The following is a 57,671-nucleotide window of genomic DNA, read 5'->3' as shown; positions in this document are numbered from 1 at the left end:
TTCACCTGAAATGGTCATTCCAGTATCACAAGCCGTACCAACTTTAGAGCAGGCGAAAGATGATGTACAGCGCAATGACTGGACGCGTGCTTATCAATATATGGGCTTAACTGCAGGTCAGTCTTTGGCAGATATTCAATTAGACCGCGTATTTATTGGCTCATGCACCAACTCGCGTATTGAAGATATTCGTGCAGCCGCTGAAGTGATTAAAGGTCGTAAAGTTGCAGCAAGCATTAAACAGGCGATGGTGGTTCCGGGTTCTGGTTTAGTTAAGCAACAAGCGGAACAAGAAGGCTTAGACAAAGTGTTTGTAGAAGCAGGCTTTGAATGGCGTGAACCAGGTTGTTCAATGTGCTTGGCAATGAACGCAGACAAATTGCAACCGGGTGAACACTGTGCATCGACTTCAAACCGTAACTTTGAAGGTCGTCAAGGTAACGGTGGTCGTACCCATTTGGTGAGTCCAGCAATGGCAGCTGCGGCAGCAATCGCAGGTCATTTTGTAGACGTACGTTCATTCTAAGTTATGCCTTCATCCCAGCCTTCTCTCAGAGAGATGGCGTTCCCTCTCGCTATAGCAGAGGGCAAGGGAGAGGTTACGGATTCAGTGAGAATTAAACATGAAAAAATATACCGTTGAACAAGGTATCGTTGCACCATTAGACCGTGCCAATGTCGATACAGACTTAATCATTCCAAAACAGTTTTTGAAATCTATCAAACGTACAGGTTTTGGCGATAACTTATTTGATGAATTGCGTTATTTAGATGAAGGTTATCCGGGTCAGGACAACTCAAAACGTCCGATTAATACTGAGTTTGTATTGAATCAGCCGCGTTATCAGGGTGCTTCAATCTTAATTTCACGTGCCAACTTTGGTTGTGGTTCAAGCCGTGAGCACGCACCTTGGGCATTGAATGAATATGGTTTCCGTACCGTTATTGCACCAAGCTTTGCCGATATTTTCTTCAATAACTGCTTTAAAAACGGCATGTTGCCTGTGATCTTGTCTGAAGAGCAGGTCGAGCAATTATTTAAAGAATGTGCGGCGACTGAAGGCTATCAATTAACCATCGACTTGGACGCACAAGAAGTACGTACACCAAGCGGTACGGCATTTAAATTTGAAGTAGATCCATTCCGTAAACACTGTTTATTGAATGGTTTGGATGATATTGGCTTAACATTACAAGCAGCCGATGACATTCGTGCTTATGAAGAGAAAACTAAGCAGTCGCGTCCATGGGTTTTTGCCGAAATTCAGGCATAAATTCGCTGAAATTTGTCATAGCATCGCTGCCTAACTCTTGCTAACATCGGCACATAATAATTTTTATATTTTGTATCTAACAGGTGAGGTTGGGCGCGAACAATGACTAAAATTTTCGGTCGGCTTGCTGTCATTGGATTATGTATCACCATGCTAAGCGCATGCCAAACGTGGAATACAGCACGCATTAAACAGGTGAAAGAAACTGAACAAAGCAAATCCAATGCACTGATTTACTGTGCGGGTACAGATGATTGTGAGTTTGAGCGTTTAAATACGGTCACAATTGTCGATGCAGAAAAACATCGTGTTACACGTGCTGCCATTCAGGAGGGTTTAGTGCGTTTACAGGAATCATCCTTAAATAAATCCAATGCCTTGTATTTATCTGTACCGCCTAAACAACATGAATTGGTGATTCGCTTTTATCCCATTTCTAAAGATCGTGCAGAAAAACTGCATGTAATTCATAAGTTTAATGCCAAGCAAAAATATACCTTTAGAATGTATCGTGATCGAAGTCGTACTAAAGGCAGCTTATTAAATGTGTCTGCGCCAGATCCTTTATGTGTAGATTTGGTGCAAAACAACAAAACCATTCGACGTTTTTGCAAACCCTACAATGTCTTAAATGGCTTGGGTGAGTTTGTAGAACAAAAAATTTAATCCCACAGTCTTTGACTGTCATGAACAATGGAAACTCTCATGTCAAAACATATTTTGATTTTAGCTGGTGACGGCATTGGTCCAGAAATTGTGAAAGCTGCTGAACAAGTGCTGACACGTGTCAATGAAAAATTCAATTTGGGTTTGACTTGGGAACAAGGTTTATTGGGTGGTTCTGCAATTGATGCACATGGCGAACCGTACCCAGCAGTGACATCTGAGCAAGCGAAAAAAGCCGATGCAATTTTATTGGGTGCAGTTGGTGGTCCAAAATGGGACAACATTGAGCGTTCAATCCGTCCAGAGCGTGGCTTATTAAAATTGCGTTCAGAACTCAATTTATTTGCTAACTTACGTCCTGCAATTTTGTATCCACAATTGGCAGATGCTTCAAGCTTAAAACCTGAAATCGTATCAGGCTTAGATATCTTAATCGTGCGTGAATTGACAGGTGGTATCTATTTCGGTCAGCCACGTGGTATCCGTGAATTAGAAAATGGTGAAAAACAAGGTTTTAATACCGACGTATATGCTGAGTCAGAAATCAAACGCATTGCAAAAGTAGCGTTTGAAATGGCGAAATTGCGTGGCGGTAAAGTATGTTCGGTGGATAAAGCCAACGTACTGGAAGTGACTGAATTGTGGAAGCAAACCGTGACTCAGTTACATGCAGAACAGTACCCAGAAATCAACTTGTCGCACATGTATGTCGATAACGCAGCGATGCAATTGGTACGCGCGCCAAAACAATTTGACGTATTGGTGACAGGTAACTTGTTTGGTGACATCTTGTCTGATGAAGCGGCGATGTTGACAGGTTCTATTGGTATGTTGCCATCTGCATCTTTAGACGAAAATGGCAAAGGTATGTATGAGCCTTGCCATGGTTCAGCGCCAGATATCGCAGGTCAAAACTTGGCAAACCCATTGGCAACCATTCTTTCTGTGGCAATGATGTTACGTTACACCTTCCGCGAAGAAGCGGCAGCAAAAGCCATTGAAGATGCAGTAGGCAATGTATTAGATCAAGGTTTACGTACTGCCGATATTATGTCTGAAGGCATGAATAAAGTTGGTACTGTTGAAATGGGTCAAGCAGTCGTTACGGCACTCAACTAAAAATTTAAGCGATTTAACCTATCGCTTACAGCTCAAAATCAAATCATTAAACGCAGTCTTCGGGCTGCGTTTTTTTATTGGTTTTGTACTTTCAGAGTGTTTTAGCTAGGAGACTTAACAGCGTTGTCCCGAAACATACACTGCGGTAGCAATACTCTGCTGTAGGCGAAAATACAAATCACAAGTCAGTGCAACATCGTAACTTTCATGACTCGGGATACCGATATTTAACGGAACAGCACCAATACCTGTAGTGGGATGCTGCGCCATAGGGATCGGAACACGTACAGGACGAATAATGATACGGTAATGTAGCAATTGAGGGGTAGCTTGAGCTGTACCAAGCTGTTGATAGCCAATTTGGCTTAATTGCAAATGGGTCAGGATATATTGGCTAGATTGACCAATAAATTGCTGTAAATACGCATCGCGGTTTAAAGTGGAATGCGGTGGATTACTACTACACGCCACTAAACTGAGCGCAAAAAGACCTGTTATACAAGCAACGCAGGATCGAAATAACATGCTTTTTCTCCCTTGCTCAAAACTTTATTGTAGAAGGCAATGCAAGAAAAGAATGTGGTGATTCGATAAGCGGCGGGGACGAATTAAAGGCTAAACAGAATTTTTTTAAGTGAACGTAAAAAAGCCACTCCGAAAGTGGCTTTAGCTTACTCTAAAACTTAGCGTGCGCGATAAGTGATGCGACCCTTGGTTAAGTCGTAAGGTGTCATTTCAACTTTCACACTGTCGCCTGTTAAAATACGAATATAGTGTTTACGCATTTTACCAGAAATGTGAGCAATCACTTCATGACCGTTTTCTAAACGTACACGAAACATAGTATTAGGAAGCGTTTCGGTGACAACGCCTTCGAACTCGATGAGTTCCTCTTTATTGGCCATAGCCTACCTGAGTATCAAATTGGAAAGGCGCAAATTATAGGCAATTTTTCTGAAAAAAACAAGATGCTTTACCCTATACACAGCGCATCTGTTAGTAAAATAAGCGAATCATCGGTTTATACTTTTTCTGTAAAAATGGGCTTGGGTAGGTTGTCAGTTCGGTCAATCGCAGTTAATCTAATTTCAATCTTTTTAAGTATAAATGAAGTACATACAAGGAAGGTTTTTGCGTGGGTCAGCTAACTGATGCATCGGTTGTATTGCGTTTAGGCTACCAAGCGATTCGTCGTGCGGGGTTGCCAACCGAAGATATTTTAACAAAAGCAGGTGTGGCCTTAAATCAGGTCGAAGCCAATGAACGTACGCCTTTAAATGCACAATATGCGTTTTGGGTTGCGGCTGAGGAAGTCAGTAAAGACCCTGATATTGGTTTACATCTGGGGGAACATTTGCCACTTTATCGCGGGCAGGTGATTGAACATTTGTTTATTTCTTCAGAAAACTTTGGTGAAGGCCTAAAACGTGCTTTGGCTTATCAACGCCTGATTAGTGATGCTTTTGATGCCAAATTGGTAGTGGAAGATGGACGCTGCTATTTAACCAATGGCGTGCAGCCGTGGTCAGAAAATATCGTCAATCGTCATTTTTCTGAATGCGCCATGTCGGGTGTTTTACGCTTCTTTAAATTCATTACCGAAGGTCGTTTTCAGCCTATTTATATTGACTTTAACTTTAGTGATGGTGCTGCAGATGATGAATATTTCCGTGTCTTTGAATGTCCTGTGAGTTTGGGGCAGAAAGAAACGCGTTTGTATTTTGATCCGAGTATTTTGGATTATCCACTGTGGCAGGCAGAACCTGAGTTATTGCAATTACACGAACAGTTGGCATTGGAAAAACTGCAGGAACTGGCGCGTTATGATTTGGTTGGTGAAGTGCGCCGTGCCATTGGTTCGACCTTAGAAAGTGGAGAAACGACACTAGAAACAGTGGCGGCACAATTGAATATCACGCCACGTCGTTTGCGTACCCAATTGAGCGAAGCCAATACCAGTTTTCAGCAAATTCTGTCCGATTATCGATGTCGTTTGGCTAAACGATTATTATCGAATACCAATGAAAGCGTGGAGCGGATTGTGTACTTAACGGGTTTTTCAGAGCCAAGTACTTTTTATCGTGCTTTTAAACGCTGGACCAATGAAACTCCAGTGGAATATAGAAAACGTAAACAGCGTTAAGTTTGAAAATTTAAAACCTTTCCTAAACAGAATCCTCCCTAAATCCCCCTTTTTCAAAGGGGGGACTTTCGTTTTTAACGCCTCGAAATGGAGCTCCTCTCTTTGGAAAAGGGAGGTAGGGAGGGATTAAATTATTCCGGCATGTTTAACCAATGTGGCCCTAAAGGAACTTTCGGTAAATCATACTGTTCAGGATAATGTGCCTGAATAAAATACAAGCCATCTGGCGGGGCAGTAATCCCTGCAGCTTTACGGTCTTGAGCTGCAAAAATTTGGTCAATATGTGCAATGTCATACAAACCTTGCCCGATCTCCAATAGACAACCCATGATATTGCGAACCATGTGATGTAAAAAACCATCGGCTTGAATATCTAACACTAAATAATTGCCGTGACGAATTAAGCGGCAATGGCTGACATGACGGACAGGCTGATTGGACTGACACGCTGCGGCACGAAAGCTTTCAAAATTATGTGTCCCTTCAAATTTCTGCGCAGCCGCAATCATTTTATCGACATCTAAGGGATAATAAGCGTGAGTGACTTGTTTGTGCAGCAAGGCAGGGCGTTGTGGATTGTTATACACCACATACCGATAACGCCGTGCCTGAGCCTTAAAACGAGCATGGAAGTCCATATCCATCGTTTTAATCCATTGAATTGCAATGTCTTTGGGTAGTTGGCTGTTGGCACCCATCAACCAACCGCGTTCAGGGCGAATGGCATGCGTATCAAAATGTGCCACCATATTGGTTGCATGCACGCCTGCATCGGTACGTCCTGCACCATGTAAAATAATGGGTTCATCGGCAATTTTGCTCAGAACTTTTTCAATGGTTTCCTGCACACTAGGTACGCCTGCTTGCTGGGTCTGCCAACCCCGATACCGAATGCCACAAAACTCAATTCCGATTGCAAAACGCTGCATAATCACCTCAAATCACACTGAAGACTGCCAATGCGCATACCACTGTGCAAGGCTGTCGTATTGTAAATACATTTTTAAGGCTTTGGCATAAAGATCTGCGTGACTTTGGCAATCACTGATTAAAATTTTACTGTCCTGTAACCACTGGCTGATCGCATAGCGTTGTTGCATGCCACCAAAAGTGACTTGGGTGGTGAGAATCACGGCACATTGTTGAGCTTGTAAGGCCTGAATTAACTCAATCACTTCGGCATTGACGGCCATATTGCCTGTACCATAACTCTGTAAAATGAGGCAGTGTGGTGGCTGTTGCTGTAAGGCTTTTAAATTATCGACCAAAGCGGAAATGGCAATTGGCTGTAACATCCAGTTCAGGCAGTTAAAGTGCTGGGCTTTTTCAATATGTTGAGTGCTAATGTTGAATGCTGGCTCATTCTGCGATTTGTTCTCCGTGTAAACCAAAGCAGACTGACCTGTAAATGCATTTAACTCGGTGGTGTGTTGTTTCAGTGCCGTTGCGGCATGAATCAGTTGCTGATGGAAGGCCAGATATACTCCCTGAGTCACTTGATGAATCTGTTGTAAAGCAAAATTTAGGTTGTCCAAGGCATCACTAAATTCACGGGTATCTGTGCCTTGTGCATTGAGTAAGGGATATTGGCTACCCGTGAGAATGACATGGGTACTTTGCGCTAAAAAACGTGCCAAGACTGCGCTGGCATAGCTGAGGGTGTCGGTGCCATGTAAAATAACGAAATGTTGAAAATCATCGTGTTGTAATTTTTGAATATATTGAATGAGCTGTAACCAGTCTGCTGCTGTGCAGGCACTACTGTCTTTAATGACAGGGGCAACAAAACATTCAATCTCTAAATTTAGGGGCAAGACCTGTGCCAAGCGTGGCAGGAATTGCTCGGCAGGCATTGGGCTTAGTGGTTCACCGACACAGCCAAAAGTGCCGCCCATATAGATTAACGCAATTTTTTTCATCATAAAAAAAGCAGTCAAGAATGACTGCTTTATCTTAATCTGATTTGAATTAAGAAGCGATTTGATTCAGTAACTGATCGGCACGTTGGCGTTGTTCAGCAGAGTAATTTGCATCTTGTTCGCCAAGTAAAGCTTTCGCAGCATCATAAGCGCCCAACTCTACATATTGGCTCGCTAAGTCTAAGTTCAACTGAATTTCATCCACTTGATATAAGTCTGGGAATGATTTCACCAATGGATCATTCAGATCAACATCTGTACTGACAACGGTTGCAGCAGGTTCATGTGCAATACTTGGTGCAGCAATGATTTCTGGTTCAGTTGTAGGTTGAAGATTGGTTTCCGCAGCAGGCGTACTGTCAAATGTGAAATTAAAATCAGGCGTTGCAGGTTCAGCTTTTGCTTCAACTGCAGGTGCACTTTCTGGTGTAGAAAAATTGAAGTCTAGACTTGGGGCTTCGACTGAAGAAGCTTCACTTATTGTTGATTCTGGGGCTGCTGTTTCTGGTGCTACTGTGGTTTCAGCTGGGCTTGGTGTTAAATCAAACGTGAAGTCGAGCGGTTTAACTTTCTCTGCAGGGCTTGCACTTGGTTCAGCTGTAATCGCAGGCGCTTCAGTTTTTACTTCTGTTGGTGCAGAATCGAGTGAGAAATTAAAATCCAGTGCCGCAGGTTCTGCTTTGACTTCAGGTTCGGCAGCAGGGCTGAAATTTAAGGATGAGGTGTCAAATTTCAAAGCTGCTTCAGGTTCTGCAGTTTTATTTGAAGTCAGTTCGTGCTGTAACTGGTCAAAAGAAGCCGTTTGATTTGGCGTACTCACAGGTGCAGTAAAATCTAAGCTGCTTGGAGCTGCAGTCGGCGCTTCATTTGCTGATTTTTCAGCAATATCTTCATGTGCATGACTGGCTTTTTTTGCTTCAGCTTGTGACAGAATATCGTCAAGCTCTAAAGAGCGTAAATGATTCAGCAATTGATCAATTGCAAATTCATCTTTTTGTTGTAAATGAATATCAAGCAATAACAAATACAAACCATGCAATGAGTTATCATGTTTTAATGCTTGGTTAATTTGCGCTTCTGCAGCAAAGAAATTACGCTCTTTGATCAGGTTTTCAATGTTAGTTTGGATTTTTACAGGGACAGGGGTAGAGTGTTGTGGAGTTGGAACAACCTCTTCAACCACCACCGATTTCTGGGCAACTTTTTTGGTAGTTGTGGTTTTCTTGGCACTGGTTTTGGCTGGCGCTGCTGTTTTCTTGTTGCTTGGTTCGGCTTCTTTACTTGCTTCACGCTTTTTCAAGAAAATTGCGATCACCAGTAATAAAATAAACGGAATCACATAAATCAGCATGTTTATACCCCTTGAGGATGTGGTCCCTGTTTGACCTTATCCAAAAAAATCATTGTGTGTAACATTTAGTGTTTTGGCTTATTTGCGGCTTGTTGTTTTTGCAATTGTTGTTGCAGTTCGGCAAGGCGCGCGTTGAGTAATTGAATTCTGTGATCCTTCTGACGTAATGCCAATTCTAATTCTGTTACGTTTCTCTGTAATTTAACGGTTTTCTCGCGGGATGTCATAACTTTTAATGACAAGTCACCCGAAGTTTGTGTGGATTGTGTGTTCTTCTTGGCAGAACCGTGGGTCGAGTCTTGTTGATTATCTGCCACAAGGCTCATTTCTGCTTGATTTAAACGATATTTGGCTTTGCCTGATTGTGGTGCACTGGCCGTTTCTGGTTGTGGAATTGCGGCTTTTTTCTCTGGTTTAGAGTTAGCTTGTGCATGTAAGTTTAAGGTCGCACCACGACGTAAACGATTGGCATCGCCTTGAATAAAAGCATGCTCATTATTGGCTTTAATTTGTTGCATCACTTCGGCAACAGGGCGATTGTTTTCGCCCGCAATGCGTGAGGCAATGGCCCATAATGATTCATTCGATTGCACTACATGTTGAGTATTGACCGTAGGCTTCGCTGTTACAGGGCTTGGTTTAGCTTGTGTAGCCGCTATTTGTGCAGGCTTTTTCGTTGCAGCAGCAGGCTGAGTTTGTGCTAGTTGCTTCGTACGTTGCTGTTCAGCAAATTTTTGTACCAATGGATCAGCCGATTGTTGTGCGGTGACTGAAGTGGTGGCTGTAGATGCTGTCGGTGTTGGGTTGTTATTTGTCTGTGCTGGCGCTACTTTTGGGGCAATCACAGTCGTATTTTCACTTGCTGCGCTACGGCTTGGTGCAGTTTGAACCACCGTCACTGTTTGATGGTTTAATGCAGGTGGTGTATTACGTTTAATGGTTAACGGTGCTTCAAAAGCTTGTTGTTCAATTGCTTTAGGCGTTTCAACCTGATAGTTCGCACTTACGGGTAAATTTAAAGCAATGTCTTGCTCATTGACAATCATGACAGGCGTTAAAGCTTGTTCATTACTGCGTTGCATAGCGGCCAATGGCGCAGGTGCACTGCGTTTTAATGGTGTACGAATATGTTGCAGGCGAGTTGCATTACCTTCTTTAATTTTGACCACAATATTCAACTCAGACTCGGTTAGAGGTCGAGATGAGGTAATGGTGATGACCCCTGTACCGTTGCTGTTACGACGTGTAAAAAAGTTAAGATGACCAGGCGGACGGTGGCTCGCACCAATCGACATCAGATCTTCGGCCGTAGCTAAACTAACATCAATCGCTTCATTCACATTCGATTGACGAAAGTTGATTTCGGCATAGAGCAATTCCCCAGTTGTTGACTGAATTTGAATCGGGTCAACATTCATTGCATACATTTGCTGTGAAGCCAAAATAGATAAAATGGCGATCTTTAATTTGTTATATACAGTCATCTTAATTGTTAGCTCGGTCATTTATCGCAAGGCGAAAAGGATAGAGTAGCGAGTTGTAGGTCGATTGTAAAATATTAACACGTTGATTACATAAAAAAGCCAGTCAAATTTGACTGGCTTGTTGAGATTGATCACAGAATCAAAAATGATTCAGTGCTCAAGACGAAGCTTAAGCATTTTTGTAATCAATTAAGATGCGTAACATACGACGTAATGGCTCTGCTGCGCCCCAAAGTAATTGGTCACCTACAGTGAATGCACCAAGGTATTCTTTACCCATGTTCATTTTGCGTAAACGACCAACAGGTACTGTTAAAGTCCCTGTAACTGCAACTGGGGTAAGATCGGTCATTGATGCTTCGCGTGTATTTGGTACCACTTTTGCCCATTGGCTTGATTGACGAATCATATCTTCAATTTCGTTCAGTGGAACGTCTTTTTTCAGCTTCAATGTGATTGCCTGAGAGTGACAACGCATTGCGCCAATACGCACACAGTGACCATCAATTGGAACAATCTGCTGATTGCCTAAAATCTTGTTGGTTTCAACCTGACCTTTCCATTCTTCTTTTGACTGACCGCTTTCAAGCTGTTTGTCGATATATGGAATGAGAGAACCCGCTAAAGGCACACCAAAGTTTGCCGATGGGAAACCTTCGCCACGTTGTAATTCGGCAATTTTAGAGTCGATGTCTAAAATTGGTGAACGTGGGTCATCCAACAAGTCTTTGGTGTTGTTATACAAGTAGCCCATGCCTGTGATCAGCTCACGCATGTTTTGCGCACCTGCACCAGAAGCTGCTTGATAGGTCATTGAAGTTGCCCATTCCACCAAATTGTTTTGGAATAATGAACCCAAGCCCATCAACATGAGTGAAACAGTACAGTTACCGCCCACAAATGTTTTGGTGCCATTCACCAAGCCATCTTTAATGACATTCATGTTGACTGGATCAAGTACGATAATCGCTTCATCATCCATACGTAGGGTAGATGCAGCATCAATCCAGTAACCATTCCATCCTTCAGCTTTAAGCTTCGGGAAAACGGCAGAAGTGTAATCACCACCTTGACAGGTAATAATGACATCCATTTGCTTCAGACTTTCAATATCTGTTGCATCCATAAGTGCTGGAGCAGTCTTACCACCAAATGCTGGTGCTTCACCACCAGCATTACTGGTAGAGAAATAGAATGGTTCAAAATGAGCAAAATCATTTTCTTCAACCATACGTTGCATAAGGACGGAACCCACCATCCCGCGCCAACCGACCAGACCTACTTTCATGCCACTTTGCCTCGGTGCGTTAAAAAACAATAAAGGAATATAAGTCTATCAAAAGGGGGCGCAACTGCAAGCATTACATGAACAAAACATGAGTATTATTGAGTGAAATCTCTTGTTTGTGTTACATACAAAATTGATAACTTTGGTTTTCATGTAAAAACGACAAAAAATACAAAAGAGTAAAGCAAGATGATTTGGGTAAAAGGGCTTGCAATATTAGTCATTTGGTTAAGTTTTTGGTCACTGATTCCACGTGATGAATGGTGGATTCGGGGCGCAGATTTTCCACGTTTACAGATCTTGGTTTTAGGCATCATTGCCTTTGTTTTGCTACTGATTTGGGAGCAGACGTGGGATGTGTCTAGCCAAGTGATTTTAATTGGACTGATTGCGGCTTTGGCTTATCAGCTCAAAATGGTCTTGCCCTACACCTTGCTGTGGAAAAAACAGGTCAAACAAGTTCGTCCAGAACAGCTAAATCCTGAAAAACAAATTTCATTAATCGTGTCCAATGTTCTGACACCAAATCAGAAATATCATCTGTTGATTGAACATATTCAAGCCTTAAAACCAGACTTGGTATTGACTTTAGAAACTGATTTGGCATGGCAACAAGCCTTGTCTGTGATTGAAGCCGACTATCCTTATCGGGTCGCTGTGCCTTTAGATAATTTATATGGCATGCATTTGTATAGCCGTTTGCCATTAAAAGACAGTGAGATCAAATTTATTCTGAGTGATGAAATTCCATCTATTCATACCAGTGTGATTTTGCCTTCGGGGCAGCCTGTACAGTTGTATTGTTTGCATCCTAAACCACCAAGTCCTACCGAGGCCGAAGATTCAACTTTGCGTGATGCGGAGTTACTCATCGTGGGCGATCAAATTAAAGATTTAGATGAAAGCTGTATCGTAATGGGCGATTTAAACGATGTGGCATGGTCACGTACGACACGATTGTTTCAGCGGATTAGTGGCCTGCTTGATCCACGCGTTGGGCGGCACTATATCAATACCTTTCATGCCGATTATCCTTTATTGCGTTGGTCATTAGACCACGTTTTTCATAGTACTGATTTTGCATTGGTGGATATGCAGCGTTTAGCACATATTGGTTCAGATCATTTTCCTGTGTATGTGGTATTGCAAACTGGGCGGGTGTTTGATCGAATTCAGGAAGAACTGCCGCAAACCGATGCCGATGAGCAGGAAGCACAACAGGCGATTCAGGATGGGATTGAAAAAGCAGAGCAAGAAGAAAAACTGGTGACCGATGAAATTGCACAACCGTATAAAGCACAGGATAAATCGGTTTAGAAATTAAACGAAAAGTGTACGAAATGGCTTACACGGATTTAGGCACATGACGCATGGTTTATTCTGACTGATCTGGTTAAGATTAATTCATCAGCACAAGGACTCGGGAACGGAATATCCCATTAAGGAAGACGACGCTGAGGGATAAACATCAAGGATATGATGTAGGTAAGGAACGCCATACAATAAAATAACAATAAGTTTTGAAAGCACAACCTCATGAGCCCGAGTTTTACAGGATGTAGAACTCGGGCGATGATTTTTTAGGGCTTATTTTTTTCATTCTCATTGTTTTTAAACAAATTAAATTTCAATCAGCTCGATTCAGTTTTAAGGCTTTAGGTGTGTTTTGACTGCAAAACTTGCTGATATAAATCTAAGGTTTGATGACACATATCTGCCAAGCTGAACAATTCAACAGGGGTGACACTTTGCGGTATTTCCAGATGCAATTGCACTGCATTGAATAAAGCCACTTGGTCATCTGCTGCGATGAGCCCTTGCGGATACAGTTGTGACAAAATTTCAGCCACACCACCACGGTTCCAGCCAATCACAGGTGTTCCTACAGATAAAGCCTCAAGTGCAGTGCGTCCAAAGGTTTCTGCCTGATTGGAAAGTGAAAGTACAATATCGCTAAACGCAAGCCACTCGCGAATGTCAGAACGGTGTCCAACAAAGGTTATCGCTTCGGTCAGATGTTTATCCCGAATATTGCGTTCCAGTTCCTGTAAATAAGCTGCTTTTTTAACATCTGCACCGCCTACAACAACAGCATGAATCTGTGGATACTGGGTTTTTAATTTCGCAATTAGATCAATCAATGTTTCATGACCTTTTAAGCGGGTGATACGTCCCGGCAAACAAATTAAAAACTTATGTTCAAGTTCTGGGAAATCTTGATAGGTTTGTTGCATCCATTGTGCCGAAGGTTGATACCCGTGCGGAAATGCAGCAGGGTCAATTCCACGATAAATACGGACAATATCTTCAGGTGGACAGTTTTGATAATGATCACGAATGTATTTGACTACACTGTCAGAAACTGCGATCACTTTTTCCGCTTGGGTCATAATTTGGCTGTAACGGTTAACTGAATAAAAACCATGTACAGTTGAAATTAAGTGTGGACGTTTTTCGGCTGGAATACCTTTTAGGGAAAAATGAGTTAGCCATGCAGGTACGCGGGAACGTACATGCACAATATCAGGTTGATGTTGCATAATCAGTTGGCGTAAAGGACGGATTTGCCACAAGCTTGATAATGATTTTTTGTGGATGGCTAACTTTAAATGAGTGGAACCTTCAGCTTCGAGTTGGTTAACCATCCGTCCGCCATTCGACACCACCAATGACGTATGTCCTTGAGCGACCAAGGCTCGGGCGATTTCGAGCGTACCGCGTTCTACACCGCCACTGTTTAATTCGGGTAATAACTGCATGACTTTCATGAATCTTTCCTTCTGCCGTACAGATTAGTAAATACTGTCATAACCTTCGGGGCGGCTCTTAAACCGACGATGAAACCACATATATTGGGTAGGAGCGATCCGTAATTGCTGCTCAATAATGAAATTGGTGCGCGTTGCATCTGCAACTTCATCTGCGCTTGGGAAATCCAGCAGTTCAGGTTCAATCAAGACTTTATATTGAGGGTTGGAAAGCTCACCTGTACGGTAAAAATATAACGGAATTGCTGCGGCTTTGGTCATTTTAAGTAAACGACGATGCGCTGTAACTGTCGCAGCAGGCACGCCAAAAAATGGCGCCATAACACCTTGTTTTAAACCAAAGTCCTGATCTGGGCTATACCAAATGGCACGACCATTTTTTAAGTGGCGGATTAAACCACGCATGTCATCGTGGTCAATTTGATGACCGTAAATGGTGGCGCGACAACGGTAAATCAGCATGTCCAGTAAGGGATTGTTTTGTGGACGATAGACCACATCGGGGTCAAAATATTGTGCACAGACATAGCCACCTGCATCTAGCAGAGTAGAATGTGTGCCTAACAATAAAACCCCGCGACCATCTGCTTGGGCTTGCTGAATATGTTCCAAACCTTCAACCTGAGTGCGTCCTTTAAACCACTGTGGACAGTACCATGCATTTAAGGTTTCAAATACGCCCAGCATTTGATCAACAAAGACTTGGCGAGCATTTTCATGTACTTCAGCCTCGCTCCATTCAGGAAAACACACTTCCAAATTGCGTAACGTAGTTACGCGACGTGACTTCATGCTGTTAAAGGCAAGATTGCCTAAAAGCTGCGCCAAACGATACTGAATCGCCCACGGCAAAATGGCTAAAATCATCAGGCAGACAATGCCAATCCAGATGCCCCAATATTTTGGCAACAGGAAAGACCATTGAAATTCGCCTGGTTGATATTCAGTGTGTTGACTCATAATGACCGTGTAAAGTGTTGTATCGTTGCAGTTTAGCACGAACCGATTTTAAAATTTAAAAGCATACGTCCAATGGGAAAGATGCTTAAAATGGTTTTGCAAAGCTTTGGTATTGGGGACAAGTCCTGTGCTTAAAAAGTTAGGAATAATCACTTAAGCCAATATGCTTAGTTACCATTCGCTAAGTTTTCCAGTTCGTCCCAACGCTCTAGTTTTTTCAGCAGTTCTTCATCAATTTCAGCCAAACGCTGTGAGGCTTTGGTGGCTGCATTGGCATCTGTTACAAACCAAGAACCATCCGCCAGTTTTTCAGCCAATTCGGTTTGTTCCTGTTCCAGTGCTTCAATTTCACCTGGCAACTGCTCTAAAGCACGTTGATCTTTATAGCTCAATTTTACTTTTTTGGCCGTTGGCGCTGCTGCAGCTGCTTCGGCTTTGGCAACGGCTTTTTTAACATCACTTTTTTGATCAACTACAGTTTGGTCTGGGCGTTGCTGCAAGTAGTCCTGATAGCCGCCAATATATTCATCAATATTGCCTTTGCCATCAAATACCCAAGTCGAGGTCACCACGTTGTCCATAAAAGCACGGTCGTGTGAAATCAGCAATAAAGTACCCTTATAGTCGCTGAGCATTTCCTCAAGCAACTCTAAAGTGACCATATCTAAGTCGTTGGTCGGCTCATCCATTACTATCAGGTTAGATGGTTTGAGTAATAATTTGGCCAGTAAAATACGGTTGCGTTCACCGCCAGACAAGGCTTTAACAGGCGTGCGCGCACGTTCGGGTGAGAATAAAAAGTCTTGTAAATAACTATAGATATGACGACGTTGTCCGTTCACATCAACAAAATCTGAACCTTCAGACACGTTATCTTTGACCGACTTTTCCAAATCCAAGACGTTACGCAATTGGTCAAAATAGGCAATTTCCAGTTGTGTTCCTGTTTTGACAGAGCCGCCATGCTCAATTTCACCTAAAATGGCTTTAATCAGAGTGGTTTTACCGACACCGTTATCACCAACTAAACCAATACGGTCGCCACGTAATACCAATGTTGAAAAGTCTTTGATAATTGGAGCTTGATTGCCAAAGGCCACTTGTAAATGTTCAATATCAAAGACCAGTTTACCTGAGCGATTGGCTTCCTGCGCTGCCATATTGACTTTGCCTTGTTGGAAGCGACGTGCTTTGGATTCTTCACGTAAGGCTTTTAAAGCACGCACACGTCCTTCGTTGCGGGTACGACGTGCTTTAATGCCTTGACGAATCCATGCTTCTTCTTCGGCCAGTTTTTTATCAAACAGCGCATTTTGTTTTTCTTCAGCTTCAAGTTGCTGCGCTTTTAAATCTAAATAACGCGAATAGTTGCCTTCGTAGCTGCGTAATACACCACGATCTAACTCGACAATGCGGGTGGCGATACTATCGACAAAAGCACGGTCATGCGAAATAAACAGTAGAGTTAAATTATTTTGATCGAGTAAAAATTTTTCTAGCCATTCAATACTTTCCACATCTAAGTGGTTGGTCGGCTCATCTAGCAACAATACGTCAGGTTGGGTGAGTAGGGCACGTGCCAACAACACACGACGTTTACGTCCACCCGATAAATCGGCCAAGTCGGCATTTGGATCAAGTCCCATTTTACTTAAAATGGCATTGACCTTATTTTCTAGCGCCCAGCCATCAAGCTGATCTAGCTTGTGTTGCAAGTTCCCCATACGGTCACAGGCATCCATATCGCCCAATACACAGGCATCACTGGCTTCGTGATAGGCTTTTAATACTGCAGCAGCTTCGCCTGCACCATCAGCAACAATATCGGCGACTTTGCCTGAATCCATGGGCACATCTTGCGCCAACATGGCAATGGTGATGCCATTTTGAATAGACACTTCACCTGCATCGGGCAGTAAACTTCCTTCAATCAGTTTAAGTAGAGTAGACTTACCTTCTCCATTACGGCCAATCAAACACACTCGTTCGCCACGTTCTAGGTTAAAATTCGTGCCGTCGAGCAAGGCAGGTCCACCAAATGCGAGTTGGACATCCCTTAAAGTAATATAGGCCATAGTGTTTCCTAAAAAATCTCAAATGAGGATTTGAAATGACTAAACAAAGTATAGATGATCAGGCGTCATTTTCCGCACCCATTGAAGATTTGCAAGTGCGAATTGCATTTTTGGACGATTTAGTTGAGCAATTGAATGAACAAGTGGTTCATCAAAGTCTGGAAATTGCTGATTTAAAGAAACAAATGCAGTTGTTATATCAGCGGGTAGAGTCGGCAGATTTGTCGGATGGGATTGCACCATTTGACCCGATGACCAATCGCCCACCACACTATTAATCAATCGTACTTAATCAACGGTATTGGTTTCCGTGCTGATTTTAATTTGACCTTTGCTGTACTTCCCGCTGTAATGCTCGGCTGCTGTGCCTGAATCTTTTAAACCCTATTGTGTCCGCTAAAGTTTATGTCCTCTAAAGTTGTATTACTTGACCTTGAAAACAACCTGCCTACCGCGACTTTGTTGCGAGAAATTGTTGAGCATCATCCGAGTGTGTATCTGTTTAATTGTGCAGGAAAATTTGAATATAACTTGCAGGATTTAACTGAACTCGCTGGCTGGATCAGTACGGGTCAACTTATGATTTTAGACAGCCCGCGCGCAGAGTTTAAAGAGTTTGAATATGCAGTGGTAGTTGGGCAACTGATGGCACTGCTAGAGCCAGAAACACAAGTTGAAGTGATTTCTGCGGCTGACAGTATTCAGATTTTAATGGAAATGTTGCAAGCATCTGAAATTGCCTGTCACCTGATTCATATTCAGCCTGAAATGCAGTCTGGGAAAAGCAAAAATCGTTTACCAAGCCCAATGGCAATTCGCAACAAACCTGAATTGCTGTTGGTAAAAAAGTATTGTGATGCGTTGGCAAAAATGTCAGGCAAGCCAACTAACGTAGAGGCTTTAAAAAACTCGATTGCCAATATTTTGCAACTTGAGGCAGACAAAGTGCAGCATGTGGTTGGTATGTTGATGAACCTGAAAATTGTAAAGCGGGTGGATGAGCAAATTAGCTTTCGTAAAAAAGTACTGAAGCAGTGGGTTCAACTTGACTTGGATGCTGTGGAAGAATCTACGCAAGAGGCGACAGTCACTTCTACAATCGTGGCGCAAACTGAAGCCGCAGAGGTACATCCTCAGCACAGTTTATTTAAAAACTTTAGCCAAATTGACCCTGTGCAATGGGAAGTTGCCAAAAAGTTACGTGAGCTAAAGGGTGAAAAACCGAAAGATATTTATGAGTTGCGTGATTTACTAGAGCGGTTATTTCCAAAGTCTGATATTCGTTTATTGCTCAAAGAACTGATTGAAAAAGGCTATATTTATTGGAATGGACATGAAGTTCTATATAGTCATGAAATGTTTTTAAGCTAAGTTTTAGAATTTTTCGATTAATGGCATGAGTCGATTTAAAACCCATCTGCAAGATAGTTTTTTATCGATACGACTGATTTAAGTCATCATTTATCAACCATTTAAAGTTTTGAAAATGATGCCTTTTCACGTAAGACGATTTTAAGCTGTTTGTAGGCAGATAGACTAAAACACTTGAAATAAATAAATCACAGCTTATTTTAATCTTGCGTTTTATATTGTGCTTATGCAACTCTAATATAAGAATAGAAAGGTTGTACTATGGAAAATACTGGAATTTGGGTTGCCGTTGCCATCATTATATTTGTGATGGGCTCTATTTTTGGTCTGCGTGTCAGCCCAAGAGAAAAAGCTTTAGGATTGATGCGTGAAAAAGCCCGAAAAATGGGACTACACCCTCGTTTGGTGGTTGCGCCTGACTGGACAAAAATCCCGAAAGCCACGGAATCACGTGCCAGTATGGTGGCGTATTACAGTGTACTCATTGCCGATGCACGTTTACCGTTAATGCGTGCTTTAGTGACAGACCAAAAGCTAGAACTGTTGCATGGCGATGAGAAATTCCAAGGCTTACCCATTGCATTAAAGGGCATTTATGCTATTGATATGCAGGCAAACTGTGTAGGAATCTATTGGGATGAAGAAGCCGATCTTCGCGCAACTCAATTAGATGAGATGAAAGCCTTTTTACATAGCTTGGCTGAACGTTAATTTTTAAACCATTAAATAGGAAATACGGTTACTTATGGCGAACGCTCCTCGGTCCACATCCAAAAGCACTGCAGCCAAATCTGAAGCTGGTCACAAACGTGCCTTAGTGATTGTGGAGTCGCCTGCAAAAGCGAAAACAATCAATAAATATCTTGGTTCGGACTACATTGTGAAGTCTTCGGTCGGTCACGTGCGTGATTTGCCAACCAGTGGTGGCGCAAAAACCACAGAAAAGAAAACCACCACCCGAACCAAACTGACCGAGGCTCAGAAAGCTGAAAAAGCTCAACAAGCATTAGTCAACCGTATGGGGGTTGATCCTGAACATGACTGGAAAGCACACTATGAAGTGCTGCCAGGCAAAGAAAATGTAGTCGCTGAATTAAAAAAACTGGCATCGCAGGTCGATGAAGTCTATCTCGCAACGGACTTGGACCGTGAAGGGGAAGCGATTGCGTGGCACTTAAAAGAAGTCATTGGTGGAGATGACTCACGTTATCAACGTGTCGTGTTTAACGAAATTACCAAAAATGCGATTCAAGAAGCCTTTAAGCATCCTGCGCGTTTAGATACCAACAAAGTCAATGCCCAACAGGCACGTCGTTTCTTAGATCGCGTGGTGGGTTTTATGATTTCGCCACTGCTCTGGGAAAAAATTGCCCGTGGTTTATCGGCAGGACGAGTGCAGTCAGTTGCGGTGAAGCTGGTTGTGGAGCGCGAGCGTGAAATTCGCGCCTTTATCCCTGAAGAATACTGGCAAGTCTTTGCAGATACTAAATCTGAAAAAGATGACATTCGTCTAGAAGCGGTTAAGCAAGCGGGTAAAACCCTCAAGTTACGCAACAAAGCTGAAACCGATGCTTTACTGAACTTGATTAAAGATGCGCAATACACCGTATCTGCACGTGAAGATAAGCCGACCAAAGTCAACCCAAGTGCGCCGTATATCACGTCAACGCTGCAACAGGCTGCGAGTACCCGTCTTGGTTTTTCAGTCAAGAAAACCATGATGCTAGCACAGCGTTTGTATGAGGCAGGTTTTATCACCTATATGCGTACAGACTCGACCTTCCTGAGTGATGACGCGGTCAATATGGTGCGTACGCATATTGAAGCGGAGTTTGGTCAAAAATATCTGCCTGCTAAACCAAATCGTTATGGCAATAAAGCAGGCGCACAAGAAGCGCACGAAGCGATTCGTCCATCTAATGTTGCGCTTAAAGGCGACAGTTTGGTGGGTGTAGAGCGCGATGCACAGCGTTTATATGATCTGATTTGGCGTCAGTTCGTCGCTTGCCAAATGACACCAGCCGAATATTTATCATCGACCATTTTGGTTGATGCCAATGGTGTCGAGTTAAAAGCCAAAGGTCGTACGCTAGTTTTTGATGGCTTTACCAAAGTGCGTGGGCAAAACAAATCGGATGATGATGTGTTACTGCCTGCAGTTAAAGTCGGTGAAATTCTTAAATTAGAGAAGCTTGATCCATCACAACACTTTACCAAACCGCCTGCGCGTTTTACCGAAGCCTCTTTGGTGAAAGAGCTTGAGAAAAAAGGTATTGGACGTCCATCGACCTATGCTGCGATTATTTCAACTATTCAAGACCGTGGTTATGTCAAACTGGAAAACCGTCGTCTGTTTGCCGAAAAAATGGGTGAGATTGTTACAGATCGTCTGGATGAAAGTTTTAATAACCTGATGAACTACGATTTTACAGCAGACTTGGAAGGTCAGCTGGATAAAGTTGCAGATGGAGAACGTAACTGGAAAGACTTACTCAACAGTTTTTATGGTGACTTCAAGCAGCGTTTGACCAATGCACAGGGCGAACAAGGCATGCGCCGTAATCTACCTGTAGAGGTTGATGCAGTACATTGTAAAGAATGTTCACGTCCAATGCAGATTCGTACAGGTACAACAGGGGTATTCTTGGGATGTTCAGGCTATAACTTGCCACCGAAAGAACGTTGCAAGGGAACTCTGAACCTAACTCCTGTCGAGTCGCTTGCTGCATTGTCGGATGATGATACCGCTGAAACTGCAGATTTGATGTCTAAAAAACGCTGTCCAATTTGCGAAACTGCCATGGACAGCTATGTGATTGATGGTGGTCGTAAACTGCACATTTGTGGGAATAACCCAGACTGTGCAGGTTTTGAGCTAGAAGAAGGCGAGTTCAAAATTAAAGGCTATGATGGCCCAACCATTCCGTGTGACAAGTGCGATGGCGAAATGCAGTTGAAAACAGGTCGTTTTGGCCCTTATTTTGCCTGCACCAGCTGTGAAAACACGCGAAAAGTACTCAAGAATGGTCAGCCTGCGCCACCGCGTGTTGATCCAATTAAAATGGAACATTTACGTTCAACCAAACACGATGATTTCTTTGTGTTGCGTGATGGTGCAGCAGGCTTGTTCTTGGCAGCCAGTAAGTTCCCGAAAGTACGTGAAACCCGTGCACCGAAAGTCGCGGAATTGCGCACAGTTGCAGAACAGCTTGATCCGAAATATCAGTTTATTTTGCAAGCACCCGATGCAGACCCAGAGGGTAATCCAACATTGGTGAAATTCAGCCGTAAGAATCAAGCGCAATATATTGGTTCGGAAACGCCTGAAGGCAAACAAACCAAATGGTCATTGGTTTACCAAGATGGTAAATGGGTTGAGGCTTAATTATCCAAATTAGAAAATGCTGGCTTCGGTCAGCATTTTTTTAAATCATATAATTTGAAATGTGAAAAATAAAAAACAGAGAGGTTTTGTGAATCTTAATCCAAAGAAAATAGCAGTATTAATTGATGCTGATAATACATCCATGGTGAATGTTGAAGTTGTATTAGAAGAGATCGCCAAATCAGGTATAGCAAGTGTCAAACGAGTTTATGGTGATTGGAGCAACCCAACACTAAAGGGCTGGTATGAAATATCACTTAAATGTGGCATGACACCTGTACAACAATATGCTTATACGGTTTCAAAAAATGCGACTGATATTGCAATGGTTATTGATGCTATGGAGCTATTGTATTCGGGAATATTTGATGGTTTCTGCTTAGTTTCTAGTGATAGTGACTTTACTCCCCTTGCTTTGAAAATTCGAGAGAAAGGGCTTTTTGTTCATGGTTTTGGTAAGGGTACAACACCAATATCTTTTGTAAACGCTTGTGATCGTTTCATTGATGTGAAAAACCTCACCAATGGTGAAACTGTAGATTTAAAAGAAAATACAAATGAGCAGGTGACACAAGGTCAAATTACAATTGATAAGGATGTGCTTGCACTAATTTTAAAAACAATACGTGATAAAGCTGATGATCATGGTTGGGCAAACCTTTTGGTTGTTCATCAATACATTAATGTTGTTAAGCCTGATTTTGATTCGAGAAATTATAAAAGAGCTAAATTTTCAGGCTTAATTAAATCGTTAGAATTATTTGAAATTAAAGAAGTTAGAAGTCAATTGTTGGTAAGAAAAAGAACTTTTAAGACCATTATCAAATTGACGCAAGAAGCTTTGAAACAGGTATCACATGCAAATAACTGGGTAAGTATTGCTTCAGTAGTTGATGCGATCAAGCGCTTGGATCCAGAGCTCGATATTGTTCCTTACGGATTCTCTTCTCTTGAGGAAGCAGTTTTAGCAATTGCGGGTGGCTGGGTCGAGTTTAAAGATAATAAGATTAAACTTGGTAAAGTGATTGCCTAAAGATATTTAAAGTATGTGGAAAAAAATCCGAATTTTATGCTTATTGCTGGTTTTACTGGTCGTTGCAGTCAATGCTTGGCGTGATCAGAATCAAGACTGGAATAAGCCCATCATCGTATTGTTACATCCAATCAATGCCGATGGACGATCAAATACCCAAAACTATATCAATACGTTAAATATCAATAATTTAAATTCTGCTCAAGACTATCTAAAACAAGCTTCTTTGCAGTATCGTGGGCAACCCATTGCGCTTTATTTCAAACAGGGGCGAGAATTAAAGGAGTTGCCACCAAAAGTGCCTGAGCAGGCATCACTACTTAATACTGTACTTTGGAGTTTAAAGTTCCGTTTTTACGCTTGGCAGCAACGACAAAGCAGTGATGGTACGGCAACCGTGACGCTGTACCTGAATTATTATGATCCGAGTCAAACTCAAATTTTGAAACATTCCACCGCTTTGCAAAAAGGCAAAATTGGCTCGGTGAATTTATTTGCTTCTGCTGCGCACAGTCAGCGTAATACGATGGTGATGGTGCATGAATTACTGCATACCTTTGGTGCCACAGATAAATACGATTTGAGCACAGGTCAGCCGATTTATCCGATTGGTTATGCAGACCCAAATCAGCAACCGTTATATCCACAACGACAGGCTGAACTGATGGCAGCTTATGTGCCACTTTCGCAAAACAAAAGTAAGATGCCTGACTCGCTACAACAGACACGTATTAACGAAATCACTGCCATAGAATTGGGCTGGAAATAATGTGGATAAGCATGTACTTATCCACATCTCTACAATAGAGCTTGTGTAAAAGTATGTGTTTAGGCATGAACCGAGCCATTTATATTCATGGGTTTATTCCTAAACCGATCTGTTAAACTATTCATCCACCCAGTACGATGAGTCACTATGAGTTTAGCCAGCCTAATTGATGAATTGAATCCCCAGCAAAAACAAGCAGCCACGACAGCATATCAACATAGTCTGGTCTTGGCTGGCGCAGGCTGTGGCAAAACCAAAACCATTGTGGCACGTGCAGCGTACTTGATTGATCAAGGTATTCCAGCCAATCAAATTCAAATTTTGACCTTTACCCGCCGTGCGGCGAGTGAAATTGTCGCACGGGTGGAGTTGGCACTGGGCGAGCAAGCCAAAGGCTTACGTGCTTCGACCTTTCATACTTTTTGTATGTACTTGTTACGACGTATTCCTAAAGCTTTTGGCTTGGAACAATTTTCTATTATTGATCGTGATGATCAGTTGATGATGTTTCGCCTCATTCGCGGAAAAGATGATAAGAAAAATCCAAGTCAGTTGCCTAAGCCTCAAGAATTATGTGATTTGTATTCTTTTGCGCGGAATACCCGTCAAAAACTGAGTGTGGCTTTAGAAAAGCAACAGCCTGAATATTTGGCATTAAAAGATCAAATTGCTGAAATTATGCAGGAATACGAAAGCCGTAAACGTGCACGTGGCTTTCTCGATTATGACGATATTTTGGCTGTGGTGGCATCGGCATTGGCGCAGTCGGAAGGTCTGGTCGATTATGTCGCGTCAATTTGTCAGCATCTTCTGGTCGATGAAATGCAGGACACCAATCCTTTGCAATGGGCTTTGCTTGAGCCTTTAAAAGATCGGGTCAGTTTGTTTTGTGTGGGCGATGATGCACAATCGATTTATGGTTTCCGTGGTGCAGATTTTGAAAATATTCATCATTTCACAGAGCGCGTACCCAATGCTCAAATTTTCAAATTAGAGCAAAATTACCGTTCTACGCAGGAAATTTTAGACCTGTCCAATTGGTTGTTAGATCAAAGTGAGATTCGCTATAACAAACGGTTGCAGGCGCATCGTGGTGATGGCATCAAACCCAAAATGCATATTTTCCCGAATGAATTTGATGAAGCCAAATGGATTGCGATTGATATTAAAGAGCGACATTTCTTGCAAGGCGCGCCGTGGTCAGATCACATGGTCTTGGTGCGTTCGAGTTTTGCAGCGCGACATATTGAAGCTGCCTGTATTGCGGCAAGTGTGCCGTATCGTTTTATTGGCGGCATGAAGCTCTTGGAAACTGCGCATGTAAAAGACTTGCTTAGTTTATTGCGCGTTATTGCCAATCCTTTAGATGATATTGCGTGGATGCGTTTTCTCACTTTATGGAATGGCGTGGGCGATGTCGGTGCGAGTAAGTTGGCACAGCAATTGTTGCTTGAACCGACAATGGATCAGGTGATTGAAAAGCTGGAAAAATTTGGACGCTTGCCAGAAAAAACTTTATTGATCATGAAGCAAATGGATGTCTTACGACATGAAGTTGCAGCTTGCGTCAGTTTAGGCATTGAAGCTATTCAGGAACAATTGGCAGATAACTATAAAAAAGACTGGAATCGTCGTCAGGGTGATTTTCAGTTGGTGCAACAACTGGCGGGTAAGCATGCGCAGTTAAGTGAGTTTTTAGAAGAATATGTGCTCGATCCTGTGTCTATTTCTGAAATTGAACGCCAGTCTGATACCGATGTGGTCACTTTAATCACCATTCACTCTGCCAAAGGTACGGAGCAAAAAGTCTGTTATGTGGCGAATGTGACTGCAGGGCAGTACCCGCATGCACGGGCGCAGGGCAGTTTTGATGATATTGAAGAAGAACGTCGAGTGCTGTACGTGGCTTTGACCCGTGCCCAAAATGAACTGATTTTAACCAAGCAAAATTTTAATTTATGGGCGCGTGATACGGTAGATGAACAAGGGCGCAAACTGGACAGTTATTTTTTGAATGATCTGACACGGCAGTTGTGTGCGATGGAAACTCATCACCGTACCCGTCAGCAAACTGTGAAAAGTGCCTTGGTGGAACGCCAAGCGATTAATTTAGATTTTGGCATTGATCTCGATTAAACTATGCCACAAGGTTTCCTGCAAAAAGTAGAGTAGGCGAGTGCTTTTTGATGTTTTTTGCCTATTTTAAGGTTGTAAGATGAAAATTTTAGTTCGTAGTTTAGAGCGCACAGTGACTGAAGAAGAATTGTTAAAACTTTTTCAGGAATATGGCACTGTAGAATCTTGTAATTTGGTGTTGGATGCTGCAACAGGAAAATCTAAAGGTTTTGCATTTGTAGAAATGCCACATGCACGTGAGGCAGTAAAAGCCATTAAAGCACTGAACACTTTGCGTCTGCATGGTCATGGAATACGCGTCAAAGCAGCAGAAGATAAGCCTGCATCAAAATAGTTCAAAGGGAGCAAAAAATGCTCCTTTTTTATGCGTGATTTTTAGTAAAAATACGAGATTGGCACTGCATTGGTGCGCGATTTTATCGCAGTAAAAATAGTGTATTTTTTATTGGGTGTTGCAGGAAAATCGGTTTAATCTAAGCTTCTTAGAACGCTAAATTGAGGAAATGCTCATGTCCCGTGTTGCTCGTTTTCATGCAGATCGTACCAATCAGAAATTATATTTCGCCCGTCTTTCATGTCAGCAGGCCGAGCAAACCGAGCATGTTCAGCAAGCGCAGGCACATCGTGAAGCTGCGGTGTTTCATTTAAATGGCGCGGTGCTGGCTTTTTTGCAGGAATTGGTGCGGTATTATCGTTTAAATGACAGTAATCCAACCCTTAAATCAATTGAAGAATTGATGGCAGCCAAAGGGCAGATTTCCCCTGAAGTGGCAATTTTGGAGCAACTGAGCAAATCGGGTTTTATTGCAGAGTTAAAGCGCGCTTATCGTTTATGTCAGTACACGCCCGAGCCAAGTGCACCAGAACCTGAACAGGAAACGTCATCCAATTTGATTATTAAAGTCACGCAATCTCCGCAAGCATGGCTACCAGATACGAAAATTTTGCGCGAATGGCATCGTGACTTAACCCAGTTGATTGATGGTTTTCGTAATGAAATGGTGGAATTTTAAGCCGACCAAACGCCCTTGAAAAAAATCTGATCAGCCCGATATAAATATTCTGAACGATGCAAAGTGCAAGCGCCTTTGCCGCCATGTCGAGCATGGAGGATATATGTCTATAGAGCAATTGAAAGAATTATTTGGTAATCAGGAAGCAATTTTAGAGCTGGTTCAGCTTGAAGGTGGCGAGTTGGCATTGCGTAATGCAGGCTCAGAGAAAGAGCCATTGGTCAAAATCCAGTTCAATGACGAAGTCAAAGCCATATTGGGCGATCAGACGGCTGTTGTGGCACAGCACATGATTCAGGCGGCATTATTTGGCTTGTTGGAAAAGCAGGTCAATGAATGGCATGCCGAAATTGTGGATGAACAGCCGCAATTTATGAGTTAATCCCAAAAGGTCTTTCGGTGATGAGCTATCTTTAATGAATAGATTGTCTATCTGCTTTGGTTAAAATCATGGACATTATTAGATAGTTTTTCATCAACACAATGAAAGCCAATCTATACGTCAACAAAAAAAGCGCAGCTTAAACGGTGCGCTTTTTGTGATTTTGGCTATGGGTTTTAGATGAATGATGCTCAATGCGTTGGTGGCTGATGATGGGCAATTTCAATTTGATTTAAAATATAATTGCTCATATTTTTCGCCATTTCTTCTTTGGCAAAATACACTTCACCAATGTTGTCTTTACGAATTACTTCCGCTTCGGCTTTGCTTTCTGCACACACCAAAACCTGAATTTCAGGGTTTAGGGTTTTGGCAATATCCACAATTTTATGAATATCCAAAATGTCCATAGGCGAGAGAACGAGTAGTCGTGCATGTTGAATATGTGCCTGAATCAGTACACCCGTTTCTGTGGCAATGCCGCTGACTGCAGCAATGCCTTTTTCGCGTAAGTCTTCGACAATTTCACGGTTTTCTTCCGCAATCACGACCTTAATATTTTCAGCCATTAAATTTTGAGTAATGCGGCGTCCGACTTCACCATGTCCAACAATCACCACCTGATCACGTAAATAATCTTGAGAAACTTCATCGGGCAGCATGGCTAAAGGGTCATTGCTGCGTTCAAGCAAACGCGCCAAATAAGAGCGTTCCCGAATCCAGTTTTGCACAGGCTCAATCGCAGAAAAAACAAAGGAATTGAGGGTAATTGAAATGAGTGCGCCTGCTAAAATCAGGTTTTGTCCTTCTAGTGACAGCAGTTGTAAAGATACACCTAGCGTTGCCAAAATAAAGGAAAACTCACCAATTTGTGCCAAGCTCGCGCCTACGGTCAAGGCTGTATTGAGTGGATAGCGGAAGAACAAGACCAATGCCATGGCTGCAATGGTTTTACCCACCATGATAATGCCGACGACCGCTAAAACGTGCAGTGGTTCTTCTATCAGAATACGCGGGTCAAACAGCATGCCCACAGCAACGAAAAATAGAATGGAGAAAATTTCACGTAAGGGTAAAGTTTCTTCTTCGGCGCGATGACTGAAATCAGATTCTTTGACCACCATCCCCGCAAAGAACGCCCCAAGTGCCATCGACACGCCAAAGATTTTATAAGCACCAAAGGCAATTGATACCGCAGCAGCGACCACAGTCAGGGTAAACAGTTCCCGCGAGCCTAAGCGAGCCACAATTTGCATAATGAAGGGCACAAGGCGTTTGCCAACAATCAGCATAAAGGCAATAAAGCCTGAAACTTTTAATAAAGTCAGTCCGAGTGTTAGCCAAATATTTTCATCACTGGCATTGTCGATAGCTTGTCCACCCAGTAATACAGCTGTGGCAGGCAAAAGCACCAATGCTAAGACCATCACTAAGTCTTCAACTAACAACCAGCCTACGGCAATTTTACCGTTCACGGAGTCGAGCAGGCCACGATCACCCAATGCTTTTAAGAGCACAACGGTACTGGCACAAGACAGACTCAAGCCAAAAATTAAGGCAGAACCAAAACTCCAACCCCACATCATCGACACGCCTACACCGAGCAGGGTCGCCACGGCGATCTGCAATACTGCACCAGGCAAAGCAATGCGTCGTACCTGCATTAAATCATTTAGCGAGAAATGCATGCCAACACCGAACATGAGGAACATGACCCCAAGTTCTGCCAATTGGTTGGCAAGATGAATATCTGCCACAATGCCCGGTGTGTTGGGACTAATGATGACACCTGCAATCAGATAGCCCATAAGCGGTGGAAGGCGTAAGCGCGCAGCGATATAGCCAAATACCAGTGCCAAGCTAAAACCAACGGCAAGTAAGATGATGAGTTCTACATCATGAGGCACGAGAAACTCCTAAGCCATGGTGAAGGTGCGGTCAAAAGACTGAAATAAGACAAGCACAAATAGTGCCAAAAAAGAAAACGAGGAAATTTTAACAAGTGAGGCAAAAAAAGTGCAAAAAAAAACGACCTGAATAAGGTCGTTTTTTAAAAAAGCTAAAATTATTTGATTTTAGCTTCTTTGAAAACTACGTGTTGACGGATTTTTGGATCAAATTTTTTGATTTCCATTTTTTCCGGCATAGTACGTTTGTTTTTAGTAGTGGTATAGAAATAACCTGTACCAGCTGTAGAAACTAAGCGAATCTTATCACGCATTGTCCTGACTCCTTACTTAGATCTTTTGACCTTGAGCACGAAGGTCAGCAACAACCTTTTCAATGCCCAATTTGTCGATAATACGCATACCTTTAGTGGTTAAACGAAGACGTACGAAACGTTTTTCGCTTTCTAACCAGAAACGGTGGTTGTGCAGGTTCGGCTCGAACCGGCGCTTAGTTTTGTTGTTGGCGTGTGAGACGTTGTTACCAACGACTGGACGCTTGCCGGTAACTTGGCAAACCTTAGACATGGTGTAACTCCATTGATTTAGCCAACAGCAAATCTGTATGGCCAGTCAAAAATAAACGGATGAATTCATTCAAGGGGCGTTTTATATCAAAAATACGCTTAAAAGACAAGCGATTTTCTTCAAAAACAGCATGAGCGTGTTTGATAGCTCATGCCTTGATCAGTTAACGAAGAAGCGTCTTCGAAATCAATCGATGAATCGGCTTATCAAATGGGGGGAGAATGAACTTCAAGCTGTAAAGCTTCGGATTAGACATTACCGACCGTTCATGTGACAAGCTGAAAAAACCTTCTGGACCGTGATATTTCCCCATGCCCGATGCACCAACACCACCAAATGGTAAGTCATCTTGTGCAACGTGGGTCAATACAGTATTGAGTCCGAAATGCCCTGAATGGGTTCGCTGTGCGACATAGTCGGCACGCGCCTGATCAAAGTCGAAATAGTATAAAGCAAGAGGACGCGGTCGGCTATTAATAAACTCGATTACATCATCAATTTGTTCATATTCTAAGATTGGCAGGACTGGACCAAAGATCTCATTTTGCATAATTTGCATGTCTGGACTGACATTGGTCAGTACCGTTGGTGCCATTTTACGGGTTGCAGCCACATTTTCACTTTGCGGATTAATTTCAATAATATTTGCACCTCGCTCACGTGCATCTTCTAAATAGCCCTGTAAGCGACGATATTGTTTGTCATTAATAATAGAAGTGTAGTCTTGGTTATCACGAATATGCGGATACATTTCGGTCACAAATTGCTCGAAATGCTCCATAAATTCGGCAGTTTTGCCTTTAGGCAAGAACATATAGTCGGGTGCAACACAGGTTTGTCCAGCATTCCAGAGTTTACCTACCGCAATACGCTGCGCTACATCGACCATATCGCTAGATGGATGCACCAAAACAGGGGATTTTCCACCTAGTTCTAAAATGACAGGCACAAGGTTTTGTGACGCGGCAGCCATTACAGTTTTGCCGACTTCGGTAGAGCCTGTGAAAATAATTTTGTCAAAAGGCAAATGACAGAACGCATCGGAAATAATACCGCCGCCATTAATTACTGCCACCAATTCCTGTGGAAATGCTTCGCTCATGGCGTTTTCCAGTACTTTACCAAAATGCGCAGAAGCACTGGAAATTTTGATCATGGCATGGTTGCCTGCAGCCAAAGCACAGATCAGTGGGCCTAAAGACAACAGCAGCGGATAGTTCCAAGGTGCAATAATGCCAATTACCCCTAAAGGTTGATACTGTACCCATGCTTTTGCAGGTTGGTGGATAATACCAACCTGACGTTTAGATGGCTTCATCCAGTCGGTCAGGTTTTTGCTGTAATATTTGATATGTTCCAAGCAGGTAAGTAATTCACCAATTTTGGTTTCTGCAATGGCGCGGTTGCCATAGTCACGGTTAATGGCTTCGGCAAATTGATCCTGATATTTCACAATCACACGTTTTAAGCGGGCTAAGCGTTCAATGCGTTCTTTGGCACTTGGGACAGGATGACGCTGATAGGCATATTTCTGCAATGCCAAAATATCATCCAGACGTTGTAAATCGGGTGAATGTGGGGTCATTGAAGTTGTTTTTGTTTGACTGTTCATGGCATGTTACCATTCAATAAAAGCAATATAAGTTAATTTTTAGAGTATTTACTCTAATCAGTCAAGTGACTTTATGTTTTCATGCCCCCCAAATTTTAAAGAATGGTTGTTTTTAGGATGTCTCAAACCAAAACGTTGAAAACCAAAGAACGTATTTTGCAATTGAGTTTGCAATTGTTTAACGAGCGTGGTGAGCGTTCGGTAACAACCAATCATATTGCGGCAGAACTGGGCATGAGCCCAGGAAACTTGTATTACCACTTCCGCAATAAGAACGAAATTATTAAAGAGCTGATGGAACAATATCAGCAAGAAACTTTAGAAATGCTGGCTTTGCCTGAAAATCGTGGCTTAGATGCCAATGACAAAATTCGTTATTTTCAGGTTCTCAGTAGTCAGCTGTGGGCTTATCGTTTTTTGCATCGTGATGTCTATCATTTGGTCGAAACCAATGAAGATTTCCGCAAAATGTATCCACGTTTTGCAGGACAGGTCATGCAGCAGGGACAAAAAATTTATCAGGCCTTTGTGGATGCGGGTCTGATGCAAATGACTGAGTCAGAAATTGAAGCCTTGATTATCAATATTTGGATTGTGCTGACCAACTGGACGAACTTCTTATATATGTCGGGTCACATTACCGATTCAAACCATTTGGAAGAAAAATGGATTTGGCAGGCTTTACGTCAAATGCTGTTCCTTGAAGGGGCATATTTACGGGGTGAAAGTCGTGCAACCTATGAGCGTTTACTAGAAACACTAGGCACATCTGAACTGTTTGAGAGTTTATCATCCAGTAAAAATACTCAAGCCGACTAAGAGACTGAGAATGGCTATTTAGAATGTCTGAGAAACGCGCTAGAATACTCGGCTTGTTTTTCAATTTAACCAAGTAGTGACTAAAAACAACATGAATATGACGACTGCGAATACTGCACGTTTACTGATTACCTGTGAAGATAAGCCAGGTATTGTGCAGGCTGTATCGAGCTTTTTGTATCATCAAGGAGCCAACATTACCGCGCTTGATCAATACGCAACAGAAGCTCAGGGCGGGCGTTATTTCATGCGGGTTGAGTTTGAACTGGATCACTTGCAAAGCCGTAAAGAAAGCTTATTGCAAACCTTTGCTTCTAACGTGGCAGAGCGTTATGAAATGCAATGGCGTTTGGCTTTGGTCAGTGATGTGAAAAAAGTCGGCATTTTGGTGTCTAAAGTTGATCATGCTTTGCTCGAACTATTATGGCGTCATTCACGTGGTGGTTTACCATGTGAAATTACCAAAGTGGTGTCGAACCATGACACCTTGCGTGAAGCGGTAGAAAACTTTGGTATTCCGTTTGAAGTAGTGCCTGTTAATAAAGAAAATAAACGTGAAGCTTACGCTAAAATTGATGAATTGATGCAAGGCAATGATTTGTTGGTATTGGCGCGTTATATGCAAATTTTGGATGAAGAGTTTGTCTCTAAGTGGGAAATGAAAGTGATCAATATTCACCATTCATTCCTGCCTGCTTTCGTGGGCGCAAATCCATATAAACAAGCTTATGAAAAAGGCGTAAAACTGATTGGTGCAACTGCACACTATGTAACAGCAGACCTAGATCAAGGTCCGATCATTGAGCAAGATGTAGAGCGTGTAAACCACGACTTTACGGTAGATCAACTGCGTGAATTGGGTCAGGATGTGGAACGTAATGTACTGGCACGTGCAGTTAAATGGCATTTGGAAGACCGTATTATTGTAGATGGCAACAAAACTGTTGTATTTCAATAGGGTAAAAGCTATCTAAAAATCGAATTAAAACATGCCGACATGGCATGTTTTTTTATGCTAAAATTGTAATGTTATAACATTTATTTAAACTGTTTTTAAAATAGCAAATTTATTGGATGATTCACGTTTGTTATTAAAAAATAGTTGCAAATGAAAACACTTCTCATTTATTATTGCGTTACTTTAATTGTGCTAACCGATCAGTTTGATCGTTCGGAACTGTGATGGTTTGGCAATTGCTTTTGAAGGTCGCTGACTTTAATGAACCAATCTCCCAACGCTATGCTACAAATGCCCAATGCCATGAAAAAGAAAGTTGTGACGGCTTTAGCTGTGGTTGCATTAGGTCATGTCGGTGTGTTGTGGGCATTGGGGCAAATGCAAACTCCGACCTTAAAGCCCATAGAAAAAGAACCTTTAAAAGTACGCTTTGTAAAAATTCAAGAACAGCCTAAACCGTTGCCACCGCAACCTAAGGCTGAACCACAGCCTGAAAAACCCAAGCCTCAGCCTGTAAAAGAAGTGCCTGTGGTAGAAAAACCGTTGCCACCGCCACCGAAAAAAGTAGAAAAAGTACAGCAAGTTAAAAAAGCAGAAGCCCCTAAACCCGTGGCGAAGCCCGTAGAAAAACCAGTCGAACGTGTGGTGCAACCTGCACCTGTAGCAACGGTGACTGAAACTAAAGTGGTACAGCCTGCACCGAAACCGACAGTTGCACCTGTTGCGCCAGCACCTGCTCCTGTCGCACCTTCTGCTCCAAAAACAGTGTCGATTGGCGGCTCAGGCGTGCAATGGAGTCGTTCTCCAAAACCTTCTTATACCAATCGTGATTTACAGGGAGAAACCCGTAACGTGGTGGTTCGGATTGAAGCCAATGAAAAAGGCGTGATCACCGATGCTCAAATTACGCGTTCTAGTGGTGTACCTGCTTTAGATCAAAAGATTTTACGCGCAGTGCGTAGTGCAAAATTCAAACCGTACAAAGAAAATGGCGTGGCTTATCCAATTCGTGCTGAGCAGCCTTTTGAATTGACATTGAACCCTAACGGCTAACCTTCAACAGGAGTTCGAGTATGAACTTTTCCGTCTATTGGCAACACGCAGATGCAGTCAGCAAAACGCTGTATTTCGTGTTATTGGCGATGTCGATTGCGACATGGACCATCTTCGCATTACGTTTGATAGGCACGCGCCAATTGAAGCAACAAGCTTATGCTCAACTGTCACAGGCTTTAAATCAGCTTAAAGCAAAACTGGTGCCCTTAAATTTTGAGCAGCGTAAAGCGGTTGCTGAGCAAGCCTTATTGCGTCAAATTTCGGTAGAAAAAGCATCGGCAGAAAAAGGCGTATCGGTACTGGGTACAATTGCGTCATTAGCACCGTTTGTGGGTTTGTTTGGTACAGTTTGGGGTATTTTCCATGCACTCGTTGCGGTTGGAAAAAGCGGTCAGGCGGGATTGGCTCAAGTGGCAACGCCTGTTGGTGAAGCGTTGATTATGACGGGCTTCGGTTTGGCGGTGGCGATTCCTGCCGTGATTGCTTACAACATTTGTTCGCGTGTGAACCGTACCTTATCTACAAATTTGCAAGATCATGCACATAGTTTGTTGATTGACACCATGTTGCAACAAGATTCTTCTGTTCAAAGAACTGAAGTGAATGCAACACAACAAAGTTTAGTGGGAGGTCAGGTTTAATGGCTTTTCAATTGGGTGAAGACAACGATTCAGGCATGAATGAGATGAACCTTATTCCCCTGATCGACATTATGTTGGTATTGATGATCATCTTTTTGGTGACAGCGACCGTTGCCAACCCATCTATACCATTAACCTTACCGCAAACCAGCGCAGAAATTGTTGATTTACCGCCTGAGCAAATTCAGGTCAGTATCAATGCCAATGGTGAAGTGGCGTGGGATGATCAAATCATTAGTTTAGATGAGTTGCAAACCCGCTTTAATGATGCTAGTCAGCAAGCTCAACAGCCAACCGTGGTGTTAAGAGCAGATAAAGATGCGCGTTATGATACTGTGGCGCAAGTGATGTCACGTGCGAGTGAAGCCGGACTCAGTGATATTGCTTTCGCAACAGATGATTAAGTTAATCCTTAAAAATTAGCGATCTATTTAGGTCGCTTTTTTTATGCAAAGTCGCGCATAATGCCAAAACTCCTCAAGTACTCAATGATGTTGAATATCCAAAAGATTTAGGTTGAGTCCGCTGCTTACTTTAAAGTCTATTTTTTATCTCAGATCAGGTTCAGCCATGAGTTCACGCCAAGCACTTGATGCAAAAGCCAGCAGTATGATGCTAATTTTGTGTGTTTTTTGGGGTCTGCAACAAGTGGTGCTAAAAGTTGCTGCGGCAGATATTTCACCCTTGATGCAATTGGCACTGCGTTCAGGCTTGTCTGCTGTGATGGTGTTGCCTTTGTTATTGCTTGCAAGAAATACACAATGGGCTTCGACTGAATATCTGCCTGCAGGCATATTGGTGGGTATTTTATTTGCCGCAGAATTTTTTATGTTAGGGCAGGCGATTCAATATACTTCTGCGTCGCATGTGGTGGTTTTACTATATACCGCGCCTATTTTTGTGGCTTTAGCGTTGCATTGGAAACTACCTGCAGAGCGTTTATCTCGCTTGCAATGGGGCGGGATTCTGTTGTCTTTTGCTGGCATAGCGGTGACTTTTTTATGGCGTGATACTGTGCAACAAGAGAGCCACCAAAACTTCAGCCAGATGCTTTTTGGCGATTTACTTGCGCTGAGTGCAGGCATACTTTGGGCAGCCACAACTGTTGCGGTACGTCTAAGTCGTTTATCGGAAGCCCCTGCAACACAAACTTTGTTTTACCAATTGATGGGTGGTTTTTTGATTTTACTGCCGATGGCATGGTGGATGGGACAGGCTGAAATTCATTGGACAGCCTTAGCCATAGGCAGTTTGATTTTTCATGCGGTATTGATTTCGTTTATTAGCTATCTCGCTTGGTTTTGGTTGCTGAAACAATATTTAGCATCCAGTTTAGGCGTGTTTTCATTTTTAACGCCATTATTTGGCGTATTGTTTGGTGTATGGTTGTTGAATGAAAGCTTGAGCCAAAGTTTTATGATTGGGGCTGTTTTGGTCATGCTGGGGGTGTTGATGGTGAATGCTCAATGTTGGTTTAAACATAAAACCCAAGTACTAAAAAGAAAATAAGTATTTGCAGCTTTTCCATGAACTTGAGCAAGACTCAACATCAGCAATGTTGTCATGTAAAAATCATCTTCAAATAACCTAGTAGCTCAATACGGGTTTAAATTTGAAGATGGGTGATATTTAAAATCTAGCGAGCGCGTACAAGATTATTTTTCTTCAAAAATCTTAGAGAGCGGAATCGACAATTTGGCAGCCAAATAGTCATCGGTTTCACTGAGTACGGGGCCAAGTTTTTGCATCCATTCATCATCAGGATAGACATTGGCCAAGTCCTGACGACGTGGCAATGAATACGGTAGCTGTGAATAAAAACTCCAAAAATCTACCTGAGATAAATTGCGCACCAAAACAAATTCATCATTTTCAGTACGTTTAATTAAATTTTGTTGTTCTAGCATCAGCACATAAGACGGCCAGCGCCCAATTTCATTACGTCCCAATACATCTAAGGCTTCAGCTTCAGTGACACTTTCTCCGCGCATTTGTTTTTTGTAAAACAATTCCAGTAAGTCCAATAGCATGAGCAGCGGATGGCATTTTTTTTCGCGACTGGCTTCAAAAGCGGTCAAGGCATAACTAATTTCAACACCTAACAGCACAATATTCCAAGACAGGAAAATCCACAGTAAGAAAATAGGTACGGCAGCAAAAGCACCATAAATAATTTCATAACTGGTGAAGTTGGACATAATAAAACCAAACAGGTTTTTCAAAAATTCAAATACAACAGCACTGAAACCCCCCGCAATTAATGCGGCTTTAATAGGTACACTGCGGTTGGGAATGGTCCAATTCAGAATAAAAAAACCTAAAATGGTTAGGGCAAATGAAATCAGCCATAAAATAAATGCGCCATTGAGTTCATAACCTGCAAAGTTATTACTCAGCACATTCATAGATGCCAAAGTTGAGGAAATGACAAAAGCACTGCCCAGTAAAATAGGGCCTAATGAGATAATGGTCCAGTAACGCATAAAACCCATAATGCCGCCACGGGTTTCCTTAACCCGCCAAATTCGGTTAAACACAGTTTCAATACTGGTCAGCATCATCACCGTGGTCACGAATAAAAACAAAATCCCGATGACGGTTAAGTTGCTAGATTTGTCGGTAAAGGCATTTAAGGCTTTATCAAAGGCGATGGTGGTTTTAGGTAAAAAGTTGCTGTAAATCAGTTGTTGTAATTGTTGCCGTGCAGGTTCGAGTGCCTTAATGGATGAGATGATCACCAAAAATACGGTGAGCATAGGTACAACGGCAAACAGGGTAGTGTAGGTTAAAGAGCCTGCTTGTTCACGGCAGCGATCTGCTTCAAAGCGACGCAGCACAAATAAGACAAATTGAAACCATTGTTTGTCATAAAAAGGCAGTTTCTTTAAATACTCAACGATCATACAGTGGCTGTCTCAACTTTTTTAATCATCTTTATCTGTTTTCATGGTTAAGCTTAACCAAAAAAGCAGCAAAATACCGTATAGTTTTCATTTTTAGTCTGATTTCTTAGCATGATGCAAGCATATATTCTGGTTTTGTACTTTAGTAAATATGGTTCTACCAAAGAAATGGCATATTTAATTGCCAACGGGGTAGAGGCTAGTGGCATGCCCGTTAAAATAAGAACTGTGCCAAATATCTCGACCGTGGTGCAACAAGCCGAGCCAAGTATTCCTGCCGAAGGTGATATTTATTGTACTTTGGATGACTTGGCCAATTGTGCAGGTTTGGCTTTAGGTTCACCTACACGTTTTGGCAATATGGCATCTGAAATGAAATATTTCTGGGATCAAACCACTAGTCTGTGGCTGAATGGCGCATTGCACAATAAACCTGCCTGCGTTTTTACCTCATCGGGTTCGATGCATGGTGGACAGGAAAGTACCTTATTGACCATGTTGCCGCCATTGTTTCACCACGGAATGATGATTATGGGATTGCATAATGCGCATCCTGCTTTATCAAATACCAAAACGGGCGGTACGCCGTATGGTGCAACGCATGTGAGCGGCCCGCGCCACGATCAGGCTTTGAGTCAGGATGAAAAAATCCTTTGTGAAGCGCAAGGACAACGCCTAGGTGAAATGGTAAAAAAATTACAGGGCATGTGAGATTCTTTCTTTAATTAAGATGAAGCGTAAAATGTGGATATCGTTTTACGCTTTTATCTTTTGTACTTGAATTCGATTGGCTTATGTAGCATTGAGCGTGCTAAAAAATAAGTTTACTTTTCACCTAAAATCACCATTTGCAGTGATATTCAGTTTTTCTCTTTTCACGTCTAATAACCGCTTTAAAAGCAGAGTTTTCTGTCACGGTTCACGCAGCATTTTTTTGCAGGCTAGGGTCTGTTGACATTTCATAAATGGCTTGCGCTGTAGGTTAAAACTGAGCAGATCAGGCATGAAACGCAAGGAATAGCGAGATTATTGCTAAGTTTCATAACGCAATCTGAGAAAGTTTTAGCCACAGCCTTTCGGGGCGAGCATATTTTTTGCTGCTATTGCGTTATGTGCCAGTCATTTAGAATGACTAAATTTCCTGTCCCATGCCTTATATCAGCTAAAAAACCTTGCGAGATATATCTCTCATGCCGCAAACATAGACGAATTGTCAACAGACCCTAATGTATTGAGCACAACGGACTGCTGTAAAAATGAGAGATTGAGGAAAGTGAAAATGAATAAGTGGATGCTGATTGGGTTAGGTCTAATGAGTTTAGGGTGTTCATGGTCGAGTGTTGCAGCGACTGAAATTGTGCATAGTCTGAGTTTTTCAGAAGAACAACGTATTGAAAAACAACCTGCGGAAGCACAGTATTTAGCGGCACAAAAAACTGTGATGACTTCTGCAAGCAGCACTGCAAAATAAAAAGATGCAATCAAAAAGTGCTGCCATGTGCAGCACTTTTTTTGAAATTGATTTAGGGTTACTTAGAGTTGCTTGGCTGTTTCAACTTTTCTTTAAAGCGGTGTTTACATTTGAGGCATTGAAAATCTAGAAAAATATTCTGATCAACAATTACACCTGCTTTTTTACCAAAGCGATGCCCAAGAAAACCACCTGTGATTCCCACGCTAATTGCCCCGACAAATGTTCCAATGGTGCCGCCCATAATCACGCCCAATGGCCCTGCGGCTGTACCAATTGCCGCACCAATAGAAGCTCCCGAAGCTGCGCCGCCCACAGTACCTGCTGCTGTACCTGCAGAGCCTAATAACACGCCACCAATTTTTTGTAAGTTTTGTTGATGGTTGCGTTTTTCAACTTGAGTTGAACCACATTTCGGACAGGTGATACTGTGTTGCATCAACGGATTGTCTTGTGTCATGACTGTAAATTGCCTTATGCTCATGCCGCATGCATCAATGCACGCAGACGATCTAAAAAGTGCTGTCTAGAGCTGCAATCAGAAAAACTAGACTGCTGAATCACTGTTATTTCAAGTGCAGAATGGCGTAGCGCGGCTATTTTGTAAATTCAATATATGTAAATGAGTTGTTTAAGTTTAAAAAAAGCATAAAAAAAAGAGCGCCTAAGCACTCTTTGATCATCGGGTTTAAATGATGAACCAACATCAGTTTTAATCGACCTTAATCGCGTACAAATTCAACTGTACCGTTTGCCAAAGACTTTACTCGTGCCAATGATTCAACGCGATAGCCTTTTTCAAGCAATAATTCACGACCCGGCTGGAATGACTTTTCAATCACAATCCCAATACCCACGACTTCTGCATTGGCTTGATGGATTAAATCTGCTAAACCGAGTGCAGCTTGACCATTTGCCAAAAAGTCATCAATCACCAAGACTTTGTCGCTAGCGCTAATATGTTTGTTTGAAATGGCAATCGTGCTTTCAGTTTGCTTGGTAAATGAAAATACTTTAGAGCGGTATAAATCATCTTTTAAGGTTAAAGATTGATATTTACGTGCAAAAATTACAGGTACACCAAGCTCTAAACCTGCCATCACAGCTGGTGCAATGCCAGAAGCTTCGATGGTAATAATTTTGGTGATGCCTGCATCTTTAAACAAACGCGCAAATTCTTGACCAATTTGCTGCATCATCACAGGGTCAATTTGATGGTTTAAGAAAGAGTCGACTTTTAGAACCGCTTCAGATAGAACGATACCTTCGGCTAAAATTTTCTGTTCTAGTGCATGCACGGGAGAATCCTCAAGAGCAGGTGCTTTTCAAAGCAAAAGCGTATTTTAAAAAGCACCTGAAAAAATGCAAGAACAATTTACCAAATGGTGAATAACTGCCAAGCTTTGCTCAGTAGTTATATTCTAAATTAGTTGGTCGGGCCTTTATAGCCTGTGAGTAATAATCCATAAGACTTGTCTTTGTCTTGGTGGGTAACTTTGACAGGCAAGTAGTCAAGTTTTGGTGCCAACCAGAAAATCGTATCACGGTTTGGTTTGTTGTGTTTCAGCACCACTTTAATGGTATCAAAAGTACCATAACTGGTTTTGATTTTTTCTGAACCTTGCTTAATAAAGCGACGTGATTCCACCTCTTTATTATCGGCAATATAGTAGCTCGATTTTAAACCGCCACTTTTTAAGTCTTCACGGATTTGCAGTTCCGCATTCAACTCATCCAACACGCCCGCTTTCCACGCAAAAGAACGGGTGTCGCTGTCCTTTTTGGTGTTAATGGTTTTCGCCGAAGGATTGAAGTTAATACTCATGGTGTTGTTATGCACCAAAATCTTACTGCTGCGGCTAAAGCTAGATGAGCCAATTTTGCCATTATTAAAACTAAAACGGCTAGTTTCTGTAGCAGAGGCAATCACGCCTGCTTTGGCAGCAAACACATAACTCCATTGGTTACCTGTTTGGCTTAAAGTACGTGTTGCAGAACCTAAGTTTTTACCATTGTAGTTAAATTGATAACTGGCTTGGAAAGGACTCATGGCAAATGTTTGGCTAGAGAAACCAGCCAAAAACAGTGCTGTAGACACACCGGCTGCCATACCCATTTTTTTCAATACATGATTTGCCATTGCTGAGATATTTCCTCTGTATGTAGGGAGATGCAATTTGCTTGCTTGTTGCCATTATACGCGTTGAATATGAAGAGAAAATTAGGAATTATGCGGCTTGTGTAGTTTTCCTGTATGTATTCTCTTCTAAAGTTTCAGCTTAGCTTTATTTTTGTTTCAGCGGTGTGACTTGCGTATCTGCAAGAGATTCTTCCACATCTTCTAGTCTTTCTTCAGACATTTTGCGGAACAACGCCGTTAAATTGACGTTGCCAGTGAGCACCAATTCCGCTTCACGTAATACCGCATGATTCACATGAACTTTGCTGAGTGTGTCAATGATAGAGCGGCTTTTGCCCAACCAGCGATTTAAATCTAAATGCAGCAAATCATCTTTGACTTTAATGACTTTGAGTTTTTCTAAAATCATGCCTAAAGGGTCATCATTGCGTATTTTTTGATAGTAAAATAAAGCGCACTTCACAGCGATTTTATGCAAAAAACTTGGATAACTTGCTTCAATCACCTGCGTGTCACTAATTTGTTCAAACACAATCAGCTGAGTATCTTTATTCAATTCCATCTGTACTAATTTTAAATCGACAGACAGAGTGATGTTCAAGCCGTTGTAATCTAGGGTTGCATAAAGACGTAACCAGTCGTCGTGTAAGTCTGCGTGCAGATCTTGCAACATTTTCACATTATCGGTCACAAAGCGCTGAAAAGTCGCATTTAAGAAGACCTGAGATAATGGAAATTCACGTTCATCCTCAATAAATCCTTCCGCTTTTTGGTACACTTGACGGATACGTTGAGAGATATTGGTGATCAGGGTTTGCATACGGCCGTCCAAGTCGTTCATTCATTCTTTACAGATACAAATATTTTGTCGAATTGTATTAAAAATACAGGCATAGAAGCTTGCAGTTTAGCAAAATAAGTTGCACCATTTTTAAGATTTTAAGGCTCAGTAGTCAGCTTTTTGATGAACTTCGCAGTTTTGCAGAAAAGCAAAAACTGAGCAAAGTAATATGCTCTTTAGTTTATACCGCATTTGGCGGCTTGGGGAATCAGACGTTTTGTCGGATTAATGTGATGCTAAAAAAAATTCAATTGATGCCTTCTACGCAAGATTGGTGGAAAGATCCTATTTTTGCTGCAGCGTTGCTGGTGGCTGCTGTATTGCACGCATTAATTTTGGCCGTGCAGTTTGCTGCACCGCAACAAAGCGATGCTGCGGTCAAAGAGATTGCGGTATCGGTACGCATGAGCGATGCAAAAGTTGAAGATGCAGATTTCTTAGCCCAAGCCGATCAGCAAGGTTCAGGTACGTTCCGTGAAGAACATCGCATGTCGAGTGATATGCCTGCACCCATGACTGAACAAAGTGCAGGGGAGCAGCAATTGGAAAGTTTAGAGCGTATGCAGCAACAGCGTGAATTAAACTTTGAAGAAAAAGTATTGATGACCACGCTCAGTTGGCAAAAACAGGCTGCAGAAAATCAGCGCAAAAAAGCCATGCAGGAGTTGAATAGCCAATTCCAAGCTAAGGCTGCCATGGTCGCTAGTATTGAAGCGCAATATTTACAACGCCAACAAAATTTTAGCCGTCAGCAAAAAATTAAAACCATCGATGGGATTCAGGCCAAGCAAGACAACACCGCTGGTTATATGGAAAAATTCCGTCAAAAAGTCGAATTTTATGGTAACCGCTATTACCCCGAACAAGCCAAAGCACAGAATTTGGCAGGCGAAGTACGTTTAATGGTGATTTTGAACAACAATGGTGGGATTCGTGCCATTCGTTTAATTGAAAGTTCAGGACATGCCATGCTAGATGAAGCAGCCAAAGCTTCGGTGCGTAAAGCCGCACCTTTTGGTGCATTTGATGCCAAAATGAAAGATATTTCTGAATTGCGGATTGTACGGACGTGGCGTTTTGACCCTGCTGAAGCTGAGTTTGAGGTGCGCTAGTTTTTCCCTCTCTCTGGCTCTCTCCCAAAGGGAGAGAGGACTTTGTGGACAAGTAACAAGAATCTACTCTCTGCTTTACGCAGCAATGTTCTTCTGGTATTTAGCAATCATGGGACTCTAATGAATATTCTCCCTCCCATTGGGAGGGAGTAGTTTTAAACAAAAAAGCGAGCCTTAGCCCGCTATTTTTATGATTTTCTAAAACTTAAAATTCAATCTCTTTCCATGTATGGATTATCCAAACCCAACTTGGCAAGAATCTCAACTTCTAAAGCTTCCATTTCTTCGGCATCCTCATCTGAGGTTTCATGATCATAGCCCATAAGGTGCAGCGTGCCATGTACTAGCATGTGAGTGAAATGCGCTAATGGTGTTTTGGCTTGTTCTGCAGCTTCCTGTAAAACCACAGGAATACAAATTACCAAATCCCCAATAGGGAAGCTCGGCAAAACTTGTGCCATTTCATCGGGTAAATCGCTTGGGAAAGACAAGACGTTGGTAGATTTGTCTTTTTTGCGATATTCCAGATTGAGCTTGTGACTTTCGGCATGATCGACACAGGCAATTCCAATTTCACAATCACTTTGGGTGTCTATATGTCTTAAAGTGGTTTCGACTACTTTTTTCAGATAGGCACGTTTTAACACCAGCTCAGGCGCTTGAATGTCCTGTTGCAGGCTGAGACTTAATTTCAAAATGAATCCTTAATACTTCAGTAGGTTGCAGAGCGCACAGCGATTAGTGCTGTGCATCTGCTGCGGCATCATTTTCCGCAATTAATGCTTCCTGGCGCGCTTTACGTTCTGCACGCGCTTCGGCACTTAAACGCTGTTGCTCACTGTCCCAGCCTTCATAGGCTTCAACAATTTTCTGAACCAGCTGGTGACGCACGACATCACGAGAATGGAAACGAGTAATATGAATTTCAGGGATTTTATCAATCACACGTAAGGCATGTGCCAGACCAGACTGCTGACCACGTGGTAAATCCACCTGAGTCACATCACCGGTAATCACTGCACGTGAACCAAACCCTAAACGGGTCAGGAACATCTTCATCTGTTCAGGCGTGGTGTTCTGGGCTTCATCCAAAATCACAAAAGAGTGGTTGAGGGTACGACCACGCATATACGCCAGTGGTGCAACTTCAATCACTTGACGTTCAATCAGCTTAGCAACTTTTTCAAAGCCGAGCATTTCATACAGGGCATCATAAAGGGGACGCAAATACGGGTCAATTTTCTGGGTTAAATCACCCGGTAAGAAGCCCAGTTTTTCACCCGCTTCAACCGCAGGGCGCACCAATAGAATCCGCTGGATTTCATTGCGTTCCAACATATCTACGGCAGCGGCAACAGCCAAATAGGTTTTACCCGTACCTGCAGGGCCAATACCAAATGAAATATCACTTTGCAAAATACGTTGCACATAACGCTTTTGGTTGGCACCGCGTGGATTAATGCGCCCTTTGCGGGTTTGCAACCAAACAGCATCCAATCCAGTATGCTCTTGCCCATCATCCGATTGTAATTCACGGTCAGTCTGACTGCCCTGAATCATCATGTGGAGCGTGTCTGCACTAATTTGTGCAGAGCTTTCCGCTTCTTCATGCAGGCGTTGCAAGAGCGTTTCGGCTCGTTCAACTGCATCAATTTCCCCATCTATAAAAAAGGCGTCACCACGATGAGAAATTTGGACGTCTAGACGTTGTTCGATTTGTTTCAAATGTCCGTTATAAGCACCGAGCATGCTTTTTAGACGTTCCATTGAAATGCCAGGAAAAGTTACTGTACGTCGAATCGCTGCAGTCAAGAGAATTCCTTAATCTGTTATTGGACTTTAGCTCCTACATTACGCCACGTCAGGCTCAAGATTCAAGAGTTCACCGTAAACTAAATTCAAAGTTTTAATCTCGGTAATCTCAATCTCCGCAAAGCGTCCGACCCAAGCAGGGTCACCAATAAATGTTACTAAACGTGTATTGTCGGCCGTACCCACTAAAATGTTCGGGTCTTTGTCGGAAACATTTTCAATTAGGACACGTTGTACCGTGCCAAGCATGGCATCGGTCTTATCAATACTAGATTGTTTGATCCATTGTTGAACTTTGGCTAAACGTTCTTTTTTCACATCTTCAGGTGTGGTGTCTTCAAGTTCAGATGCAGGCGTACCTGGACGTTTTGAATAGATGAAACTGTACGAGTGGTCAAAATCCATATCTTGAATAAACTGATAAGTTTCTTCAAAGTTTTGATCGGTTTCACCCGGGAAGCCAATAATAAAGTCGCTAGATAAGTGCATGTCTGGGCGTACTTTACGTAACTTGGCAATCTTGTCGATATACACATCAATGGTGTGGTTACGTTTCATGGCTTGTAACACATCATTCGAACCACTTTGCACAGGCAAGTGTAAATGCGACACCATTTGCGGTAAATCACGGTAGCATTGAATCAAATCATCATTAAATTCAAGCGGATGTGATGTGGTGTAGCGAATTCGTCCAATGCCAGGTACTTCGGCAACCAAACGCAGTAAATCGGCAAAAGTACAAATTTTACCGTCAAAAGTTTCACCGCGATAGCCATTTACGTTTTGACCGAGCAAGCTAATTTCACGCACGCCTTTTTCGGCCAAAGTCGCAATTTCAGCTAAGACATCATCTAAAGGACGTGAAACTTCTTCACCGCGCGTGTAAGGCACTACGCAGAAAGAACAGTATTTTGAACAGCCTTCCATAATCGACACAAAAGCTTTAAACCCTTCAACACGCGGTTCAGGTAAAAAGTCGAATTTTTCGATGTCTGGGAAAGAAATATCCACCAGTTTGATTTTTTCTTTCTTTGGTTTTTCGACCTGATCGTGGTGTTGATCAAGCATTTGCGGTAAACGGTGTAAGGTTTGTGGGCCAAAAATCATATCCACATACGGGGCACGCTTTTGAATGTTGTCACCTTCCTGAGAAGCGACGCAACCGCCTACGCCAATCACCAAATCAGGATTTTTTTCTTTCAGCTTACGCCAGCGACCTAATTCAGAAAACACCTTTTCCTGCGCTTTTTCACGAATCGAACAGGTGTTCATGAGCAGAATATCGGCATCAGCAGGGTTGCTGGTCAGTACATAGCCGTGAGAATCGCCTAAAAGGTCTGCCATACGGTGACTGTCATACTCATTCATCTGACACCCTTGCGTTTCGATATACAGTTTTTTGACTGAACCGTCGGCTGGGGTGTGCTGTGGCTGGGTAACAGTGTTTTCTGAGGCAGCTTGGGCACCATTCGGGATGAAGGTTTGAACCGTCATGTAGGCTCCTAAGAGATAATTCACGTGTTCGTTTAAAAAAATAAACGGAATAGATAAAACAAAGGGGCGTATTTTAGCAGGAATTCAAGATAAACTGACAGACTTTAATCCAAGCATCACATACTTGAAATGTGGAGTAAAATTGTTGGCAGTTTGATTTCAAGATTAATATCGTCTAATCAGAAGGTTACATAACAGAACACAACTTGGGTTCTAGACTAATTAAACTAAGCTGAATGATTGGATGCGGATCTCGAGGCAGAAGTAAATGACTGAAGGCAAGCGAATGCTGCAAATGATGAAACAAAATAATAAATTAACGAAAAAGCTTGTGCTAAGTCTGGTTTCGCTTGCCGTGATGACGGGTACGCATGCCGCAAATGAACAGTTTAATGATGCACTGCGTGCAGCCAATTCAGGTGATCTCGATTTATTGCAGCAGTATCAATATGCCATGCAAAATGATGTTTTGGGCTACTATCCTGAATACTGGGCATTGAACACCAATTTGGGCATGCAACCTGCCAGTGCAATTGTTCAGTTTGCACAGCGCCATCCACAATCAGCGATGGCAGAAAAACTCGCAGCCGATTACATCGAAGAAAAAGTGAAACAGGCCGATTTTAGCAGTGCACAACCTGTGCTTGCCTATGTGAGTAATGCTGATCAGGCCGAAAGCTGTGCCATGGCACAAGTTCGTACCCGTTCGGGTGATCCTTTGGTGGTCGCGGAATTTAAAGATGTTTGGTTGACCACGAACTCACAACCTGAATCTTGTACAGGTCTAGGTCGAATGATGCTCTCTAGTCCAATTATGACTCAGCAAGATAAACAGCAACGCTTATGGGCACAATTGCGTGCAGGGCAGTCAGGGCTCGCTTTAGCGACTGCGCAAAGTTTAGGTATGAATATCAGTTTGGCACAATTGAACAGCATTCAAGCCAATCCACTGAATTATTTGTGGTCTGCGCCTAAAGCAAGCAACGAAGACCATGCCTATCTTATTTATGCGATCGGACGTTTAGCCGATAGCGATTTAGACTCGGCACTTTCTTCACTAAAACGCAGTGCAGAAGGTGCGCCAGAATCGGTACAAAAAGCCTTGTATCGTGCTGTGGGATATATTGGCGGCACTACAGTCATGAAAAACAATTTTAAGCGTGAAGTGTTAAGTGCCTTAGACGCCAGTTATGGCTTACCTTTTAGTCCCGAAGAAGCAGAAATTTATGCCCGTCAGGCGATTCGTTTTGGCGCATGGGAAAGTGTGATTCGTGCTGTAGACAGCATGAGTGTGACTCAAAAACAGGAAGATCGTTGGCAATATTGGTTGGCACGTGCTTCAGAACAACGCAATGATGCAGCGTCGAAACGTAGTGCACAAAATATTTATAAAAAATTGGCGCAGGGTGATGATTATCACAACTTGTTGGCAAAAGATCGTCTTGGGCAAACCTACAACACGATTCCTGCGAATACGCAACCAAGTACCAATGACTTACAGCGTTTGAATCAAGATATTCACTTTAACCGTGCCTTTACTTTGCGTGAAATTAATGCACCTGCCAATTATGTCAACCGTGAATGGAACTGGGCGGTACGTCAGGCGTATTTAAGACAGGATGATGGTTTGATTTTAGCAGCGGCTAAGCGTGCAACCGATATGGGTTGGTATGATCGTGCCATTTATGCAGCAGATCGTACTGTGAATAAGCACAACTATAGTTACCGTTATGCTATGCCACATCGTAATTATGTTGTGAGCCACAGTCAAAATGCAGGTATTGACCCTGCTTGGGCTTATGGTTTGATGCGTCAAGAAAGCCGTTTTAATACTACTGCACGTTCGCATGTAGGTGCAGGTGGACTCATGCAAATTATGCCAGACACGGCACGTTTGGTTGCACGACAAATGGGTGAAACTTATAATCCTGCTGCACTCAGTGACATGAATACCAACATCCGCTACGGTACATTTTATTTGTCGACCATTCAGCGACAATTAAGCAATAGCCCTGTGCTGGCCACAGCAGGATACAACGCCGGGCCAAATCGTGCACGCCGTTGGCAGCCAGAGTTTCAGCAAATTGCGGCAGACCAATATACTGAAAGCATTCCTTTGTTGGAAACACGTGACTATGTCAAGCATGTCATGACCAATGCCACGCACTATGGTGTGCTGTTGGGGCAGGGTGGACAATCAATGAGTAGCCGTATGCAACATATTCCATCTCGGAATACACCTTAGGAAAATGTTACAAGTGATACAGTTAGATGATCATGCGTGTTGATATATAGATGCGTGAGTCATTGGGTGTATAAGAATTTAGGGGGCTGAAGCATTGAAAATGTGGATGAGTACAGTTTTACAGCCAATTCAAGTTACATTGCTCGGTTTGAGTGGTACAGCTTTGGTTTTGTGTACGCAAAATACATTTTCTGCCCCCGTGCAAGGCTATGTGATGTCCGTGCAAATGACGCCCGCCGTGTGTTTAATCGATTCGAGCAAAAGCAAAAAGCGTAAATGTTTAGAAGGTTACTCACTGAATATTGAGGGTTTATATCCCGAAGTAGCCACGCGTGAATGTAGCACCCATTCATCGGCAAAGTTACCGCCGCTACAAGCGAAGGTAGTGGCGCGAGTCATGCCTGATGAAGCTGCACGGATACAATTGTGGCAAGGTATTGGCGGCTGTGTGCCCATGAATGCCAGTCAGTATTTTCGCATGATTATTAATAATGCAGATCGGATGAACGTGCCTTCGGTATTGACAGGCCAAGACACGCAGACGGTGCAATTGTCACAACTACGGAGTTTGTTTCTCAAGTCCAATTCAGGTATGTCATCAAAAAGCGTGCATTTTCAGTGCTCTAACCATCAAGGTAAAAGTTATTTAACTGAAATCAAAATTTGTTATAACACCGAAGGACGCTATAAGCAGTGCGGTGCAGCGATTGAATCAAATTGCCCGAATCAGTTTGTCATTAAAGGTTCTTACTAGTTTGCTAGGTGACTGTAATTTCTGAATTTTAAGCTTTTTGAGAAATTTTATTCATATTTTCTATCAGACTTTTGTGGAATTTGATGCGCTTTTGCATGCATCCGCTGAATGATTGGAGTACAATCTTTCGCGTTTATGATTATTAAGATTAGATAGAACAGCTATTTAATCGCATTGACTATCCTCTCAATTGGAGATAATTACATGAAGCAACCTGTTCGCGTTGCCGTTACTGGCGCTGCTGGTCAAATTGGTTACAGCCTATTATTCCGTATCGCTAGCGGTGAAATGTTGGGTAAAGACCAACCAGTTATCCTTCAATTATTAGAAGTTCCTTTTGAGAAAGCTCAAGCTGCGCTTAAAGGCGTAATGATGGAACTTGACGACTGTGCTTTCCCATTATTGGCTGGCATGATCGGTACTGATGATCCTAAAGTGGCATTTAAAGATGCTGACTACGCGTTATTGGTTGGTTCTCGTCCACGTGGTCCTGGTATGGAGCGTGCTGACCTTCTTAAAGTAAACGGTGAAATCTTTATTGGTCAAGGTCAAGCACTTAACGAAGTTGCTAGCCGTGATGTTAAAGTTCTAGTTGTTGGTAACCCAGCGAACACGAATGCTTACATCGCAATGAAATCTGCTCCAGATCTTCCAGCGAAAAACTTCACAGCAATGTTACGTCTTGACCACAACCGCGCGTTAACTCAACTTGCTCAAAAAGCTGGCGTTGCTGTTTCTGACATCAAAACAATGACAGTTTGGGGTAACCACTCTCCAACAATGTATGCTGACTACCGTTTTGCAACTGCAAATGGAGAAAGCTTAAAAGACAAAATCAACGATGCTGAATGGAACAAAGACGTATTCCTTCCTACAGTTGGTAAGCGTGGCGCTGCGATCATCGAAGCACGTGGTTTATCTTCTGCTGCATCTGCTGCAAACGCTGCAATTGACCACATGCGTGATTGGGCGCTTGGCACAAACGGCGAATGGGTAACTATGGGTATTCCTTCTGACGGTTCTTACGGTATTCCTGAAGGCGTAATGTTCGGTTTCCCTGTAACTTGCGAAAATGGCGAATACAAAATCGTTCAAGGTCTTGAAATCGACGAGTTCAGCCGTGAGCGTATCAACTTCACGTTAAACGAACTTGAAGAAGAACGCGCAGCAATTGCTGACATGATTAAATAATTTAATCTGCTAGATTAAGTTAAAACTCCTTCGGGAGTGATGCCAGTCAACCTAAAAGTTGACTGGCATTTTTTTTGCGCTTGATTTTATCTTTGCAATTAAAAGCCTATCATCAGCTAAGCTCATATTGCTTATCAAATATCAGAATGGATAAGCGACTATAAAATAGGTCGATTGACCTGCACGGTAGGGGAAATTGCTTAGAATACGCGGGTTTCCTTTTTCAAATCTTCTCTCTGTCATGTCAAGTTATTGTTGCAAGTGCCCATAGATCGAATGTTTCGGTTTGGGTGGCTTTTATCTTACTTGTTGTCGGTACTATCGGCGCCTATCAAATCGTGGGTCTAAATCAAGCACTGTTATTTTTAATTGGTGGTGCTTTGGGGATGACGTTGTATCACGCCTCTTTTGGTTTTACTTCTAGCTGGCGTGTGTTTATTAAAGAACGTCGTGGTCGTGGTTTGCGGGCTCAAATGATTATGCTGGGCTTGGCGGTGTTGTTGTTCTTTCCTGCTTTAGGTGCAGGTGAGTTGTTTGGCAATCCCGTCAAGGGCAATGTCAATCCTGTGTCGATGTCGGTCATGATTGGTGCTTTTATTTTTGGTATTGGCATGCAGTTGGGGGGTGGCTGTGCATCGGGTACGCTATACACGGTAGGCGGTGGCAGTGCGCGTATGTTGGTTACGCTATTTTTCTTCTGCTTAGGTTCGTTGATTGCAACATCACATTTAGATTGGTGGTTTAACCTACCACATTTAGCACCCATTTCTATTGTAGAAAGCTTCGGTGTGATTCCAGCGCTGCTGTTGAGTTTCGTTATTTTTGCGTTAATTGCAGCCGTGACAGTATGGGTTGAAAAGAAATGCCATGGCAGTTTAGAAGCAGAGCCACAAAGTCAGTACCATGGTTGGAAGCGCTTTCTGAAAGGCCCTTGGCCGTTGATTTGGGGCGGCATTATTTTAACCCTGCTTAACTTTGCTACCTTGGCCTTGGCAGGTCGTCCGTGGGGTGTAACCTCTGCGCTTGCAGTTTGGGCTGCAAAAGTGGCGACCTTTGCAGGAATGGATGTAAGTGCTTGGGATTACTGGCAACAACCTGGCAATGCTAAAGCCCTAGCCAATTCACTTTGGCATGACATTACCTCGATGATGAATTTTGGCATCATGCTAGGTGCTTTGCTTGCAGCGAGTTTGGCAGGCAAGTTTGCGCCTAACTTTAATATTCCACGTCGCTCATTGGTTGCAGCAGTTGTTGGCGGTCTATTACTTGGCTATGGCGCACGTTTAGCATACGGTTGTAATATCGGTGCTTACTTTAGCGGTATTGCATCAGGAAGCGTGCATGGTTGGTTATGGCTAGTATTTGCATTTATGGGGAATGCCATTGGTGTGAAATTGCGCCCAATCTTCTTTCCAAATGAAAAGCCACAGCCTGAAAAACTAACAGGTTGCTAACTTTTAATTTAAGTAGATGAAAGCCAGTCGGTTTACATTGACTGGCTTTTTTGTTGCCTGTCATCGTGTTAAGAATATTGAGTGGGATGCTTCAGGTATATCGCATCGTACAAAAAATAACATGCTGCAACTCGGCTGCTGCTGAATTGCGGCTCGAAGCAGGTTAAGGTCATTAAAAGTACAAGACGAATCAAAGGAGGATGCCATGTTTGACCAACAACCGACTTTAGAACTGTTATTTCAACAATTGGGTCTAGATGCTGACGATGCAGCAATTGATCAATTTATTCGTGAGCATCAATTACCTGCAGAAACCAAATTACACTGTGCCGAGTTTTGGACGGAAGGGCAGCGCCAATTTTTGCAAAGCCATTGGAAAAAAGATGATGATTGGGCCATTGTGATTGAAACCTTAAATGAGCAATTACATAGTGATCAACATCCGAGTGTTTAATCGGTATTTAAGTTAAAAGTTTTTAAGTTAAATCAAATACTTTTCATCTAAAAAGCGCCAGTAAACTGCGTGCTCACAAAAAGATACAACAAACCCAGTCGGAAGACTGGGTTTTTTATACAAAGTGTTATAAGTTGGTTGAATAAGGAATTACAACGAAACTAATAAAAGGGGGCAAGGTGCTCATGCAAAATACTCCATCATTAGCCATGTTATTCAGCCAACTCGGTTTAGCCAGCAGCCCTGCAGCCATTGAACTGTATGTACGTACGCATCAATTACCTGCACATATTAATTTACATGAAGCGCCGTTTTGGAATAAATCACAACGTGAATTTTTAATCAGTCATTTGGTACAAGACGATGATTGGGCCATTTGGATTGATGAACTCAATCAACAATTGCATTTAGATGCTTATCGTTTACAAGCTGTTTAGGTTTAAGTCATCGTCATATTTAATATGTTTTCATTAAAAACGCCTCAGAACGAGGCGTTTTTTTAATGCATTCTGCTTTTGAGAATTTGTTTAAACCAGACTTCGGTTTGATAGGCGTTAAAGGCAGGGTGAATTTGTAAGAGTTCCAAATCAAATTCGGCAGTTTTACTGTACTTGCCTAACCAGTGGCGACACAGTGCACTTTCATTTTTACTGGCGCTGGCATAAGCCAAGAAAAAGAAAATATCTCCATGTGCATAATGAGTCATGGCTTTTAAAATTTGTTGGGTAATTAAGGCGTATTTTGCATCGCGGGTCAGCTCAAAATACATCATATAGGCTTTGGCTAAATGCAAAGACAAGTTGATATACAGCGTCAACGGTATTTCTTCAAATTCAATCCGACCTTGTTCCAACAGCACAATGGCTTCTTGCAAAAAGTAAATCTGTTCTTGGCGTAACTTGCTCAAACTCACCAATTGTAAGCGTAAATCGGCACGTTCTAATGCCAATTCAGGCGTATTGCCTTGTAAAAAAAGTTGGTCGGTTTCCCCAATACGTTGAATAAGCTGTTGAGTCGAGTTGCGCATGGGTGAATTCCTGATAGCAATATTTGCTCTACATCGGGGCAAATTTACAGTTTTAAAGCCAATAGTCTGAAAAATGCGGTCTGTTTTTACCAAAGTTGATTGCCGCTGCGTAGCCATGCGGTAATGGAAAGACGTTGCTGTGTCGCAGGCAAAACTTCGTGCAATAAATCACTTTGGAAAATTGCAATCCGATTTGGGCGTGGTTCTATAATTTGCCATGCTCCATGTTTGTCTTGTAAACGTAGTTGTCCACCCCAATCTGTCTGCCATTCAGGGTGTAAATAATAGACAGCAGAAATCACCCGATCATTTTTTTGTTGTGGGTTATCGCGGTGCAAGGCATAAAAAGAACCTGCTTGGTAGCTGGCAAAATGCGCTTCGACCTCACGAATCCCTAAATAAAATGCCTGATTGAATTGTTCGGCCAAAGTCAAAAGGGTTTGGGTATGTTGTTGTGCAATGCTTAAATTTTCGTGAATCCATAAAATATGATCACTGCGAATTTTGCTGACCACACCATTTTGAATGGCTGCTTCACGAAATTGATCTAAATTTTGACTACACTCTGCGAGAACTTGTTGTTGATATTCAGGTGAATAGGCATCATCCAACATGGCAAAACCATGCAAATCTAAATCTTCAAGAATTTGATCAATATTCCAAGATTTTGGAAGCAGTGTGGCGTCCATAAAATAGATACTCAGACAAAATGCAAGACAAGCTGATTATTTTAGAGGAATACAAGCTCCTGAATGAAACTTTTTTTCATGCTAAAATGTCGGTTGATTTTAGGAATGAACCAAACATGAATTATCGTCACCATTTCCATGCGGGCAACTTTGCCGATGTCATGAAGCATGTTTTATTGCTGCAAATTCTGACACGTTTAAATGCCAAAGATAAACCTTATCGCTATGTCGATACACATGGCGGTGCGGGTAAATATGACTTATCTTTAGCACCTGCACAAAAATCGGGCGAATTTTTAAATGGTATTCATCGTTTAGTGAAACTAGATGATTCAATCAAACGTCAGGCACCAGAAGGCGTACAGCAGTATTTAAAACTGGTTGAAGCAATGCGTGAAACGGATGGGCAAGGTGCATATCCTGGTTCGCCATGGTTTGCTTTACAAGGTATGCGTGACATCGACAAAGCAACTATTTTTGAAATGCAGCGCGATGTATTCCAGCAATTGCGTCATAACATTCGTGACAAACGCGCAGGTTTACATGAGCGTGATGCTTACGAAGGTTTATTGGGCGTCATTCCACCAAAAGAAAAACGCGGTTTGGTGATGATTGATCCACCGTATGAATTGGAACGTAAAGATTTCCCTCAGTTGGTTGAATTATTGGCAGCTGCACATAAAAAATGGCCAACAGGCGTATTTGCGGTGTGGTATCCAATTAAAGACCGCGCCATGATTGAACGTTTTGAAAAGAAAATGTTTAAAACAGGGATTCGCCGTCAACTCATTTGTGAAATTTGTGTGTGGCCTGACGATACTCCTGTGGGCTTAAACGGTTGTGGTTTATTGGTGATTAATCCACCATGGAAATTCTCTGAAGATGCAGATGAAGCCCTGCAATGGTTGTTCCCGCACTTGCGTATGCAAGAACATGGTGGACATGCTGCAGTGCGTTGGTTAGTTGGCGAATAAAAAATTTAAATAGACGTTCAGGTTACAGTTAGGACACAAAATAATGACAAACACATCCAAACCCGAAGGAGAATATAGTTCCCGTGATCTTGAGCATGACGGAATTACATTTGAAGTGGTGGAAGAAGAACATACCCGTGAAGGGCAAAAGGTGAAACGTCGTGGTATCTATCTGTGGCCAAACCTGATTACCACGGCAGCCTTGCTGTCGGGTTTTTACTCCATTATTGCCAGTATGAATGGCGAATTTAGCCAAGCGATTTATGCCATTTTTCTAGCAGCATTGTTTGATGGTTTAGATGGTCGTGTGGCACGTGCGATTGGTGCGCAAAGTCCATTTGGCGAACAGTTTGATTCATTATCCGATATGCTCGCCTTTGGTGTTGCACCTGCGATTTTGATGTATAGCTGGAGTTTGCATGATTTAGGTCGTATCGGCTTGGCGGCTTGCTTTGTTTATACGGCTTGTGCCGCATTCCGTTTGGCGCGTTTTAATGTGCAAATTGGTGTGGTCGATAAACGCTACTTTATTGGTGTTGCAAGTCCTTTGGCTGCGCTGATTATCGTGTCGCTGGTTTGGGTAGGACGGGATTTTCCTGAACTGTATGATATTCGTGAAATTGGTCTACAAATCCTCAATGCTGTGATTATTATTGCAGTAGGATTGTTGATGATTTCCAATATTAAATATTATTCATTTAAAACCTTTGATCGTAAGCGTGTGCCGTTTTTTGTATTGCCAATCGCAGTATTTATCCTTGCAGCCATGACTTATAATATTCCTGTTGGAATTTTAGTGATTTCAATTATTTATGCACTTTCAGGTTTTGTGACCACTTTTATGGCAAGAAAAAATGCAGTGAGTTAATTAAGCTTTCATAAAAGCATCAACTCACAAGGAGTTTGATATGCAGCTGTTTCAAGATTTTCTCGATCGTTCCAAACAACTCAATCAAACTCCTGCGGCAACCGCCAAACTGCCTTATCACGCCCCAAAACATCATTATAAATTTATCTATCAGGGCTTAATTCTTCCTAATTTGCCTGCACCCTTACATTATCTCAACTTTATTGGTTTATTGGGCAGCCTAAATACCGCAATGCTGCGCCCTGAAAATGTGATTACAACCTCAGCTTTAGACACAGCCAGTATTCTTTGTAGTAGCAGCCCACACATGGTGGGGCAGTCCAATCATTATTCAATACAACATGATTGCGTATTTACTGCAGAGTATTTTCAGTTTGCCAATAAAGAGCGCATTACTGGACACTTTCCGCAATTTCATATTCAACGTGAAGATAGCGAACTTAGCTTTGATTTAAAGATCACCACAAGCTCTACAATTTCATATTTCACTAAATTGCGAATGAATTTGGCAGAACATTGGTCTTTGCTGTGTCAGTGTCAGGGTAGTGTGCGCTATAAAGATCAGCATTTTCAGATTGAGCAATTGGGTAGTTTTGAGTTTGCCCGCTCAATCCAGTTTCCTTATTTCGCTGTGGCATTTTTTTGCTATCAAGTGATTAATCTGAATCATCAGCAACAAATGATATTGCTACAAAGTCGTGATGTGTTGAATCGAATTTTGCAATCTCGAATCTATCTGCGAAATGCGAACACGGAGCAAACTCGGGTATTTGATGGGCAAGTACAATTTAATATTCAACGGGTTTATCCAAAAGTAAAAACGCCAACAGGTCAGTGTATGTATTTGCCACGTGAGTTTGAATGGCGTTATCAAGATGAAGATGGCACCTCAATTCATTTACAGGCGCAGAGTCGTGGTGATTTTAAATTTGGGGCTGCAGCAGGTTATGTCGGAAGTTTTCAATATCAGTTGGCTATAAATGGAGATCAACAACAAGGAGAAGGAGGCTATTGTGAATATATCGACTGCCGCGCACTGAAATGGCAGGAACATGATCAGCCAGAAAAAATGCCAGATGTAGTTATGAATCCTGAACCTTTTATGATCAAGAAAAAGAAATAAACAGTATTTTGTGGAAAAGTGAAGTGTTTTGCTGAATAATTAACCGTTTGGATTAAAAAACTGATAAAACTTAAAAAGAGGGGTTGCATGGCGAAATATTTGCCCTATAATGCACATCCATTGGCGGTGATAAGGATTAAAACTTCTGATAAAACAATGACTTGGTTGAGAATGATTGAGTAGGGTTTTAGAAAGGAAGTTTAAAATAATTTAAATTACCAGTTGACACTTTAGAAATAAAGCGTAATATAGCCGACCTAGCTTGATGCTGACGAAGCATCGAGAAGATCATTAAAAGATTATGAAGAACAACTTGTGTGGATTTTTACTGATTGATCGATCGAACATATTTCATTGATTGATTGGTTTAAATTACTCGAAGTTTATTTGAGCGAAATTTAAGTCAGAAAATTGATGAGCCAG

Annotated in this window: 58 protein-coding genes and 1 pseudogene (1 of these 59 running past the window's edge); 35 read left to right on the top strand and 24 right to left on the bottom strand. The window is 42.3% G+C overall.

The window, feature by feature from the left end; genetic code table 11:
* From leuC to leuB, 4 genes are all read left to right on the top strand, one after another.
* On the top strand, positions 1 to 526 hold the end of the coding sequence (gene leuC, locus FTV41_RS10665; RefSeq protein WP_004976092.1) for a 3-isopropylmalate dehydratase large subunit. Its footprint begins 923 nt before the window's first position; 526 of the gene's 1,449 nt are visible here — the last part of the coding sequence; the start codon falls outside the window, past its left edge; the stop codon is at positions 524 to 526.
* A 97-nt stretch (positions 527 to 623) separates the two neighbouring features.
* Positions 624 to 1,274: a 3-isopropylmalate dehydratase small subunit gene (gene leuD, locus FTV41_RS10660; RefSeq protein ID WP_004976094.1), complete on the top strand. Its 651-nt coding sequence runs from the start codon at positions 624 to 626 to the stop codon at positions 1,272 to 1,274.
* 102 nt (positions 1,275 to 1,376) lie between these two features.
* Entirely contained in the window at positions 1,377 to 1,940 is a 564-nt protein-coding gene (locus tag FTV41_RS10655) for a hypothetical protein (RefSeq protein WP_154321072.1), read from the top strand.
* Between the two features lie 39 nt (positions 1,941 to 1,979).
* Positions 1,980 to 3,059 (top strand): 3-isopropylmalate dehydrogenase, encoded by a 1,080-nt coding sequence (gene leuB, locus FTV41_RS10650; protein WP_004976098.1) that lies wholly within the window; start codon positions 1,980 to 1,982, stop codon positions 3,057 to 3,059.
* A gap of 114 nt (positions 3,060 to 3,173) precedes the next feature.
* On the opposite strand, the gene FTV41_RS10645 is transcribed toward leuB, so the two are convergent.
* Entirely contained in the window at positions 3,174 to 3,584 is a 411-nt protein-coding gene (locus tag FTV41_RS10645; RefSeq protein ID WP_179996536.1) for a hypothetical protein, read from the bottom strand.
* Positions 3,585 to 3,742: 158 nt separating this feature from the next.
* Positions 3,743 to 3,964: a translation initiation factor IF-1 gene (gene infA / locus FTV41_RS10640; RefSeq protein WP_001284370.1), complete on the bottom strand. Its 222-nt coding sequence runs from the start codon at positions 3,962 to 3,964 to the stop codon at positions 3,743 to 3,745.
* A 230-nt stretch (positions 3,965 to 4,194) separates the two neighbouring features.
* Here infA and FTV41_RS10635 point away from each other — a divergent pair, with 230 nt between their 5' ends.
* Positions 4,195 to 5,202 carry an AraC family transcriptional regulator gene (locus tag FTV41_RS10635; protein WP_004976104.1) on the top strand — a complete coding sequence of 336 codons (1,008 nt, stop codon included), beginning with the start codon at positions 4,195 to 4,197 and terminating at the stop codon, positions 5,200 to 5,202.
* A gap of 131 nt (positions 5,203 to 5,333) precedes the next feature.
* On the opposite strand, the gene truA is transcribed toward FTV41_RS10635, so the two are convergent.
* From truA to asd, 5 genes are all read right to left on the bottom strand, one after another.
* Positions 5,334 to 6,131, bottom strand: coding sequence for a tRNA pseudouridine(38-40) synthase TruA (gene truA / locus FTV41_RS10630; protein ID WP_154321070.1), 798 nt, complete (start codon positions 6,129 to 6,131; stop codon positions 5,334 to 5,336).
* A 12-nt stretch (positions 6,132 to 6,143) separates the two neighbouring features.
* Positions 6,144 to 7,124: an asparaginase gene (locus tag FTV41_RS10625; protein WP_004976109.1), complete on the bottom strand. Its 981-nt coding sequence runs from the start codon at positions 7,122 to 7,124 to the stop codon at positions 6,144 to 6,146.
* Between the two features lie 46 nt (positions 7,125 to 7,170).
* Complete coding sequence (locus FTV41_RS10620; RefSeq protein ID WP_179996535.1) at positions 7,171 to 8,472, bottom strand: fimbrial protein FimV; 1,302 nt, start codon at positions 8,470 to 8,472, stop codon at positions 7,171 to 7,173.
* A 65-nt stretch (positions 8,473 to 8,537) separates the two neighbouring features.
* The gene (locus FTV41_RS10615) at positions 8,538 to 9,977 is read right to left on the bottom strand and encodes a FimV family protein (RefSeq protein ID WP_179996534.1); all 1,440 of its coding nucleotides are present in this window, start codon (positions 9,975 to 9,977) and stop codon (positions 8,538 to 8,540) included.
* Positions 9,978 to 10,125: 148 nt separating this feature from the next.
* Positions 10,126 to 11,244, bottom strand: a complete 1,119-nt coding sequence (gene asd, locus FTV41_RS10610; protein ID WP_004976115.1) for an aspartate-semialdehyde dehydrogenase — start codon at positions 11,242 to 11,244, stop codon at positions 10,126 to 10,128.
* 189 nt (positions 11,245 to 11,433) lie between these two features.
* On the opposite strand from asd, the gene FTV41_RS10605 reads away from it, so the two are divergent.
* Positions 11,434 to 12,561: an endonuclease/exonuclease/phosphatase family protein gene (locus FTV41_RS10605; RefSeq protein ID WP_179996533.1), complete on the top strand. Its 1,128-nt coding sequence runs from the start codon at positions 11,434 to 11,436 to the stop codon at positions 12,559 to 12,561.
* Positions 12,562 to 12,899: 338 nt separating this feature from the next.
* Here FTV41_RS10605 and FTV41_RS10600 read toward each other — a convergent pair whose 3' ends face one another.
* The 3 genes from FTV41_RS10600 to FTV41_RS10590 all read right to left on the bottom strand — a co-directional run bounded on the left by FTV41_RS10600 (position 12,900) and on the right by FTV41_RS10590 (position 17,047).
* Positions 12,900 to 14,012, bottom strand: coding sequence for a glycosyltransferase family 4 protein (locus FTV41_RS10600; RefSeq protein ID WP_004976117.1), 1,113 nt, complete (start codon positions 14,010 to 14,012; stop codon positions 12,900 to 12,902).
* A gap of 24 nt (positions 14,013 to 14,036) precedes the next feature.
* Entirely contained in the window at positions 14,037 to 14,972 is a 936-nt protein-coding gene (locus tag FTV41_RS10595; protein WP_104853025.1) for a lauroyl acyltransferase, read from the bottom strand.
* 167 nt (positions 14,973 to 15,139) lie between these two features.
* Positions 15,140 to 17,047 carry an ATP-binding cassette domain-containing protein gene (locus FTV41_RS10590; RefSeq protein ID WP_179996532.1) on the bottom strand — a complete coding sequence of 636 codons (1,908 nt, stop codon included), beginning with the start codon at positions 17,045 to 17,047 and terminating at the stop codon, positions 15,140 to 15,142.
* A gap of 35 nt (positions 17,048 to 17,082) precedes the next feature.
* Between FTV41_RS10590 and FTV41_RS10585 the strand changes: the two genes are divergently transcribed.
* The 11 genes and pseudogenes from FTV41_RS10585 to FTV41_RS10540 all read left to right on the top strand — a co-directional run bounded on the left by FTV41_RS10585 (position 17,083) and on the right by FTV41_RS10540 (position 27,136).
* The gene (locus FTV41_RS10585; protein ID WP_004976120.1) at positions 17,083 to 17,325 is read left to right on the top strand and encodes a SlyX family protein; all 243 of its coding nucleotides are present in this window, start codon (positions 17,083 to 17,085) and stop codon (positions 17,323 to 17,325) included.
* Between the two features lie 127 nt (positions 17,326 to 17,452).
* Positions 17,453 to 18,418: a hypothetical protein gene (locus tag FTV41_RS10580; RefSeq protein WP_179996531.1), complete on the top strand. Its 966-nt coding sequence runs from the start codon at positions 17,453 to 17,455 to the stop codon at positions 18,416 to 18,418.
* Between the two features lie 261 nt (positions 18,419 to 18,679).
* Positions 18,680 to 19,129, top strand: coding sequence for an ammonium transporter (locus tag FTV41_RS10575; protein ID WP_004976129.1), 450 nt, complete (start codon positions 18,680 to 18,682; stop codon positions 19,127 to 19,129).
* A gap of 34 nt (positions 19,130 to 19,163) precedes the next feature.
* Positions 19,164 to 21,803 (top strand): type I DNA topoisomerase, encoded by a 2,640-nt coding sequence (topA, locus tag FTV41_RS10570; protein WP_167845766.1) that lies wholly within the window; start codon positions 19,164 to 19,166, stop codon positions 21,801 to 21,803.
* Positions 21,804 to 21,891: 88 nt separating this feature from the next.
* Positions 21,892 to 22,605: pseudogene (locus FTV41_RS10565) on the top strand (NYN domain-containing protein); the annotation flags it as partial.
* Positions 22,591 to 22,836 (top strand): OST-HTH/LOTUS domain-containing protein, encoded by a 246-nt coding sequence (locus tag FTV41_RS15210; RefSeq protein WP_257221943.1) that lies wholly within the window; start codon positions 22,591 to 22,593, stop codon positions 22,834 to 22,836. The pseudogene FTV41_RS10565 and the gene FTV41_RS15210, both read left to right, overlap by 15 nt.
* Positions 22,837 to 22,849: 13 nt before the next feature.
* Complete coding sequence (locus FTV41_RS10560) at positions 22,850 to 23,605, top strand: hypothetical protein (protein WP_179996530.1); 756 nt, start codon at positions 22,850 to 22,852, stop codon at positions 23,603 to 23,605.
* Between the two features lie 147 nt (positions 23,606 to 23,752).
* Entirely contained in the window at positions 23,753 to 25,741 is a 1,989-nt protein-coding gene (locus tag FTV41_RS10555) for an ATP-dependent helicase (protein WP_179996529.1), read from the top strand.
* 79 nt (positions 25,742 to 25,820) lie between these two features.
* Positions 25,821 to 26,075, top strand: a complete 255-nt coding sequence (locus FTV41_RS10550) for an RNA-binding protein (protein WP_004976139.1) — start codon at positions 25,821 to 25,823, stop codon at positions 26,073 to 26,075.
* 175 nt (positions 26,076 to 26,250) lie between these two features.
* Entirely contained in the window at positions 26,251 to 26,754 is a 504-nt protein-coding gene (locus FTV41_RS10545) for a DUF6586 family protein (RefSeq protein ID WP_179988458.1), read from the top strand.
* Positions 26,755 to 26,857: 103 nt separating this feature from the next.
* Entirely contained in the window at positions 26,858 to 27,136 is a 279-nt protein-coding gene (locus FTV41_RS10540; RefSeq protein ID WP_131261040.1) for a hypothetical protein, read from the top strand.
* Between the two features lie 191 nt (positions 27,137 to 27,327).
* On the opposite strand, the gene FTV41_RS10535 is transcribed toward FTV41_RS10540, so the two are convergent.
* The 4 genes from FTV41_RS10535 to FTV41_RS10520 all read right to left on the bottom strand — a co-directional run bounded on the left by FTV41_RS10535 (position 27,328) and on the right by FTV41_RS10520 (position 31,222).
* A complete protein-coding gene (locus tag FTV41_RS10535) occupies positions 27,328 to 29,043 on the bottom strand; it encodes a cation:proton antiporter (protein WP_179996528.1) in 1,716 nt (571 codons plus the stop codon).
* Positions 29,044 to 29,201: 158 nt separating this feature from the next.
* The gene (gene rpmG, locus FTV41_RS10530; protein ID WP_004976146.1) at positions 29,202 to 29,357 is read right to left on the bottom strand and encodes a 50S ribosomal protein L33; all 156 of its coding nucleotides are present in this window, start codon (positions 29,355 to 29,357) and stop codon (positions 29,202 to 29,204) included.
* Positions 29,358 to 29,373: 16 nt separating this feature from the next.
* A complete protein-coding gene (gene rpmB, locus FTV41_RS10525) occupies positions 29,374 to 29,610 on the bottom strand; it encodes a 50S ribosomal protein L28 (protein ID WP_004976147.1) in 237 nt (78 codons plus the stop codon).
* Positions 29,611 to 29,773: 163 nt separating this feature from the next.
* Positions 29,774 to 31,222 (bottom strand): coniferyl aldehyde dehydrogenase, encoded by a 1,449-nt coding sequence (locus FTV41_RS10520; protein WP_004976148.1) that lies wholly within the window; start codon positions 31,220 to 31,222, stop codon positions 29,774 to 29,776.
* A gap of 117 nt (positions 31,223 to 31,339) precedes the next feature.
* On the opposite strand from FTV41_RS10520, the gene FTV41_RS10515 reads away from it, so the two are divergent.
* The 6 genes from FTV41_RS10515 to FTV41_RS10490 all read left to right on the top strand — a co-directional run bounded on the left by FTV41_RS10515 (position 31,340) and on the right by FTV41_RS10490 (position 36,205).
* Positions 31,340 to 32,041 carry a TetR/AcrR family transcriptional regulator gene (locus FTV41_RS10515; protein ID WP_004976150.1) on the top strand — a complete coding sequence of 234 codons (702 nt, stop codon included), beginning with the start codon at positions 31,340 to 31,342 and terminating at the stop codon, positions 32,039 to 32,041.
* A 91-nt stretch (positions 32,042 to 32,132) separates the two neighbouring features.
* A complete protein-coding gene (gene purU, locus FTV41_RS10510) occupies positions 32,133 to 32,999 on the top strand; it encodes a formyltetrahydrofolate deformylase (protein WP_004976151.1) in 867 nt (288 codons plus the stop codon).
* Positions 33,000 to 33,260: 261 nt separating this feature from the next.
* Positions 33,261 to 34,052, top strand: a complete 792-nt coding sequence (locus FTV41_RS10505; protein ID WP_104853035.1) for an energy transducer TonB — start codon at positions 33,261 to 33,263, stop codon at positions 34,050 to 34,052.
* A gap of 20 nt (positions 34,053 to 34,072) precedes the next feature.
* Positions 34,073 to 34,696, top strand: coding sequence for a MotA/TolQ/ExbB proton channel family protein (locus FTV41_RS10500; protein ID WP_096901723.1), 624 nt, complete (start codon positions 34,073 to 34,075; stop codon positions 34,694 to 34,696).
* The gene (locus tag FTV41_RS10495; protein ID WP_004976158.1) at positions 34,696 to 35,100 is read left to right on the top strand and encodes a biopolymer transporter ExbD; all 405 of its coding nucleotides are present in this window, start codon (positions 34,696 to 34,698) and stop codon (positions 35,098 to 35,100) included. The genes FTV41_RS10500 and FTV41_RS10495 overlap by 1 nt, the downstream gene beginning before the upstream one ends.
* A gap of 166 nt (positions 35,101 to 35,266) precedes the next feature.
* Positions 35,267 to 36,205 carry a DMT family transporter gene (locus FTV41_RS10490; protein WP_136144062.1) on the top strand — a complete coding sequence of 313 codons (939 nt, stop codon included), beginning with the start codon at positions 35,267 to 35,269 and terminating at the stop codon, positions 36,203 to 36,205.
* A 146-nt stretch (positions 36,206 to 36,351) separates the two neighbouring features.
* Here FTV41_RS10490 and FTV41_RS10485 read toward each other — a convergent pair whose 3' ends face one another.
* Entirely contained in the window at positions 36,352 to 37,599 is a 1,248-nt protein-coding gene (locus tag FTV41_RS10485; RefSeq protein ID WP_178866098.1) for a YihY family inner membrane protein, read from the bottom strand.
* A 114-nt stretch (positions 37,600 to 37,713) separates the two neighbouring features.
* On the opposite strand from FTV41_RS10485, the gene wrbA reads away from it, so the two are divergent.
* Positions 37,714 to 38,310: an NAD(P)H:quinone oxidoreductase gene (gene wrbA, locus FTV41_RS10480; RefSeq protein ID WP_167846439.1), complete on the top strand. Its 597-nt coding sequence runs from the start codon at positions 37,714 to 37,716 to the stop codon at positions 38,308 to 38,310.
* Positions 38,311 to 38,878: 568 nt separating this feature from the next.
* Positions 38,879 to 39,070, top strand: coding sequence for a hypothetical protein (locus tag FTV41_RS10475; protein WP_179989432.1), 192 nt, complete (start codon positions 38,879 to 38,881; stop codon positions 39,068 to 39,070).
* Positions 39,071 to 39,128: 58 nt separating this feature from the next.
* Here FTV41_RS10475 and FTV41_RS10470 read toward each other — a convergent pair whose 3' ends face one another.
* The 4 genes from FTV41_RS10470 to FTV41_RS10455 form a co-directional block, all read right to left on the bottom strand.
* Positions 39,129 to 39,530 (bottom strand): hypothetical protein, encoded by a 402-nt coding sequence (locus FTV41_RS10470; RefSeq protein ID WP_179989430.1) that lies wholly within the window; start codon positions 39,528 to 39,530, stop codon positions 39,129 to 39,131.
* Positions 39,531 to 39,792: 262 nt separating this feature from the next.
* On the bottom strand, positions 39,793 to 40,368 hold the full coding sequence (locus FTV41_RS10465) for a xanthine phosphoribosyltransferase (protein ID WP_004976172.1): 576 nt from the start codon (positions 40,366 to 40,368) through the stop codon (positions 39,793 to 39,795).
* A 128-nt stretch (positions 40,369 to 40,496) separates the two neighbouring features.
* On the bottom strand, positions 40,497 to 41,210 hold the full coding sequence (locus FTV41_RS10460; RefSeq protein ID WP_004976176.1) for a DUF3108 domain-containing protein: 714 nt from the start codon (positions 41,208 to 41,210) through the stop codon (positions 40,497 to 40,499).
* A 145-nt stretch (positions 41,211 to 41,355) separates the two neighbouring features.
* A complete protein-coding gene (locus FTV41_RS10455; protein ID WP_004976182.1) occupies positions 41,356 to 42,030 on the bottom strand; it encodes a hypothetical protein in 675 nt (224 codons plus the stop codon).
* A 275-nt stretch (positions 42,031 to 42,305) separates the two neighbouring features.
* Between FTV41_RS10455 and FTV41_RS10450 the strand changes: the two genes are divergently transcribed.
* A complete protein-coding gene (locus FTV41_RS10450) occupies positions 42,306 to 43,163 on the top strand; it encodes an energy transducer TonB (protein WP_171062604.1) in 858 nt (285 codons plus the stop codon).
* A gap of 212 nt (positions 43,164 to 43,375) precedes the next feature.
* Here the strand turns inward: FTV41_RS10450 and ybeY are convergent, their stop codons facing one another.
* Genes ybeY through miaB form a run of 3 tightly spaced genes read right to left on the bottom strand, consistent with a single transcriptional unit; the run spans position 43,376 to position 46,469 of the window.
* A complete protein-coding gene (ybeY, locus tag FTV41_RS10445) occupies positions 43,376 to 43,858 on the bottom strand; it encodes an rRNA maturation RNase YbeY (protein ID WP_004976192.1) in 483 nt (160 codons plus the stop codon).
* A gap of 43 nt (positions 43,859 to 43,901) precedes the next feature.
* Positions 43,902 to 44,975: a PhoH family protein gene (locus tag FTV41_RS10440; RefSeq protein ID WP_004976193.1), complete on the bottom strand. Its 1,074-nt coding sequence runs from the start codon at positions 44,973 to 44,975 to the stop codon at positions 43,902 to 43,904.
* A gap of 39 nt (positions 44,976 to 45,014) precedes the next feature.
* Positions 45,015 to 46,469, bottom strand: coding sequence for a tRNA (N6-isopentenyl adenosine(37)-C2)-methylthiotransferase MiaB (gene miaB, locus FTV41_RS10435; RefSeq protein WP_004976194.1), 1,455 nt, complete (start codon positions 46,467 to 46,469; stop codon positions 45,015 to 45,017).
* 358 nt (positions 46,470 to 46,827) lie between these two features.
* Between miaB and FTV41_RS10430 the strand changes: the two genes are divergently transcribed.
* The 6 genes from FTV41_RS10430 (at position 46,828) to FTV41_RS10405 (ending at position 53,004) form a co-directional block, all read left to right on the top strand.
* A complete protein-coding gene (locus FTV41_RS10430; protein ID WP_179996538.1) occupies positions 46,828 to 48,714 on the top strand; it encodes a lytic transglycosylase domain-containing protein in 1,887 nt (628 codons plus the stop codon).
* A 106-nt stretch (positions 48,715 to 48,820) separates the two neighbouring features.
* Positions 48,821 to 49,468, top strand: coding sequence for a ribonuclease I (locus FTV41_RS10425; protein WP_179993550.1), 648 nt, complete (start codon positions 48,821 to 48,823; stop codon positions 49,466 to 49,468).
* A gap of 204 nt (positions 49,469 to 49,672) precedes the next feature.
* Positions 49,673 to 50,659, top strand: a complete 987-nt coding sequence (locus FTV41_RS10420; RefSeq protein ID WP_019836931.1) for a malate dehydrogenase — start codon at positions 49,673 to 49,675, stop codon at positions 50,657 to 50,659.
* Between the two features lie 236 nt (positions 50,660 to 50,895).
* Positions 50,896 to 52,113 (top strand): YeeE/YedE family protein, encoded by a 1,218-nt coding sequence (locus FTV41_RS10415; protein WP_179996537.1) that lies wholly within the window; start codon positions 50,896 to 50,898, stop codon positions 52,111 to 52,113.
* 205 nt (positions 52,114 to 52,318) lie between these two features.
* The gene (locus FTV41_RS10410; RefSeq protein ID WP_096901745.1) at positions 52,319 to 52,567 is read left to right on the top strand and encodes a DUF2789 family protein; all 249 of its coding nucleotides are present in this window, start codon (positions 52,319 to 52,321) and stop codon (positions 52,565 to 52,567) included.
* Between the two features lie 179 nt (positions 52,568 to 52,746).
* Complete coding sequence (locus FTV41_RS10405; RefSeq protein ID WP_026438086.1) at positions 52,747 to 53,004, top strand: DUF2789 family protein; 258 nt, start codon at positions 52,747 to 52,749, stop codon at positions 53,002 to 53,004.
* Positions 53,005 to 53,066: 62 nt separating this feature from the next.
* Here FTV41_RS10405 and FTV41_RS10400 read toward each other — a convergent pair whose 3' ends face one another.
* Both FTV41_RS10400 and FTV41_RS10395 read right to left on the bottom strand, forming a co-directional pair.
* Positions 53,067 to 53,594, bottom strand: a complete 528-nt coding sequence (locus FTV41_RS10400; RefSeq protein WP_179996527.1) for a hypothetical protein — start codon at positions 53,592 to 53,594, stop codon at positions 53,067 to 53,069.
* A gap of 86 nt (positions 53,595 to 53,680) precedes the next feature.
* Complete coding sequence (locus FTV41_RS10395; protein ID WP_104853047.1) at positions 53,681 to 54,283, bottom strand: 2OG-Fe(II) oxygenase; 603 nt, start codon at positions 54,281 to 54,283, stop codon at positions 53,681 to 53,683.
* 116 nt (positions 54,284 to 54,399) lie between these two features.
* Here FTV41_RS10395 and FTV41_RS10390 point away from each other — a divergent pair, with 116 nt between their 5' ends.
* From FTV41_RS10390 to FTV41_RS10380, 3 genes are read left to right on the top strand one after another with little or no spacing between them, the layout of a single operon-like run.
* Positions 54,400 to 55,257, top strand: coding sequence for a 23S rRNA (adenine(2030)-N(6))-methyltransferase RlmJ (locus FTV41_RS10390; protein WP_026438537.1), 858 nt, complete (start codon positions 54,400 to 54,402; stop codon positions 55,255 to 55,257).
* A 43-nt stretch (positions 55,258 to 55,300) separates the two neighbouring features.
* A complete protein-coding gene (gene pssA / locus FTV41_RS10385; RefSeq protein ID WP_004976213.1) occupies positions 55,301 to 56,125 on the top strand; it encodes a CDP-diacylglycerol--serine O-phosphatidyltransferase in 825 nt (274 codons plus the stop codon).
* 40 nt (positions 56,126 to 56,165) lie between these two features.
* Complete coding sequence (locus FTV41_RS10380) at positions 56,166 to 57,248, top strand: DUF6670 family protein (protein WP_104853049.1); 1,083 nt, start codon at positions 56,166 to 56,168, stop codon at positions 57,246 to 57,248.
* Positions 57,249 to 57,671: the final 423 nt, after the last annotated feature.

This window comes from Acinetobacter sp. YH16051, assembly GCF_013417135.1.
GTDB classification, from domain to species: Bacteria; Pseudomonadota; Gammaproteobacteria; order Pseudomonadales; family Moraxellaceae; genus Acinetobacter; species Acinetobacter towneri.
This window is presented reverse-complemented; position numbering and strand designations above follow the sequence as displayed.

Bases quoted from the DNA above. Each gene is read 5' to 3' on its own strand.
- FTV41_RS10490 (WP_136144062.1), top strand. From the start codon at position 35,267: ATGAGTTCACGCCAAGCACTTGATGCAAAAGCCAGCAGTATGATGCTA.
- FTV41_RS10430 (WP_179996538.1), top strand. From the start codon at position 46,828: ATGACGGGTACGCATGCCGCAAATGAACAGTTTAATGATGCACTGCGT.
- purU (WP_004976151.1), top strand. From the start codon at position 32,133: ATGAATATGACGACTGCGAATACTGCACGTTTACTGATTACCTGTGAA.
- FTV41_RS10560 (WP_179996530.1), top strand. From the start codon at position 22,850: ATGTGGAAAAAAATCCGAATTTTATGCTTATTGCTGGTTTTACTGGTC.
- FTV41_RS10595 (WP_104853025.1), bottom strand. From the start codon at position 14,972: ATGAGTCAACACACTGAATATCAACCAGGCGAATTTCAATGGTCTTTC.
- FTV41_RS10495 (WP_004976158.1), top strand. From the start codon at position 34,696: ATGGCTTTTCAATTGGGTGAAGACAACGATTCAGGCATGAATGAGATG.
- FTV41_RS10600 (WP_004976117.1), bottom strand. From the start codon at position 14,012: ATGAAAGTCATGCAGTTATTACCCGAATTAAACAGTGGCGGTGTAGAA.
- FTV41_RS10580 (WP_179996531.1), top strand. From the start codon at position 17,453: ATGTCCTCTAAAGTTGTATTACTTGACCTTGAAAACAACCTGCCTACC.
- FTV41_RS10460 (WP_004976176.1), bottom strand. From the start codon at position 41,210: ATGGCAAATCATGTATTGAAAAAAATGGGTATGGCAGCCGGTGTGTCT.
- FTV41_RS10540 (WP_131261040.1), top strand. From the start codon at position 26,858: ATGTCTATAGAGCAATTGAAAGAATTATTTGGTAATCAGGAAGCAATT.
- FTV41_RS10390 (WP_026438537.1), top strand. From the start codon at position 54,400: ATGAATTATCGTCACCATTTCCATGCGGGCAACTTTGCCGATGTCATG.
- asd (WP_004976115.1), bottom strand. From the start codon at position 11,244: ATGAAAGTAGGTCTGGTCGGTTGGCGCGGGATGGTGGGTTCCGTCCTT.
- FTV41_RS10585 (WP_004976120.1), top strand. From the start codon at position 17,083: ATGACTAAACAAAGTATAGATGATCAGGCGTCATTTTCCGCACCCATT.
- FTV41_RS10550 (WP_004976139.1), top strand. From the start codon at position 25,821: ATGAAAATTTTAGTTCGTAGTTTAGAGCGCACAGTGACTGAAGAAGAA.
- FTV41_RS10520 (WP_004976148.1), bottom strand. From the start codon at position 31,222: ATGAACAGTCAAACAAAAACAACTTCAATGACCCCACATTCACCCGAT.
- FTV41_RS10475 (WP_179989432.1), top strand. From the start codon at position 38,879: ATGAATAAGTGGATGCTGATTGGGTTAGGTCTAATGAGTTTAGGGTGT.
- FTV41_RS10655 (WP_154321072.1), top strand. From the start codon at position 1,377: ATGACTAAAATTTTCGGTCGGCTTGCTGTCATTGGATTATGTATCACC.
- rpmB (WP_004976147.1), bottom strand. From the start codon at position 29,610: ATGTCTAAGGTTTGCCAAGTTACCGGCAAGCGTCCAGTCGTTGGTAAC.
- FTV41_RS10625 (WP_004976109.1), bottom strand. From the start codon at position 7,124: ATGATGAAAAAAATTGCGTTAATCTATATGGGCGGCACTTTTGGCTGT.
- truA (WP_154321070.1), bottom strand. From the start codon at position 6,131: ATGCAGCGTTTTGCAATCGGAATTGAGTTTTGTGGCATTCGGTATCGG.
- FTV41_RS10420 (WP_019836931.1), top strand. From the start codon at position 49,673: ATGAAGCAACCTGTTCGCGTTGCCGTTACTGGCGCTGCTGGTCAAATT.
- FTV41_RS10590 (WP_179996532.1), bottom strand. From the start codon at position 17,047: ATGGCCTATATTACTTTAAGGGATGTCCAACTCGCATTTGGTGGACCT.
- FTV41_RS10425 (WP_179993550.1), top strand. From the start codon at position 48,821: ATGAGTACAGTTTTACAGCCAATTCAAGTTACATTGCTCGGTTTGAGT.
- wrbA (WP_167846439.1), top strand. From the start codon at position 37,714: ATGCAAGCATATATTCTGGTTTTGTACTTTAGTAAATATGGTTCTACC.
- FTV41_RS10400 (WP_179996527.1), bottom strand. From the start codon at position 53,594: ATGCGCAACTCGACTCAACAGCTTATTCAACGTATTGGGGAAACCGAC.
- FTV41_RS10500 (WP_096901723.1), top strand. From the start codon at position 34,073: ATGAACTTTTCCGTCTATTGGCAACACGCAGATGCAGTCAGCAAAACG.
- rpmG (WP_004976146.1), bottom strand. From the start codon at position 29,357: ATGCGTGATAAGATTCGCTTAGTTTCTACAGCTGGTACAGGTTATTTC.
- leuD (WP_004976094.1), top strand. From the start codon at position 624: ATGAAAAAATATACCGTTGAACAAGGTATCGTTGCACCATTAGACCGT.
- FTV41_RS10645 (WP_179996536.1), bottom strand. From the start codon at position 3,584: ATGTTATTTCGATCCTGCGTTGCTTGTATAACAGGTCTTTTTGCGCTC.
- FTV41_RS10515 (WP_004976150.1), top strand. From the start codon at position 31,340: ATGTCTCAAACCAAAACGTTGAAAACCAAAGAACGTATTTTGCAATTG.
- infA (WP_001284370.1), bottom strand. From the start codon at position 3,964: ATGGCCAATAAAGAGGAACTCATCGAGTTCGAAGGCGTTGTCACCGAA.
- FTV41_RS10555 (WP_179996529.1), top strand. From the start codon at position 23,753: ATGAGTTTAGCCAGCCTAATTGATGAATTGAATCCCCAGCAAAAACAA.
- miaB (WP_004976194.1), bottom strand. From the start codon at position 46,469: ATGACGGTTCAAACCTTCATCCCGAATGGTGCCCAAGCTGCCTCAGAA.
- FTV41_RS10455 (WP_004976182.1), bottom strand. From the start codon at position 42,030: ATGCAAACCCTGATCACCAATATCTCTCAACGTATCCGTCAAGTGTAC.
- FTV41_RS10545 (WP_179988458.1), top strand. From the start codon at position 26,251: ATGTCCCGTGTTGCTCGTTTTCATGCAGATCGTACCAATCAGAAATTA.
- FTV41_RS10605 (WP_179996533.1), top strand. From the start codon at position 11,434: ATGATTTGGGTAAAAGGGCTTGCAATATTAGTCATTTGGTTAAGTTTT.
- FTV41_RS10620 (WP_179996535.1), bottom strand. From the start codon at position 8,472: ATGCTGATTTATGTGATTCCGTTTATTTTATTACTGGTGATCGCAATT.
- leuB (WP_004976098.1), top strand. From the start codon at position 1,980: ATGTCAAAACATATTTTGATTTTAGCTGGTGACGGCATTGGTCCAGAA.
- FTV41_RS10410 (WP_096901745.1), top strand. From the start codon at position 52,319: ATGTTTGACCAACAACCGACTTTAGAACTGTTATTTCAACAATTGGGT.
- FTV41_RS10450 (WP_171062604.1), top strand. From the start codon at position 42,306: ATGCCTTCTACGCAAGATTGGTGGAAAGATCCTATTTTTGCTGCAGCG.
- FTV41_RS10615 (WP_179996534.1), bottom strand. From the start codon at position 9,977: ATGACCGAGCTAACAATTAAGATGACTGTATATAACAAATTAAAGATC.
- FTV41_RS10470 (WP_179989430.1), bottom strand. From the start codon at position 39,530: ATGACACAAGACAATCCGTTGATGCAACACAGTATCACCTGTCCGAAA.
- FTV41_RS10505 (WP_104853035.1), top strand. From the start codon at position 33,261: ATGAACCAATCTCCCAACGCTATGCTACAAATGCCCAATGCCATGAAA.
- pssA (WP_004976213.1), top strand. From the start codon at position 55,301: ATGACAAACACATCCAAACCCGAAGGAGAATATAGTTCCCGTGATCTT.
- FTV41_RS10380 (WP_104853049.1), top strand. From the start codon at position 56,166: ATGCAGCTGTTTCAAGATTTTCTCGATCGTTCCAAACAACTCAATCAA.
- FTV41_RS10395 (WP_104853047.1), bottom strand. From the start codon at position 54,283: ATGGACGCCACACTGCTTCCAAAATCTTGGAATATTGATCAAATTCTT.
- FTV41_RS10485 (WP_178866098.1), bottom strand. From the start codon at position 37,599: ATGATCGTTGAGTATTTAAAGAAACTGCCTTTTTATGACAAACAATGG.
- topA (WP_167845766.1), top strand. From the start codon at position 19,164: ATGGCGAACGCTCCTCGGTCCACATCCAAAAGCACTGCAGCCAAATCT.
- FTV41_RS10575 (WP_004976129.1), top strand. From the start codon at position 18,680: ATGGAAAATACTGGAATTTGGGTTGCCGTTGCCATCATTATATTTGTG.